The following is a 55846-nucleotide window of genomic DNA, read 5'->3' on the forward strand; positions in this document are numbered from 1 at the left end:
CGTCGTGCCGCCGCGGATGAAGGCCTACACGCAGGCGAGCCGAGACGTGTTCGACGTGTTCCGCGACACGACGCCGGTCGTCGAGGGGTTGTCGATCGACGAGGCCTTCCTCGAGGTCGGCGGCCTGCGGCGCATCCGCGGGCTGCCGTCGTCGATCGCCCAGCAGCTGCGTGACGACGTTCGCACCAAGGTCGGGCTGCCGATCTCGGTCGGCGTCGCACGGACCAAGTACCTCGCCAAGGTCGCCAGCGCCGTGTCCAAGCCTGAGGGCATGCTCGTCGTGCCGGTCGAGAAGGAGCTCGAGTTCCTCCACGCACTGCCGGTCGAACGGCTCTGGGGCGTCGGCAAGGTCACCTCCCAGAAGCTTCGCGACGCCCGCATCGTCACGGTCGGCGACGTCGCCAACCTCTACGAGATCGAGCTCGTGCAGCTGCTCGGGCCCGGGTCGGGCCACCACCTCTACGCCCTGGCGCACAACCGCGATCCACGGCCCGTCGTCGTCGGCAAGCGGCGCGGGTCGATGGGTGCCCAGCACGCGATCGGTCGTGGTCCACACTCCCCCGACGAGATCGACCTGGCGCTGCTGACGCTGGTCGATCGCGTGACGCGCCGCATGCGCGCTGCCGGGCGTACGGGAAGCACCGTGACGATCCGGCTGCGGTTCGGTGACTTCACCCGGTCGACGAGCTCGCACACGCTGGCCCGGCCGACGGCGCACAACACGACGGTGCTCGAGGTCGCCCGGCTGCTGCTGGCGTCACGCGCCGGGGCGATCAAGGAGCGCGGGCTGACGCTGATCGGGGTCTCCGTCGGGTCGCTCGACGACAACCCCGCACAGCTGGCGCTGCCGCTCGACGTCACGAGTGGCGCGCAGCTCGACGAGACGATCGACGCGGTGCGCGACAAGTACGGCTCGAAGTCGCTGCGTCGCGCGGTGCAGCTGGGCAAGCGCGAACACCTGGCCGTCCCCCAGCTGCCCGACTGAGTCAGCTCACGAGATCTCGACACGCCGCTTGCAGGGCAAGCGTGCTGCTCGATCGGCGGGCACTCGCCGGTCGAGCAGCCCGACGAGCTCTGCGAGGAGGGTGTGCCGAGACCTCGCAAGCCACAGAGCTTGCTTGATCTCAGGCGTACTTCGCCTTCAGCTCCGTGAGGACGAAGTCGGGGACGAGGCGGGAGACGTCGCCGCCGTGCTTGGCGACCTCCTTGACCAGGCTCGACGCCAGGAAGGAGTATTCCGGGGTCGTCGGGATGAACAACGTGTCGACCTCGGTCAGGCTGGAGTTCATCTGCGCCATCTGCAGCTCGTAGTCGAAGTCCGTCACGGCGCGCAGCCCCTTGACGATCGCCGAGATGCCGTTGTCGCTGCAGAAGTCGACGAGCAGGCCGTTGAACGAGGCTGTCGAGACGTTGGGGAACTGCGAGGTGGCACGGTCGAGCAGCTCGAGCCGCTCGTCGATCGTGAAGAGGCCACGCTTGCTCTCGTTGACGAGCACCGCGACGACGACCTCGTCGAACAGCCGTGAAGCGCGCCCGATGATGTCGAGATGACCGTTGGTCACGGGGTCGAACGAGCCGGGGCACACGACCTTCGTCATGTCAGCGACCGTACCAAACGGTCGTCTCGCCGTACTTCTTGTGACGGAGACCTTCGACACCCTCCGGCCAGGTGAACGGATCGCGGGTCGCTCGCTCCACGACGAACAAGGCGCCCGTGGCGCTGTGCTCCTGCAGACGCCGCACCAGGCCCGTCACCGAATCGGTGGCCAGGTCGTAGGGAGGATCGATGAACACCAGGTCGAACCGGGGGTCAACCGGGGAGTCCACGTACGCGCCGGCCTTCATACGCGTGGCTGATCCGGCAGCGCCAAGCTCCTTGATGTTGCCCTTGATGACGGCGACCGCTCGAGCGTCGGACTCGACGAACACGGCATGGGTCGCTCCGCGCGAGAGCGCTTCGAGGCCCAGAGCACCGGACCCCGCGAACAGGTCGAGGACGTGCAGACCCTCGAAACCACCCAACTCGGACTCGAGCGAGGAGAACATCGCCTCGCGGACCCGGTCAGAGGTCGGCCGGGTGCCGTCGCCCTTGGGCGTCTGGATCCGCCGCCCGCCATAGGTGCCGGCGATGATGCGTGTCACGTGCGCTCCAGGTAGTCGGCCTGCTCGGACTTCTCGAGCTCCTGCACCGCGGCGGCCAGGCCGGGGTGGGACGCCAGCGTCGGATCGGCCTCGACGATCGCATCCGCCACTCGCCGGGCCTCCTCGATCACCTCACCGTCCTTGACCACCGACAGGAGTCGCAGGCTCGACCGGATGCCCGACTGCCGGGCACCCAGGACATCGCCCTCGCGCCGCAGCTCGACGTCGAGGCGCGACAGCTCGAACCCGTCAGACGTCGACGCCACCGCATCGAGCCGCTCGCGAGCCGGCGAGTCGACCTCGGAGGCGGTGACCAGGAGGCACAGTCCCGCCTCGGAGCCACGCCCGACGCGGCCCCGCAGCTGGTGCAGCTGCGACATGCCGAACCGGTCGGCGTCCATCACGACCATGACCGTCGCGTTGGGCACGTCGACGCCGACCTCGACGACGGTGGTCGCGACGAGCACCTCGATCTCGCCGCGCGCGAACGCGTTCATCGTCGCGTCCTTCTCGTCAGGTGCCATGCGGCCGTGCAGGCTGCCGAGCCTGAGGCCGTGCAGCGCTCCGCCCTCGAGCTCCTCACGCAGCTCCAGCAGCGATGTCGTGTCCTTCTCGCCGCCGTCGTCGCCCTCGCCGATGCGCGAGACCACGACGTACGCCTGCCGGCCACGGCCGACCTCCTCGCGTACGCGCTCCCAGCCGCGCTCGAGCCACTGCGGCCGCTCGTTGTAGGGCACGACGGTCGTCTGGATCGGCTGACGACCGGCGGGCAGCTCGCGCAGGGTCGACACCTCGAGGTCGCCGAACACCGACATCGCGAGCGTGCGAGGGATCGGCGTGGCAGTCATGACGAGCACGTGGGGCGTGACCTCGGCGCGGTCGACCAGTGCCGCGCGCTGCTCCACGCCGAAGCGGTGCTGCTCGTCGACGACCAGCAGGCCCAGCTCGGCGAACTGGACGTGGTCCTGGATCAGGGCGTGGGTGCCGATCACGATGCCGGCCTCTCCCGACGCGGCGTCGAGCAGCGACTCCTTGCGCGCCTTGGCGCCCTGCGAGCCAGTCAGGAGGCGTACGCGGGTGGCTCCGTCGGCGCCGCCGAGCATGCCGCCTTTGGCGAGATCACCGAGCATCGCCGTGATGGCGCGGTAGTGCTGCGCGGCGAGCACCTCGGTCGGCGCCAGCAGCGCCGTCTGTGCGCCGGCATCGACGACCTGCAGCATCGCCAGCAGCGCGACGATCGTCTTGCCGGAGCCGACCTCGCCCTGCAGGAGCCGGTGCATGGGGTGCGTACGCCCGAGGTCGGCCGAGATCTCCGCGACAACGGTCGTCTGGCCCGCGGTGAGCTCGAACGGCAGCTGCTGCTCGAAGCGCTCGCGCAGACCACCGGGCACCACGGGACGCGATGCCGCGCGCTCGTGCTCGAGCGCGTTGCGGCGCTGGGCGAAGATCGTCTGCACGACGAACGCCTCCTCGAACCGGAACCGGTCGCGGGCGCCCTGCCAGTCCTTGGCGTTGCGGGGCCGGTGGATCGCCTCGAGCGAACCCTTGAGGTCGAAGAAGCCACGGGACGCGCGTACGTCCTCGGGCAGCGGGTCGTCGAGCGGATCGAGCGCGTCGAGGCACATCCCGACGCAGTGCTCGATCTTCCACGACGGCATCGCTGCGGTGGCTCGGTAGATCGGGATGACGCCGCGACCCAGTCGCGAGTTGTCCATGAGATCGGCCGACTCCTCCAGCGGCTCCCAGTCCGGGTGCGTCAGCTGGAGCTTGCCGTTGAACATCGTGACGACGCCTGCCGCGAGGCCCAGCGACTTCGGCTCCATCGTCTTGAGCCGCCAGGCCTGCTGGAAGAACGTCAGCGTGAGATGGCCCGTGCCGTCCGAGACGACGACCTCGGTGCGCGTGCGGCGACCGCCCGGGCCGAACGAGTAGTTCTTGGCCGACGCGACCCGCGCCATGATCGTGACGTGCTGGCCGACCTCGAGCTTGGACAGGTCCGTGAGCTTGCCGAGCTCGGCGTAGCGGCGCGGATAGTGCCGCAGGAGGTCCTCGACGACGACCATGTCGAACGCCTTGGTGAGCGGCTTGGTGGTCTTGTCGCCGATCACGTTGACCAGCTTGGTCGAGAGCTCGACCATCACTCCACCGCGATGAACAGCGGGTAGTTCTCCTGGCCGCCGTCGTAGACCACCAGGTCGACGTCGGGGCGCAGCGTGCGCAGGTATTGGGAGATCGACTGCTCGATCAGCCCCTCGGCTCCCTCACCCATCACGACGGTCAGCATCTCACCGGCCGGTGACAGGATGCGGTCGATGACCTCGTAGGCCACCGCAAGGATGTCCTGCCCGACGACCGCGAAGTCGCCCGCCACGACGCCCAGCACGTCGCCGACGTCGCACGGGCCGACCATCGTCATGCCGGGCTCGGTCGCGATCGTGACGGCGCCGTGCTGCGTATGGGCGGCGGCGCTCGACATCGCCACGACGACTTCGTCGAACCCGAGTCCGGGGTCGTGCACCGCGAGGGCGGCCAGCCCCTGCACCTGGGCGTGGGTCGGGATGACCGCGACGCGGATGCCGTCCTGCCGCGCAGCCTGTGCGGCCGCCTCGAACTGTCGGACGTAGCGCTGGTTGTTGGGCAGCACGATGACCTCGTCGGCGCCGGCATCACGCAGCGACGCGCTCATCTCGGCGATCGTCAGCGGGCGGTCGCGCGTGAACTCGAGCGTCATCGCGCCGGCCTCGCTGCAGAGCGCGGTCAGACCCTCGCCGGTCGTCGCGGCGATCACGACGCGGCCGCTGCGGGGCGACTGAGCCATCTGGTCGGCGAAGTGCGTGACGGCGATGCGATAAGGGCGGCCGGCAGCGATGCCGGCCTCGATCGCGGCGCCGACGTCGTCGACGTGCACGTGCACGTTCCACAGCCGGTCGCCGCCCACGACGACGAGCGAGTCGCCGAGCGGCAGCAGCGCAGCCCGCAGCCCGGCGATGTGGTCGTCGTCGGCCTCGAGGAGATACATGACCTCGTACGACGGGCCGTCGGCGCTCAGGTCGTCGCCGGCCCCCACGGCCGGCACCGGGATGGTGCTCGCTGCGGGCTTGGGGATGCGGCCGGTCAGGGCTTGCTCCGTGGCGTCGAGCACCACGACGAGCGCGCGACCGCCGGCATCGACGACACCCGCGCGCGCCAGCAACGGCATCTGCTCGGGCGTACGGGCCAGTGCCTCGCGTGCGGCACGCGCGGCCTCGCCGAAGACCGTACGTCCGTCGACCCCGGCCGCAGCCGAGTCCGTCGCACCTGCGGCTGCCGCCTTGGCGACGGACAGGATCGTGCCCTCGACCGGCGCACCGACCGCGGCCCACGCGGCGTCGGAGGCGGCGGCGAACGACTTCGCGACATCCTCCGCGGTGACATCGCCACCCTCGAGGTCGAGGTCGCGGAAGCACGCGCGTACGAGCTGGGACAGGATCACCCCGGTGTTGCCCTTGGCCCCGGTCAGCAGCCCGTCGACGTATGCCTTGACGAGCTCCGCGAACGACACGTCCGCTGGCATGCCCGCGACGGCGTCGGCGCCCGACGCGAACGTCAGGTAGGCGTTGGTGCCGGTGTCGCTGTCGGGCACGGGGAACACGTTGAGCGCGTCGATCTCCGCGCGAGCCGACGACAGGGCCCCGGCACACAGCTGCGTCCACGCACGGAACGCCGTGGGATTGAGGGTGAGGCCCATGGGGCGAGGCTATCGGTCGGCACCGTGGATCGACGGGAGCGTCCGGGCTGATTCGCGTCGGCGTCGGGTCTTCGGCTATTCTTGAGCGGTTGTCGTCGCACCGTCAGGTCGCGGTGACGGCCCCATTCATCCAAGTTGTCTCAACATTCAGGAGTTCGCCGTGGCTGCGGTCTGTGACGTGTGCGCCAAGGGACCTGGCTTCGGCCACAACGTCTCCTTCTCGCACCGACGCACCAAGCGTCGTTTCAACCCCAACATCCAGCGCGTCCGCGCCGTGGTGGAGGGCACCCCCAAGCACCTCAACGTGTGCACGTCGTGCATCAAGGCCGGCAAGGTCTCCCGCTAGACCTCTGGCTCACGGTTGCGATGTGACTCTAGAGTCATCTCGTGACCACTGAGAAAAGCATTCGCGTCCACGCCTTCGGTGACGACGCACTCGGCGACCTCGACACAGTCGGGGTCGCCGCTGCTGTTGCCGCGGGAACGATCAGCGCCCGCGAGGCGGCCGAGGCGGCCATCGCCCGTGCCGAGCGGGTGAATCCTGAGCTCAACGCGATCCAGCATCCTGATTTCGAACGCGGGCTGGCCTCGTCCGAACAGCCCTCCGAGGGTGTGTTCGCGGGCGTACCGACATTCGTCAAGGACAACACCGACTTCGCCGGTCTGCCGTCGGACCAGGGCTCGCTCGCGGTGAAGTCGCGCCCGGCCGCCGCGCACGCACCGTTCACGGATCAGTTCCTGTCCGCCGGCTTCACGGTCCTGGGCAAGTCGACGATGCCCGAGTTCGGCTTCAACGCCACGACCGAGTACGCGACGCTGCCGCCGACCCGCAACCCGTGGAACACCGGATACTCCGCCGGGGCGTCCTCCGGCGGCGCCGCGGCTCTCGTCGCCTCAGGTGTCGTGCCGATCGCACACGCCAACGACGGTGGCGGCTCGATCCGCATCCCCGCCGCCGCCTGCGGCCTCGTCGGGCTCAAGCCCACCCGCGGCCGCGTCGTGCCCGCTGCGGAGGCGGCCAAGTTGCCGGTCGACATCATCTCCAACGGAGTCGTCACGCGGACGGTCCGCGACACGGCGCACTTCATGGCTGCCACGCAGGCCTACCGCCCGGCGATGGGCCTCAAGCCGCTGGGTCTCGTCGAGGGTCCCTCTGACCGGCGCCTCCGGGTCGGGCTGATCGTCGACTCGATCACCGGCAAGCCGACCGACGAGGACACTCGCAAGGCCGTGCTGGCCAGCGCTGACCTGCTGGGCTCGCTGGGTCACGACGTCGTCGAGGTGCCGCTCCCGGTCGGCAAGGCGTTCATGGAGGACTTCAAGCACTACTGGGGCATGCTGGCGTTCTCGACGCAGCACTTCGGCCGCCGGGTCATAAGCCCCGACTTCGACAAGACGCTCACGGATCCGTTCACCCGCGGCCTCGCCCGACGGTTCGTGCGCCAAGCTTGGCGTACGCCGACCGCGATCCGCGGGCTCAAGCGCTCCGAGCAGCGCTACCGCGCCGCGTTCGCCGACGTCGACGTGGTCCTGTCGCCGACCTTGGCATACGCGACGCCCGAGCTCGGCTACCTGTCCCCCGCGGTCGACTTCGAGGTGATGTTCGAGCGCTTGGTCCACTACGCCGCGTTCACCCCGCTCAACAACGCCTCCGGCGGCCCGGCGATCTCGTTGCCGCTCGGGCGCTCGTCGGCCGACATGCCGATCGGTGTGCACTTCTCGGCCGACCACGGTGACGAGCAGACCTTGCTCGAGCTCGCGTACGAGCTCGAGGCCGCCCAGCCGTTCGCTGAGATTCACCGTTGAACCTGGTCCTTCGCCGCCTCGCGCTCAGCGACGAGGCCGACACCGTGGCTGCGGTCGCCGAGATGGCCGCCGAAGGCGGTCACTGGTCCTACCGCTATCGCCCCGACCTGCCCTGGCCGGCGTACGTCGACCTCGTGCACGGCTGGGAGGTCGGCCGCGACCTGCCGGGCGACTTCGTCGCGAACGCCGATCTCGTCGCCGATGTCGACGGGGTCGTCGTCGGGCGATCGTCCCTGCGTTTCGAGCTCAACGAGTTCCTGCGGACACTCGGCGGCCACATCGGCTATGCCGTACGCCCGCAGTTCCGCGGTCGTGGCCGTGCCACGGAGATCCTGCGGCAGTCGGTCGACCTGCTGCGAGCCCGAGGCATCAGCCCGGCGCTCGTCACCTGCGACGACGACAATGTCGCCTCGGCCAAGGTCATCGAGGCCAACGGCGTAGTCCTGGAAGCGGTGGTGCCGGGCGTCGCCGACATGCCCAAGCGGCGCTACTGGGTCAGCTGAGCTCGGCGACCACGACGCGGCCGTTGGCCAGCGAGCGGCGCTGCCTGACAGGCCGACCCGTGTCCGTGGCCAGCGTCAACAGGTCGACGTCGCGGACCACGGCGTACCCGTGCACCTCGAGCAGCTCTCGCATCGTCAATGCGGTCCAGGTCGACCGGGTGGGCTCACCGGCCAGCGGGTCGGGCCGGCGGCTCAGTGTGGTCATCGCACGCATCACCAGGCGACCGAGTGCCGCCTTGGCCGAGGGAACCTGATAGTTGACGATCAGGCGACTTCCGGCGGCCGACAGGTCCCCGATGACGCGCATCGTGGCCTCGACCTCCGAGCGGCTGAGATAGGGCACGACGCCCTCCCACACCCATGTCGTCGCCACCTCGACGCGATGACCCTGAGCGGTCAGCGCCTCGCCGAGGTCATCGCGACCGAAGTCGACGGGCACGAACCGGACGTCTCGCGCCACCGGCGACAGGTCCCGGGCCCGCGACCGCTTGTCCTGCTGTGACGCTGGATGGTCGACCTCGAAGACGTCCGACCCGGCCAGCTCGGTCATCCGCCACGCTCGACCGTCCAGCCCGGCGCCGAGGATCACGACCTGGGCGTTGACCTGCTCACGCAGCGCGTCGTCGATCGCCACGGTCCTCGGCACGATCACCTCGGCGGTCGCGCGCAGCATCTCCCACTCCACGCGCAGACCCCAGCCGGGCGGAGGTGCGTCATCGCTCGCCAGGTCGACGGCCGCCTGCTCGTCGTCGAGCAGCAGTCGCGCCGCCGTCGGGTCAGCGAACCGTTCGACGTCATCCCAGGTGTCGGCGACGGCCCTGCCCTGACAGACCAGAACGGCGGTGCGGCTGGCTGTCGTTGCTGACTTCATACGGCAACGCTAGGTCGCGGATCTGTCACCCGACCATGACATATCACCTGAAGTGCTGATGACCTGCCGGGCCCTCGTACGTCTTGCCGTCGACCAGGATGCCCGCGCCGTCCGACACCGCACCGATCGCGGTCCAGCCCTCGGGCAACGACGCCTGTGAGCTGAACGTGGCGACCAACGCGTAGTCGTCGCCGCCGGTCAGCATGAACGTGAGGGCGTCGACGCCGAGCGCCTCGCTGACCGTCGCCACCGGTTCGGGGATGACGAACGTCGACGAGACGAGGTCGATCGCGACACCGCTGGCCTCGGCGATGTGGCCCAGGTCGGCGAGCAGCCCGTCGCTGATGTCGGTCATGGCCGTCGCGCCGGCGCCGGCTGCTTGGGGACCCGCGGCATAGGGCGGGTGCGGCACGCGATGGGCGTCGACGGCGGCCTTGGGCGAGCGGAAGCCGCGGCTCAGGGCGGCGAAGCCGGCACCGGCCAGGCCGAGCTGTCCGGCGTACGCCACGACGTCGCCGGGGAGCGCACCGGAACGCAGCACGGGGCGGCTGACGTCGCCCATCGCGGTGACGGCGATGACGATCTTGTCCGACGCCGTGACATCGCCGCCGACGATGTGGGCGCCGACGTGCGCGCACTCGACCTCGAACCCGCGGGTCATCTCCAGCACCCACGACACCGGCAGGTCGGCGGGTGCACCGAACCCCAAGGTCAGGGCCGTCGCGACCCCACCCATGGCGTTGATGTCGGAGAGATTGCAGGCCGCCGCCTTGCGGCCGATGTCGTGCGCGGACGACCAGTCGCGGCGGAAGTGCCGGCCCTCGACGAGCAGATCGGTCGACACCAGGAAGCTGCCGTCCTTGGTCGACACGTGTGCCGCGTCGTCGCCCGGACCCAGCAGGACGTGCCGGTTGTCGCCGATCTCGGCGCGTACCCGGTCGATCAGGCCGAACTCGCCGATGTCGCCGATCGTGGGTTCGTCCGGAGCACTCGTCGCCATACGCGCCATTGTGTCGCAGGCAGCGGCGCACGTGAGGAGGCGCATCGGGTAGCGTGGCACAGTCCGGTCTACTGAAGGAGTTCCACGATGGCTGTGCAGGCATACATCCTCGTCCAGACCGAGGTCGGCAAGGCCGCCGAGGTCGCGACCGCGATCGCCGCCATCGACGGCGTCACCCTCGCTGAAGACGTGACCGGACCCTACGACGTCATCGTCCGGGCTGAGGGCCCCAGCGTCGACGAGCTCGGCGCGCTGGTCGTCACCACGATCCAGAACGTTCCCGGCATCACCCGTACGCTCACCTGCCCCATCGTGCGCATCTAGCAGTGGGTCGGCGTCTTCTCCTCGCCACGGCCCTCTGCGCCGCACTCGTCACGGCGGGCTGCGGATCGGAGCTCTCGGTCGACGAGTACCCGACCGTGCGCGGCACGGAGGTCAACTGCAAGGGCCTGTTCGCCGACCGGCCGTTGAAGGTCGCCGGTCAGAAGAACCGCCTGGTCAAGGACGAGAACGCGTCGGCTTGGGGCGACCCGGCGATCATCCTGCGGTGCGGCGTCGAGAAGCCCAAGGACCTCGGCCCGGCGTCGCGGTGCGACATGGTCGACGACGTCGGATGGTTCAGCGAGACGACCTCCGACGGCTACCTGTTCACGACGATCGGCCGTGACTACTACGTCAGCGTCGAGGTGCCGGACGACTATGCGCCCGAGGCCGACGCCCTCGCCGACCTGGCCGACTCCGTCGCGCGGCACGACCCGGTCAAGAAGCCCTGCGTCTAGCGCAGTCCGGTCTCGCGTCCCAGGGCGAGCTGGATCAGCCGGTCGACGAGCTCTGGATAGGACATCCCGCTCGCCTGCCACAGGACGGGGAACATCGAGTAGGGCGTGAAGCCCGGCATCGTGTTGATCTCGTTGATGACCAGGCCGTCGTCGGTCAGGAAGAAGTCGACACGAGCCAGGCCTTCGCAACCGACCGCCTCGAACGCCTGCACGGCGTATGTGCGAATGCGCTCGCTCAGCGTGACCGAGATGTCCGCGGGCACGACGTTGCGGCTCGTGCCGTCGAGGTACTTGGCCTCGAAGTCGTAGAACTCGTGGGCTGAGTCCGCCTCGACCGTGATCTCGCCGACGAGGCTGGCGACGGGCTTGCCGTCGGGCTCCTGGATGACAGCGCACTCGAGCTCGCGCTTGCCCTTGGCTCCGGCCTCGACGATGACCTTGGGGTCGAAGTCGCGCGCCTTGTTGACCGCGCTGTCGAGCTCCTCCCACGTGTCGACCATCGTGACGCCCGAGCTCGAGCCGGCTCTCGCGGGCTTGACGAAGACCGGCAGGCCCAGCGCACGGATGCGCGCCTCGACCCGCTCGCGCTCGCCCTTCCACTGCCACGGGAGCACCGTGACGTAGGGGATCTGTGGCAGCCCGGCGGCGGAGAAGACGGTCTTGGTGAACGGTTTGTCCATGCTCACCGCGCTGGAGAGCACCCCGGCGCCGACGTAGCGGACGTCAGCCATCTCGAGCAGGCCCTGGATCGTGCCATCCTCGCCCCAGGGGCCGTGCAGCAGCGGGAACACTGCGTCGAACCCGCGCAGGTCCTCCCACGAGAACGGCGGACGGTCGTCGCGCACCTCGGGCAGCTGACCGGCGACGAGCTCCGGCCACTCGGCGGTCTCCTGGACCCAGGCCCCGGCGCGGGTGATGCCGACGGGCTGGACCTCATAGCGATCCTGGTCTATTGCCGCGATGACCTCGCGTGCGGTGAGACAGGAGACCCCGTGCTCACTGGAACGGCCGCCAAAAATGACAGCAAGTCTTGGTTTGCCGACTGAGGTGTCCACCGAGAGGCTCATTGCGGAGCACGATACCGGTCAAGGCATGATGTCCTCATGCCCGGACACGAACTTTCGCCCTCGACCATCGCTGTTGGCGCAGGGCGGCCGAACCGCGTCCCGGGGGGACCACTCAACGCGCCCATCACGCTCGCGAGCGCGTTGGTTCCCGGCGGAGCGTCGGAGTACGGCCGGGCGGGCAATCCCACCTGGGACTCGTTCGAGACGGTGCTCGGCGCGCTCGAGGGCGGACGAGCCCTGTCCTTCGCCTCCGGCACCGCCGCGACCAGCGCCCTGTTCGACCTGGTGCCCAGCAAGGCAACGGTCGTGGCGCCGCGGCACGCCTACTACGGGACCCTCACCCAGCTCCACGAGCGCGCCCGTCGTGGCCAGATCGAGCTCAAGCTCGTCGACATCGACAACACCCAGCTGGTCATCAATGCCGCCGAGAGTGCCGCTTTGGTGTGGATCGAGTCGCCGACCAACCCATCTCTGGAGATCGCCGACATCGCGGCGATCTCGCAGGCCGCATCCCGCGCCGGCACGGCCGTCGCGGTCGACAACACGTTCGCCACTCCCCTGCGCCAGAAGCCGCTTGAGCTCGGCGCCGACTTCGTGGTGCACTCAGCGTCCAAGCTGCTGTCGGGGCACAGCGACGTCATCCTCGGCGCCGTGGTGACCAACAGCGACCGGGCCTATGCCGCGATCGAGAAGCGTCGCTCGGTGCTCGGCGCGATCCCCGGCGCGATGGAGACGTGGCTCGCCGCGCGCGGCATACGTACGCTCCACGTGCGGCTCGACCGCGCCGAGGCCAACGCCAAGGAGCTGCACAAGCGGCTCTCGGCCTCCAGCCGCATCGTCTACTCGCGCTACCCGGGCTTCGGCACGATCATCGCGTTCGAGGTCGCCGGCGGCGCCCAGGTCGCGCAGAAGATGACCGAGCAGAGCGACATCATCACGTACGCCACGAGCCTCGGCGGCGTCGAGTCGACCTGGGAGCGTCGTCGCCGGCACCCTCAGGAGCCGGAGTCCGTGCCCGAGGGCCTGATCCGCTTCTCCGTCGGCATCGAGGACGTCGAGGATCTCTGGATCGACATCCAGAACGTGCTCGCGGCGTTCGCCTGACCTATCCTCGAGCTAGACCGTCTCGGGCTTGGCCTGCCGGGAGATCAGCCGCGAGACCAGCTCGTCGGGACTCATCTCGCCGGCGATCAGGGCCGCGACATGCTCCACGATCGGCATCTCGACGCCGTGCAGCTTGGCCAGCTCACTGACGGACACGCAGGACTTGACGCCCTCGGCCACCTGGCTGGTCTGCCCCATGACCTCCTCGACGCTCATGCCCTGCCCGAGCTTCTCGCCGAACGTACGATTGCGCGAGAGCGGTGACGAGCAGGTGGCGACGAGGTCACCCATGCCGGCGAGACCCATGAACGTGACCGGGTCGGCGCCAATGGCCGCTCCCAGGCGCGCCGTCTCGGCGAGCCCGCGGGTGATGACCGAGGCCTTGGTGTTGTCGCCGTAGCCGAGGCCGACGCACACGCCGACTGCGAGGCCGATGATGTTCTTGGCGGTGCCGGCGAGCTCGCAGCCGACGACGTCGGTCATCGAGTAGGGCCGGAACGACGCGGTGTGGCACAGCTTCTGCAGCCGCTCGGCGACGCCCTGGTCCTCGCAGGCCACGACGCTGGCGGCCGGCTCGCGGTTGGCGATCTCGCGGGCCAGGTTGGGCCCGGAGACAACGGCGATGCGCTCAGGACCGGCGCCGGTGATCTCGGCGATGACCTCGCTCATCCGCTTGTGGGTGCCGAGCTCGACACCCTTCATGAGGCTGACGATGACGGCGTCGGCGGGCACGTGCTCGCTCCACGACACCAGGTTGTCGCGCAGCTGCTGCGACGGGACCGCCAGCACGACGATTTCGGCGCCGGCCATGGCCTCAGCCGGATCGTGCGTCGCGGTGATCTCCTTGGGCAGCGCAATGCCCGGGAGGTAGTCGGAGTTCTCGTGCTTGGCGTTGATCGTCTCGCACAGCTCGGGCCGCCGTCCCCACAGGCGTACGTCGTTGCCGGCATCGGCCAGCACCATGGCGAAGGCCGTGCCCCACGAACCTGCGCCCATCACGGCAGTCTGCGCCATTCACGAATCCCGTCTCTTCGGTTCAATCGAGTGCTTGTAGTTGGTCTTCGGCTTGCTGAGGGTATGCACATCGATGCGAGGTGTCGAGGGCAGCTCGCCCCTCACCTCGGCCATCATGGCAGTCAACGTGTCCATCAGCCGGTCGGTGGCCTCGTGCAGAACCTCCTCGGTGAGCTCCTTGTCCTCGAAGTCGGACAGGTCCACCGGCGTGCCGACGCGGATGTGGATCGTCTTGCGGGGAAAGAGCCGCAGCTTCTTGGCGTACGGCCACAGGATCTCCTGCGGACCCCACTGCATCAGCGGGACAAGGGGCTTGCCGGTGCTCAGCGCGACGCGTACGGCGCCCGTACGACCGCTCATGGGCCACGCAGCGGGGTCACGGGTGATGGTGCCCTCGGGGTAGATCGTGACGACCTGACCGGCCTCGACAGCCGCCGACGCGGCGCGCAACGACTCGGCGGCACCCTCAGTGCTGCGGTAGACCGGGATCTGCTGGGCGTTCCGCAGGATCCAGCCGTACCACTTGGCGCCGACGAGGGTGTCCTTGGCGAGGAATCGCGGCGCGATGTTGTTGTCGAGCATGAAGTGCCCGATGAGGAACGGGTCGGCGTGCGACACGTGGTTGGGCGCGAGGACGAATCCGCCGTCGGGCAGGTTCTCCATGCCCTGCCAGTCCCGCTTGGTCGTCAACATCAGGATCGGCCGGACGAAGAACTTGATCACCTTGGTCGTGAATGGAACAGGGCGCTTCACCATGAGGGCGAGCCTAAACCTTCCGGAGCCGACTAGGGTGACTGCCATGCAGGGCACCGTTGCGAGCTTCGACCAGTCCACGCGGGCCGGGAGCCTCCTGACCGACGAGGGCATGCCGCTGGAGTTCCCCGCGGAGTCGCTCGCCGAGCACATCCGTCACCTGAGGGTGGGTCAGCGGGTCTTCGTCGAGACGGCACCGTCAGGCGACGTCACCGCCATCAAGATCTGGCAATAGCGCTGACGAGTCACTCCCGACCCGCTGACGAGTCACTCCACACATGCGGAGTGACTCCTCACTCCCGCACGAGTGACTCCTCAGGGTGCAGGGAGTGACTCGTCAGCGTGGGGGGTCAGAGGGTGGCGGGCTTGAAGCTCGGGCGCGACTTCTCGTAGGTGACGATGTCGTCCTCGTGGCTCAGGGTGATGCCGACGTCGTCAAGGCCCTCCAGCAGGCGCCAGCGGGTGTAGTCGTCGATCGTGAACGAGTCCTCGATCGCGTCGACGCCGTCACCGGCCTTGACCGTGCGCGACTCGAGATCGACCGTGATGGTTGCGCCCGGGTTGGTGTCGAGGTAGTCCCAGAGCCGCTGCACGACCTTGTCGTCGACCTGCGCGGCCAACAGCCCGGCCTTGCCGGAGTTGCCGCGGAAGATGTCACCGAAGCGCGGCGAGATGACGACCTTGAAGCCATAGTTCTGCAGCGCCCAGACGGCGTGCTCCCGCGACGAGCCGGTGCCGAAGTCAGGACCGGCGACCAGGACGGTGGCGTTCTTGTACGCGTCCTGGTTGAGCACGAACGACGGGTCGCTGCGCCAGGCCGAGAACAGGCCCTCCTCGAAGCCGTCACGCGTGACCTTCTTGAGCCACACGGCGGGGATGATCTGGTCGGTGTCGACGTTGCTGCGCCGCAGCGGAGCGCCCACACCTGTGTGATTGAGGAACTTCTCCATGGGTCAGGCTCCTGCCTTTGCGAGCTCGGCCAGGTCGGCGGGACCGGCGAGGTGTCCGAGGATTCCGGTCGCGACGGCGACGTCGGGCGACACCAGGTGCGTACGCCCACCCTTGCCCTGCCGGCCCTCGAAGTTGCGGTTGGACGTCGAGGCGCTGCGCTCCCCCGGCGTGAGCTGGTCGGGGTTCATGCCCAGGCACATCGAGCAGCCCGCGCCGCGCCACTCGGCGCCGGCGTCCTTGAAGATGACGTCGAGGCCTTCCTGCTCGGCCTGCAGGCGTACGCGCACCGAGCCCGGCACGACGAGGATCCGGGTGTCGGCGGCGACCTTGTGGCCCTCGATCAGGCTGGCGGCGACGCGCAGGTCCTCGATGCGACCATTGGTGCACGAGCCGATGAACACCGTGTCGACCTTGATGTCCTTCATCGGCGTGCCGGCCTCGAGGCCCATGTAGCGCAGGGCGTTCTCAGCGGCGATGCGCTCGTTGTCGTCCTCGAACGAGGCCGGGTCGGGCACGTTGCCCGACAGCGGCACGCCCTGGCCGGGGTTGGTGCCCCAGGTGACGAACGGCGTGATGGTCGACGCGTCGATCGTGATGACCTTGTCGAACTCGGCGTCGTCGTCAGTGACGAGGCTGTCCCAGTAGGCCACGGCGGCATCCCAGTCGGCGCCCGTCGGTGCGTTCGGGCGGCCCTCGAGGTAGTCGTACGTCGTCTGGTCCGGCGCGATGAGCCCGGCCTTGGCGCCCCACTCGATCGACATGTTGCAGATCGTCATGCGGGCTTCCATCGACAGCTTGCGGATGGCCTCGCCGCGATACTCCACGATGTAGCCCTGGCCGCCGCCGGTCGTCTCCTGCGTGATGAGCGACAGGATCAGGTCCTTGGCGGTCGAGCCGACGGGCAGGTCGCCGACGACCTCGACGGCCATCATCTTGGGCTTGGCCTGCGACAGCGACTGCGTCGCCAGGACGTGCTCGACCTCGGACGTACCGATGCCGAACGCGATCGAGCCGAACGCTCCGTGCGTCGACGTGTGCGAGTCGCCGCACACGATCGTCATGCCGGGCTGCGTGAGGCCGAGCTGCGGGCCGACGACGTGCACGATGCCCTGGTCGATGTCGCCCATGGGGTGCAGGCGTACGCCGAACTCCCCGCAGTTGCGACGCAGCGTCTCGACCTGCGTGCGCGACACGAGGTCGGCGATCGGCTTGTCGAGGTCGGTCGTCGGGATGTTGTGGTCCTCGGTCGCGAGCGTGAGGTCGGGGCGGCGCACGGTGCGCCCGGCGATGCGGAGCCCGTCGAAGGCCTGAGGGCTCGTCACCTCGTGAATCAGGTGGAGGTCGATGTAGAGCAGGTCGGGCTCGCCCTCGTGGCTGCGTACGACGTGCTCGTCCCAGATCTTCTCGGCAAGGGTCTTGCCCATGGCGCTCTCCTCAGCTGCGTTGCAGTGCCCCTCGGCACCACCACCAGTATGCACTTGCGTCTCACAATGCGATACGGCAGTATCAAGACATGGACAACTCTAGCGGAGTCGGCGTTCTCGACAAAGCCGCTCTCGTGCTCGCTGCGCTCGAGCCCGGACCCGCGACACTGGCCGGTCTCGTCGCGAGCACCGGGCTGGCCCGGCCCACCGCACACCGCCTCGCAGTGGCACTCGAACATCATCGGCTCGTCGCCAGGGACATGCAAGGACGCTTCATCCTCGGCCCCCGCCTCGGCGAGCTCGCCGCCGCCGCCGGTGAGGACCGTCTGCTCGCGGCTGCCGGACCCGTCCTCGCCCGTCTGCGCGACATCACCGGCGAGTCGGCACAGCTGTTTCGTCGTCAGGGCGACTTCCGCGTGTGCGTCGCCGCCGCCGACCGGCCGACCGGCCTGCGCGACTCGATCCCCGTCGGCGGCCAGCTGACCATGAGTGCCGGCTCCGCCGCCCAGGTCCTGCTGTCGTGGGAAGACCCCGAGCGCATGAACAAGGGGCTGCTCAAGGCCACGTTCTCGGCCGCGGAGCTGTCAGCCGTGCGCCGTCGCGGCTGGGCCCAGAGCGTCGGTGAGCGCGAGACGGGCGTCGGCTCGGTCTCCGCGCCGGTCCGCTCCCCCTCCGGCAAGGTCGTGGCCGCGGTGTCGGTGTCCGGCCCGCTCGAGCGCCTGACCCGCCAGCCCGGCCGCATGCACGCTCCGGCCGTCGTCGCTGCCGCCGAGCGCCTCTCGCAGAGCCTCCGCCGGTCGAACTAGGCGGCGAGGTCGTCGGGTGACATCACCCGGAGGACCGAGTCGTCAGCCGTGTGCAGCGGCCACGCACCGAGCGAGTGTGCCGCGGATACGGCGGTGATCGCCCGAACCCACTGGATGTCGGACGCGCGGGTGCCGGCGTGCGTGGGCCGCGCCCACAGCAGCGCGATCGAGCCGTCCGGATCTGCCTCGTCCAGCACGCTCCGCAGCGAACGTGCCAGGTTGACGAGCATCTGACCGTCCGGTGCGGCCGGGCAGTCCGTGACGTTGACGATCGACGGGTGCACCCGGCCGTCACGATCCAGCATGATCGCGAAGATCTGTCGGCTGCCGAAGCCGAGAGGCTCGATGAGGTGGCGCCACACCCGCTCGAGGTCGGCTGTGGTGTGGACGTCGGGGAGGTCAGTTGAGGTCATGCTCCAACGATCACCGGGAGCCGCCGCAGACGTCGAACGCATCGTCCACAGCCCTAGATGAGCTCGGCGAGGAGCTGGTCCTTGCGCATGCGGGAGTAGCCCGCAATGCCCTGGTCCTTAGCCGCTGCGCGCAGCTGCGTCACGGTCCAGGTCGGCTCCGGCGCCTTCGGGGCGTTCCGGAGCGCGAGCGGCTCGGCGCTCGGGTGATCGGCGATCACCTGACGGGCACGCGCCTTGGCCTTCTTGCGCTTGGCGTTGGCCTCGGCGATCGCCTGCTCGGCCTTGGCACGTACCTTCTGCACGCGCGATCGCTGCTTCTCGGCGCGCTTCTTCCAGGTCGAGGCCTCGACCTCGAGGGTCTTGACGCGGTCGCGGAGCACCACGATCTCGGCGGTCAGGTCCTCGACCTTCGCGGTCGCGGCAGCGAGCTTCTTGTCGGACTTGGTCGGGCGGGTCTTGCCGGGCTTGGCGGCCATGTTCACCTCCGGTGCGGGTGCCACACACCGTGGCGGACCGTGGTGAACGGAGGAAGAACGCGCTGGTCAGAGGCCCGCCCGCCGGCTCAGCCCTTGAGCGCAGCGACCAGCTGGGCCTTGGTCATGCGGGAGTAGCCCGCGACGCCCTGCGTACGTGCAGCGGCGCGCAGCTGCGCGACCGTCATCTCCGACTTCGGCGCAGCCTGGACGGGCACGACCTCGACCTTCGCGGCGGGCGCGGGCTTGCTGCCCGTGGCCTTGCGAGTCGATGTGCGCGCGGTCTTGGCCGCGGACTTGCCAGCGTCGCGCGCGGACCTGACCGCCGACTTGCCGGCCTGCTCAGCAGCGCCGCGCAGCCTCTTGGCGTCACGCTTGAGCTCGCTGACCCGCTTCTCCAGCTTGTTCTCGAGCTTGCCGACGCTCTTCTCGAGCTTGGCCACGGTCGCCCGGAGGTTCTTGATCGCCTCCTGGGCGGCCGCGAGCTCCGAGTCCAGCGAACCCTTGCCCTTGCTCGACTTCTTGGATGACTTGCTACGTGCGGCCATGACCTTCTCCTGCGCTCGAACGACACTGGCTCGTCATGGTGCCACGTCAGGGTGAACAGAAGGTCGGTTCAGAACAGACCCGGCACCTCGAGGTCGAGCAGCGTCTTCTTGCGCTCGAGCCCGCCGGCATATCCGGTCAACGAGCCGTCGGCGCCGATGACGCGATGACACGGCACGAGGATCGGGATCGGGTTGGCCCCGTTGGCGGCGCCCACCGCGCGCGAGATCACCGGCTCGTAACCCAGCCGCCGCGCGATGTCGCCGTAGCTGGCGGTCTCGCCATAGGGGATGCGCTGCAGCTCGGCCCACACCTTCTTCTGGAACTCCGAGCCCTCGCTGGCGAGCGGCAGGTCGAACGTCGTGCGCTCGCCCGCGAAGTACTCGCTGAGCTGTTGCTCGGCGCGGTCGAGCAGCGGATCGCTCGACCGGGTTCGGCGTGGTTTGCCGGCGCCGAAGTCGATCGCAGTGATGAGTCCTGCGGAGGCATGGATGCGGAGGCCGCCGATCGGCGAGTCCATCCAACGTGTCGTCATCTCAGGGTCCTTTCGAGGTCGGCGCTCGCGCGCCAGAGGTGCATTGCGGCGTACGAACGCCATGGCTTCCAACGCTCCGTGCGCTCGGGCTCCACACCGTGGCGCTCGAGCATGCGGCGGATGATGAGGTCGGTCTCGAGCATCACGTCAGGATGCGCGAGGGCCCGCATGCTGATGTAGTCGGCGGTCCACGGCCCGATGCCCGGCAGCGCGACCAGGTCGGCGCGTACGGCCTCGCGATCGGCTCCGGGATCGAGCTCGATCTTGCCGTCGGCCACCGCCTGCGCGACGCCGATCAACGCCCGGGCGCGGCTGCGCGGCATGCTCAGGGCCGTGTCGTCGGCCTCGGCGAGTGCCTCGGGCGTGGCGAACGCGTGCGTCAGGCCGTGCGAGGCAGCGAGGTCGAACGTCACCGGAGTGCCGAAGGTCTCGGCGAACCGGCCGAGGATCGTACGGGCGCCGGCCACCGAGACCTGCTGGCCGACGATCGCCCTCACGGCGACCTCGAAGCCGTCGACCTGGCTCGGCAGTCGCAGACCCGGAGCGGCCGCGACGAGCGGCGCGAGCAGCGGGTCCGCCGACAGCACCTCGTCGATCGCGAGCGGGTCGGCGTCGAGGTCGAGCAGGCGCCGGCAACGCTGCACGGCCACGGCGGTGTCGCGCAGGTCGGCGAGCTCGAGCTCGCAGGCAACGTGGTCGTCCTGCAGCGTCAGCTGGACCGCGCCGAGGCCGTGCGGCAGCCGCATCACCCGGGCGTACGTCCGGCCGTCGATCCGCTCGACCCCGGCGATCAGCCGGCCGCCGAGGAACTCGAGCAGGCCGTCGACGTGGAACGGCTGGCGCACTGCGAGCCGAAGGGTCACGCGGCCGGTCGGCGTGCTGCGGCGACGGCCGCGCATCTCGGTCGGCGACAGGGCGTAGACGTGGCGGACGGAGTCGTTGAACTGCCGGATCGACGCGAAGCCTGCGGCGAACGCGATGTCGGACATCGGCATCTCGGTGGTCTCGATGAGGACCCTGGCGGCGTGCGCACGATTGCTGCGGGCCAGCGCCAACGGACCGGCGCCGAGCTCCTGGGTCAGCATGCGGGTCACGTGGCGCTGGCTGTAGCCGAGGCGGCTTGCGAGCCCTTCGACACCCTCGCGCTCGACGACACCGTCGGCGATCAGGCGCATCGCGCGACCCACGGCGTCGGCGCGTACGTTCCACTCCGGCGATCCCGGCGTGGTGTCCGGGCGGCACCGGCGGCAGGCGCGGAAACCCGCGTCCTGGGCCGCCGCGGCCGAGGCGTAGAACGTGACGTTCTCGCGCTTCGGGGTCACCGCCGGGCAGGACGGACGGCAGTAGATGCCGGTCGTCCTGACGCCGACATAGAAGACCCCGTCGAACCGCGCGTCGCGCGACTCCGCGGCCCGGTAGCAGCGTTCGTGGTCGGTGTGCATACATCCATCATGACGGCGCACACCGACACTTACCGGCGGGTTTCAGACATGGACGCCGACAGCGTCAGGCGGCGTCCTTCACCTCGTCGAGGGCGTCCTTGAGCGAGTCGAGGTCGCCTCCGGTCGGCGCGTTCTCCACACCGGTCCAGTCGGGCGACGGCAGGACCTGTTCAGTTGCCTTGCCCTGCTGAACGTCGCGGATCGCGGCGACGATCGCATCGAGGTTGTTCGGCACCGCTCGACCGCACTTCCGCAACTCCGAGCCGAGCTTCAGGGTCAGCCGCGGCTTGTTCGCTGCGACGGCGTCCGCGGTCGTACCGGACTCGACTGTGCTGTCCGAGAGGTCCGAAACGGTGCCGCACACGTGGTAGACCTCGCCACCACCGGCCCAGTAGACCTTGTCCTCACCGAGGAGCTGGATCACGGCCTGCTTCTCTGCCGTGTACTTCTCCACCGAGGCCGGGTTGAAGTCGATGCCCATGACCACCGCGACCAGGGCCACCACGATGCCGACAGCGCCGGCCACACCCTTCTGCGTCTTGCCCATGTCCTTGTTGAGGAAGATCAGGACGATGATCGGCAGGAACGCGATGATCGGGATGAACGCACCGAGCTGGTTCTGGATGAAGAACCTGAACGGTTCCTTCTCCGACGCCGGGTCGAGCTTGTTGGCCTTCTTCCAGAGCATCGAGCCGACGACCACGGCGATGCCGTCAAGCACCAGCAATGCGATCAGCAGCGCGAATGCCCAGGTCGGGAACGCGTTGTCGGTGATCAGCTCGCCCTTGGCGTTGACCGAGGCCTTCTCCGTGAGGATCGACTTGTTGAGCAGCAGCCCGAAGATCGCGCCGATCTCGATCGCGATGCCGAGCGCCCACAGCCCGACGGCGTAGAGGCGCAGCTTCTTGGCCTGTGACTTCGACTCCGCGGAGGCCTTCCACGTCGAGTCGTTGGCGGAGCTTTCGGTGGAACCCTGGCCCGAGCTGGTCATGGAATCTCCTGAAGATCGAGGATCGGCGAGTCGAATGCTATCGCCAACAGGGCGTCGGCCGACCGAATCGTGTCATCAGCCGCACGCCGCAGGTGAATTCAGACGCCGCCGACGATCGATTGCGCGATGGCGCGATAGCGCTTGAGGAACTCGTCCTCGGGCAGCTCGCCGTCAGCGTGGTACCAGCTGGCGACGCCGAGACACAGCGACGCAATGGCCCGACTGGCATCGACGGGATAAGGGGTGTGGAAGACCCCGCTGGCAACGCCGTCCGAGACCACGACGTCGAGCATGCGCTGCTGCTCCTCGCGCCGAGCCGTGTAGCGCACGCGGTACTCCGGGTCGAGCTTCCGCAGCTCATTGGCCGAGAGCACAGCGCCCTTCTGCCGGTTCATGTGGAAGAGCAGCAGCGCCTCCACGAGGACGTCGAACTGCGCTCGCGGATCGTCCTCCACCTCGGCGAGTGCGTGCCGGCTGCGCTCGATCAACTCGTCGACGACCACCATCATCAGGTCGAAGAGGATGTCCTGCTTCGACTTGTAGTGGTGGTAGATCCCGGGCACCGACAGTCCCGAACGTTCGGCAAGCTGGCGAGTCGTCGTGCCGTGATAGCCGTTCTCGGAGAATGTCTCCAGAGCGGCGGACAGGATGCGAGACATGCGCTGCTCGGAATAGACCCGCCAGTTGCGGTAGTCGTCTGTCGGCTCGACGTCGTCCTCACCGACCGACGCGGCTCTCTGCCGGGCGAACTCCACGAACCACTCGAGCGCGGACGTGTCGTCGACCGCGCCCGCACTGATGACGTCCCCGGTCTGCTGGCCCGCCAGCAGCTTCTTGATCGGCACCTCGAGCTTCTTGCCCGTCCTCGTGTGCGGCAGGGCAGGAACGACGATGACCTCGTCCGGAACGTGACGAGGAGACGTCTGTTCGCGTAGGCGATCGCGGATCCGCCGACCAATCTCCTCTCCGTCGACCGAGCTGTCGGAAACGACGACGAACATGGGCATCCAGTAGCCGCCGTCGGGGCGTTCGACTCCCACGACGAGTGTGTCGGCGACGTCCGGCAACGACTCGACCGCATCGTAGATCTCCGCACTGCCCAGACGCACCCCGTTGCGGTTGAGAGTGGCATCGGTGCGCCCATGGATCACGATCGTTCCGCGATCGGTCACCGTGATCGCATCACCATGCCGCCAAACGCCCGGGAAATCGGCAAAGTACGTCTCGAGGTATGTCTCGTCGTCGGGATCGTTCCAGAACCCGATCGGCATCGACGGCATCGGCTCGGTGATGACCATCTCGCCAGCGGCCCCCGCTGGAAGCGGCTGTCCGGAGTCGTTCCACACCTGGAGCGAGACCCCGAGCGCGACCCCACTGATCTCGCCGTCGTACACGGGGAGGACGGGGTTGCTGGACACGAAGATCCCGACGATGTCGGTGCCGCCGCTGGTCGAACCGACCTGGACGTCTGGACTGATGTTCTCGCGCACCCAGCGGTTGGCCGCCGGCGGCAGGATCGACCCGGTGACCGCCACGATCCGCATGCGAGACAGGTCGAGGTCGCGGCCCGGCACACAGCCAGCCTGCTCCGATACCTTGAGGTAGCCGGGGCTCGTGCCGAACACCGTCACACCGTGCTGCGCTGCGATGCGCCAGAGCCGGTCCGCCGTGGGATCGACCGGATTGCCGTCATAAAGAACGATCGTCGCGCCGTGGAGGAGCCCGCACACCTGAGCGTTCCACATCATCCAGTTGGGGCTGGTGTACCAGAAGAACACGTCCTCCGGGCCCAGGTCGAGGTGGAATCCTGGCGAGGCGAGCTGCTCGAGCAGCGCGCCTCCGTGACCATGGATGATGCCCTTGGGCTTGCCCGTCGTCCCGGACGTGAAGAGCACCCACAGCGGGTGATCGAACTCCACAGGGACCACGTCGACCGGATCGGCACCCGTGAGGGCCGACTCCCACTCGACGACCTCATCGGCGGTTCCAGCCAGCGACAAACCGGCCGTCGACACCGCGATGGTGTGCTCCACGCTCGGCAGGAGACTCCGGAGCTGCCGCGCTTCGTTGCGTCGGTCGTGCACCAGGCCCTTGAAGAAGTAGCCGCCCCCGCAGATGAGGACCTTGGGGTCGAGCTGCGACAGCCGGTCGGCCGCCGAACGGGCGGCGAGGTCAAGCCCCGCCTGAGACCAGGTGGCGCCGATCCACGCGGTGGCCAGGAAGCCGACAACGCCCTCGATCGAGTTCGGAAGGTAGGCAACGACGCGATCGCCCTGCTCCACACCCATCTCCCGCAGGCTGCCTGCGAGCGCCTTGACCTGCCTGCGCAGCTCGCGGTGGGTGATGGTCGTGGTCGTGCCGTCTTCGACGATCATGACGATCGCGTCACGGTCGGAGTCCGTCCGAAGGAGGTGCTCGGCGAAATTGAGCCTCGCGCCCGGGAACCACTTGGTCCCAGGCATCTTCCGGCTCTCCCAGACCGCAGTCGGCTCCTCGTGGAACGCGACGTCGAAATAGCGCGCGACCGACGACCAGAAGTCTTGAGGATGTGCGGCGGACCACGCTTGGATCTCGTGAAAATCGGTCACGTCGGCGAAAGACGCCACGCCCTCGCCGACGAGCCAACGAGCGTAGGCGACGATGCGCGAGCCCTCGACCTGCTCGGCGGTCGGCACCCACGACGGCTGGACGACGTTGCCCATCGCTTCCCCTCCCTCGACCGACCCCGGAACCCCAGTCCTGGTCATGCGCCCGTACCCACTAAGCCCGCCGAGGCCACAGGGACCCGCGAGTGATCACGACGTCCATCGCGACTGCAACCACCAAGACGCCACCTGTCGCAAAGAACTGAACTTCTGGCGAGTAGCCCAACAGCTGGACCCCGTTGTTGATCGAGCCGATGACGAGTGCGCCCAACAAGGCGGACCACACGCTGCCTCGGCCACCGAACAGGCTAGTGCCACCGACCACCGCGGCGGCGATGGCGTTCAACATCAGCGGACCGCCACCCGATGAGTTGGACACGGCCAGCTGCCGCGACGCGTCGACGACTCCGGCGATGGCAGCGCACGCGCCCAGGATCAGGAATGAGTAGAGCACCATGCGATATACCGGGATGCCGGCTCGTTGAGCGGCGTCGCGATCCCCACCGACCGCGTACAGATGCACGCCGTACCTCGTGCTGGTCGTCGCGTACGAAGCCACGATCAGCATCACCCCCAGGATCAGCACAGGGAACGGCAATCCGTTCCCACGGGTCAGGACCGTCACGCCGCCCAGCACGGCGACACCGATCACACCGATGGACACCAGCGCCCACGTGCGGTCGGAACGCGAGCCGATGATGTCGCGCCAACGGCTGCCGGCGTACGCGATCAGGATCAGCACGGCCAGCACGAACGACAGCGATGTCGGCAGGTGCTCACTGGCGATCTTGGCGTAGTCCGTCCCTCCGACGTTCACCGTGAACTCCGGAGGCAGGACGACGAGCAACAGGCCTTGGAAGACGACCATTCCGCCGAGCGTCACGATGAGTGACGGCACACCGAACACGATGATGAGCGCCTGCACCAGCATGGCGACCATGCCGAGCAGGACTCCCACGGCGAGTGCGGCATACAGGTTCCACCCAGAGGTCACGGCGTAGTTCGCGACGACGGTCGCGCACACCCCCGAAAGGATTGCCGACGACAGGTCGATCTCCCCCACCAGGAGCACGAACACGATTCCGAGTGCCAGGATCGCCGTCGTGACGATCTGGAGAACGAGGTTGGTGAGGTTCTGCGAGCTGAGGTACGCGTCGCTACGGGTGTCGAAGAACAGCCAAATGGCACCCAACACGATGAGCACCGGAACGTTGCGGAGGCGGTCTTCGAACGCGGCTGTGATCCGGCCCGCCAGGGGGGTACGGGATGTTGCGCTGACGCTCATGCGACCCCCTCATGAGCCCCGGTGATGGCGGCGACGAGCTCGCTGGACGTGTAGCGACCGCGCGAGAACTCGGCGACCTTCGTCCCGAGCCTGAGCACCACGACCCGGTCAGCCACGTGTTGGACGTCCTTGAGGTCGTGAGAGATCACGAGGACACTGCGTCGTTGCTCCTTGAGACGCAGGATCAGGTCGAGGACTTCAGCGCGTTGGGTGATGCCGAGAGCCGCGGTGGGTTCGTCAAGCATCACAATCCGCGGGTCGGACACCAACGCGCGGCAAATCGCGATGCCTTGCCGCTGCCCGCCCGACAAACCGCCCACCGGTGTCGTGAACGAGCGCAACCTGACCGACATGCTGTCCAGCACGGCCTTGGCCTGCTCCTCCATGGCGCCTCGGCGGACCGCTCGCCCACGCCACCACCCGGTCGTGCGCTCCTGGCCGAGAAACAGGTTCTTGACGGCATCGAGGTTGTCGCACAGCGACAGGTCCTGGTAGACCGTGTGGATCCCGACGCCGGTGGCCGCACGAGGAGTGTCGAGCTTGACCTCCTGCTCATCGACATGGATCTCGCCACCGTCAGGCCGTTCGACACCCGCAATGATCTTCACGAGCGTCGACTTGCCGGCCCCGTTGTCACCGACCAGAGCGACGACCTCGCCGGTCCTCAGCTCGAGGTCCACCTCGTGAAGTGCCCGCACACCACCGAAGTGCTTCGAGACGCCCGCGAGACGCAAGATCGGTGGTTCCACGCTGCCGGGCCCACCTTGTGGGTCCACGGTGCCATGCGCAACTGGAGACATGCTTGTCCTTAGGTCGGGGTGGGCGGCCGTCCGTGCGGACGGCCGCCCAGTCGTGGTTCGACGTGCCGGCGTCAGCCGACCTTCTCCTTGCAGGTCGGCGTGCTCGCCGCCGGCCCGGTGCAGATCTGCTTCCAGGTGAAGATCCCCAGATCAACGGCCTTCTGAACGGCCTCGCCGGGATCCTTGCCCTTCTCGAGGTGGATCAAGGTCGAGGGCAGCTTGGCGGTCGGGATCTGCGAACCGCCGTTGTCGACCGTGTCCTTGACGAGATCGGCCGGCGGCTGCTCACCGTTGATCGCGGCCAGCGTGATCTTGGCTGCCGCCTCCGCCTCGACCGAGAACGCCTTGAGGACGTTGTCCTGCTGGTCTCCGGTCAGCATGTACTGCAGGCCCGTCAGTTCCGGGTTCTGACCACCGTAGACAGGAACCTCGACCTTCTTGCTCTTGAGCGCGGCGATGACCCCCGCAGTGATGCCGTCGTAGAAGCCAAGGAACGCGCCGACCTTGTTCTGAGTCTTGGTCAGGCACTGATCAGCGGCGCTCTGCGCATTGTCGGGCGCCCAGTCCTTGACGTAGTCCTCGCAGACCACCTTGATCGTGCCGTCATCGATCAGCGGCTTCAGGACGCTGTCCTGCCCCTTGAGCATCTCGGTCGTGTAGACGTCACCCTTGTTGCCGTACAGGCGCGCCACGTTGACAGGTGTCGCACCGAGCGCGCCGTCCTTGACCTGCGAAGCGAAGTACTCGCCCTGCTGGACACCGACGTTCTCCGGGTCGAACACGACCTGGGCGAACATCTTGCCCTTCAGTGGCGGGTTCTCGTAGCCGATCACCGGGATCTTGGCCGCCTCTGCGGCCTGGAGAACGCCCTCGCTGGTGTTGGGGTCGGCAGCCACCACGACGAGCGCCTTGGCACCCGCCGAGATCGCCGCATTCGCCTGCGACAGCTGGGTTGCCGAGCTGCCACCGGCATTCACGAACTTCACCTCGATGTCCGAATCGAGCTTCTCGATCGCCTTCTTGAAGTCCGGGCCGTCCTGCTGGATGTATCGCGTCGGCGTCGTGTTGGGCGCCATGAAGTACACCAGCTTCTTTCCGCCCGCCTTGCTGTCACCGTCACCCCCCGAGCTGCCCCCGCAAGCCGACAGCATGAGGGCGGCACTGCTTACGATCGCGACGACCTTCAGCGCGCTGCGCCAGGTAGTGGTGTGCGACATCATTGCTCCTTCATCGAATGGTGGTGCTGGTCAGTGGCGCCCGATCGCCGGTGTGCATCGGCCCGGCCCTCCTGGCCGGTCCGTCTCAACGCGGGATGACTCCCTTCTGCCGTGCCACGATCTGCAGCGCGAGGTGCTTGGAGTAGATCCGCACCCACGCCAACGGGCCGCCCATGAACCAGAAACCAGGGGCGCCGGTCGGGCGATAGAGGCCGCCGATCTCGCCGTCCGCGCCGATGCCCAGGACGTCAGGGCACGCGTCGGCGACCTCGTCACCGAGCACCCGACGGGCGGTCTCGCGCATGTTCTTGTATCCGGTCGCCAGGACCACGAGGTCCGCCTCGAGCTCTCGACCGTCCTCCAGACGTACGCCGGACTCCGTGAACTCAGCGAGGCCCGAACCTTGGACCAGGTGGATCTTGCGCTCGGCTATGAGCCTGGAACATCCGACATCGATGTAGTAGCCGCCACCTCGAGCCAGCGCATAGCCCATCAGACCAGTGCCGCCCGGACCGTCATTGCGCTTGAACCCGACCGCGTCGAGGGATGCGAGCAGATCGGCGTCGAGCGCCGCCGTCGCCTTGGTACCTTCCACTGCGAGCTCGAGGACGCGCGGCCACGGCGTGCCACTCGCCATCAGATCGGCGTACTCGGTGGGCGGCCCGCCCTCGACGAAGTTCGCGCCGAACAGCGCAGGGATGCCGAACTCCTGGCTCATGATGTAGGTCGACGAGCGCTGCACCATCGTCACGGCGGCGCCCGACTCGTAGAGATCTTGTGCGATGTCGTGGGCGCTGTTGCACGCACCGATCACGACGGCTTTCCGCCCCGCCCAGTCACCGCCCGAGCTGTGCCCGCTGGAGTGGTACGACACGCCACCGAACGCCTCGCGATGGGGGAACTCGGGCAGGTTGACCTCGGCAGCGGCGCCGGTCGCGAGGATCACATCCTGGGGGTGGATCACCCGCTCGCCTTCGGGCGTACGGATCTTGAGCGTCCAACGGCCGGCCGCGGCGTCGTACGAGCTCTCGTACATGTCGGCCTGGGTCCAGACGTTGAGCTCCATCGCCTCGGCGTAGAACTCGAACCAGTCCGCGATCTTGTCCTTGGCTGAGTAGATGGGCCAGGACGACGGGAACGGGAGGTACGGCAGGTGGTCGGCCCACACCGGATCATGGAGGACCAGCGAGTGATAGCGCTTGCGCCAACCGTCACCGACGCGCTCGCTCCGCTCGATCACGAGAGTGTCCACTCCCATGAGGCCCAGGTTGGCTGCGACAGCCAGGCCGCCCTGGCCTGCACCGATGACGACTGTCTCAGGGTCGCGGTCGCGATAGGCGACCTTTTCGGCTCGTTGGTCCTTCCAGTTGTGGCTCGACCGCGCACCCGGCAGGTGCCGCGGCCCTACCGGCCGTCGCGTGCCGATGGCACGCTCGTGGCCTTTCAGGTCCTCCATGCCGGTCATCATCGAGATGGCCCGCCAGGCTCCGTCAACTTCGGCCAGCGTGGCCACGCCACGGCACCACGCTGACGGGGTCTCGAACAGGAAGAAACCGGTGATCGTGCCGTTGTCGTCGATCGCGTCGACCGGTCCGAAACCGGTGTCGATCGCAAACGACGCCGGCCGGGCGGTGGCCAGGTGCTGGTTCAGCAGCTCGGCAATCGGCCCGTGACCGTGAGACGTCCCGAGGTTCCACGTGAGTGCCAGCAGGTCGCGCCACCAGCAGTTCTTGTCCAACGTCTCGAGAACGGCGCCGGCAGAGCCGGACTCCATCGCGGTCGCATGGTCGTGGAGCCACGAGGCAAAAGCGCGCTCCGCGTGCCCGGCTGCGACTTCGGTCATCTGCACCGACATACCTTGACCTTTCAGATCCGACCGAGCGATCGCTCGGTAGGTGAATTCGAGGAGTGTGGCACACGTCTCATCCAGGCGCAAGGGTCGACGACCACGGCTGGGGTCGTGACGCGAGACCCGCGCCGCACTTCCTACGCCACAAACGGGCGTCAGGCCGAGCCGGAAATGTCCCCCGCCACCTCGACAGCGATCTCGATGGCCCGGCTGGCAAGGGGCGACAGCGTACGTCCGGCCGGCCAGTGCAGGTAGATCTCCCGCGCGGGCAGGGACGGTCGCAGCTCGTGGACGCTGAGCGTCGGGTCGGCCTCGACGTTGGCGCCCCGGAGCGCCAACCACGGCAGGACGGCGCACCCGAGGCCCGCACGCACCATCGACAGCAGCGCGTCGTTGACCGCGGTACGGAACACGATCCGCGGATGGGCACCGCCTCGCGCCAGCGCCTCTTCCATCTCGGGCTGGTCGCAGTCGAGCGGCCACGCCACCATCGGCGCGTGGTCGAGCCGCGCCAGCCGAACCGGGCCGTCGGGGAAGTCGCCCGCGCCGGCGACCAGCAGATACGGATCGTCGAGCAGCTTGACCCGCTCCACGTCGCCATCGACCTGACCGTCATAGAACAGCAGGTCGAGCTGGCCGATCTGCGGCGTGTCGGGCTCCTCCTCCGACAGCCTGATGTCGCAGCCGGGGTGCTCGTCGCGCAGCCGCCTGATGACCGTCGGCAGGATCACGCTGGAAACGCTTTGGAACGTACCGATGTCGATGCGACCGTCGCCTGCCTTGAACCGTTCGACAGCTTCACCCAGCGCGGCCGACCTCGCCAACAGCTCGCGCCCGCGCTCGAGCACCACCGCTCCCAGCGGGGTCACGCGTGCTGGTCTGGGGCCTCCTGGTCGATCGAAGACGGATCCGCCGACAGTCTTCTCCAGGGCCGCAACCTGCTGGCTCACGGTGGACTGGGTGTAGCCCAACCGGGCGGCGGCACGGCCGAAGGAGCCCTCCTCGGCAATCGCCACGAATGCGGCCAGGTGGCGCAGCTCGACATCTCGCATGCCCTCACCCTAAAGCGGATGATTCCGTCAGGCGATGAGAATGATCGGAAATCATCGCTTTTCACGATGTCGGTCCTGACCCTAGCGTGCTCGACATGACCTCATCTCACGCTCACGACGAGCAACTGCTCGACATCAACGGCGTCACGCTCTGCGCGCAGACCTTCGGTGATCCCGCCGCACCGGCACTGCTCCTGATCGGCGGCGCCGAGGCCTCGATGGACTGGTGGGACGACGAGTTCTGCTCGCGCCTCGCCAACGGCGGACGCCACGTCGTCCGCTACGACACCCGCGACACCGGCCGCTCCACGACGTACGCGCCGGGCAGCCCGACTTACGGGCGCGACGCCTTGCTCGCCGATGCCGTCGGCCTGCTCGACGCGCTCGGCGTCTCGGCTGCGCACGTCGTGGGCGTCTCGATGGGCGGCGACATCGCTCAACGTCTGGCCGTCCGTCACCCCGAGCGGGTCACCTCACTGACGCTCATGGCCACCAGCCCGGGTGGCACCGACCTGCCGCCGATGAGCCAGGAGCTGGCGGAGAAGTTCGCCGCGGGCGGCGACGAGGCGCCCGACTGGGCCGACCGCGAGGCGGTCATCGCGTACTACACCGACGGCGAGCACACGTTCGCCGGCACGATCCCGGTCGACGAGGAATGGGTACGCCGCGTGGCAGGCAAGGCCTGGGACCGCAGCCCGTCGCTCGCGTCGGCGCAGAACCACTGGCTGCTCGACGACGGCGAGTCGGTCAGCGATCGCCTCGCCGAGATCACGGCACCGACCCTGGTGCTGCACGGCACCGCAGACCCCCTGCTCCCGTACGGGCACGGCGAGGCGCTGTCGTGGGCGATTCCTGAAGCGCGCCTGGTCCCCCTCCAGGGCATGGGACATGGCATGCCGCCGAGCGAAGTGTGGGACACCGCAATCAGCGAGATCCTCGCCGTTTCGGAGGCGGGCCGATGACCCGGATGCGCTCGGCCCTCTGGCTTCCACTGTTCGACGAGCTCGCAGACCCCAAGGTCGTCGCTGGCCTTGCCGACGATGCCGAAGCAGCCGGTTGGGACGGCTGCTTCCTCTGGGACCAGCTCGTCTGGCGGGCACCAGTGCGCCGCGTCGCGGACCCATGGATCACGCTGGCCGCCATCGCGACCGCGACCGAGCGGCTGCGGATCGGCCCCATGGTCACGCCACTCCCCCGCCGCCGGCCCACCAAGGTCGCCCGGGAGACCGCGACGCTCGACCAGCTGAGCGGGGGGCGCCTGACCCTGGGCGTCGGCCTCGGCGGTGACCAGTTCGCCGGCGAGCTGTCGAGGACCGGCGAGGAGCTCAACGATCGACGCCGCGGCCAGATGCTTGACGAGTCGATGGAGATCCTGATCTCGGCTTGGACGGGCGCACCGGTCCACCATGACGGCGAGCACTACGTCGTCGACGACATCGCGTTCCTGCCACGGCCGGTCCAGGAACCCCGCATCCCGGTCTGGGCTGCCGGCTTCCCCGGCAACGCCCGGCCGATGCGCCGGGCCGCCCGGTTCGACGGCTTCTTCCCCGCCAATCTCGAGCATCCCGACCAGCTCGCCGAAGTCGTGGCCACGATCACGGACCTCCGCGCAGACCGGACCACTCCGTACGACTTCGCCGTCGGCCTGCCGTACGACGTCGACCCGCTCCCGTACGCGGAGCAGGGCGCCACCTGGTGGCTCCCGGAGGTGCCGCCCGGCGTGCCGCTCGACACGGTGCGCGGCGTCCTGCGCGACGGTCCGGTGATGGCGGAAGCGGTGTGATGTTCGACTACGACGCGGAGCTGATCCGCTACAACGTCCGTCTGCAGGCCGCCGCCGACATCGGGCCCGACGACCGCGTTCTCGACATCGGCTGTGGCGCCGGGCAGACCTCGCGCCAGGCCGCTCGATCGGCCCATGCGGGCAGCGTCGTGGGCGTCGACGTGTCCCAGGAGATGGTGGACCACGCTCGGCGGCTGGCGGCGGATGAAGGTGTCGGCAACGTCGTCTTCCAGCACACCGACGCGCAGACCCACCCCTTCGAGCCGCAGCGGTTCACGGTGGCCATCAGCCGGTTCGGCACGATGTTCTTCGCCGATCCTATGGCGGCATTCACCAACATCGGCTCGGCATTGCGGCCAGGAGCACGGCTGGTGCAGGTCGTGTGGCAATCGGCCGACCGGCAGCCCTGGGTCACTGCCATCCGGGAGGGTGTTGCGGCTGATCGGCCGTTGCCGCCACAGCTCCTCGGCGGACCATTCGCACTGGCCGATCCCGCGGTCATCGACGGCGTCCTGACCGAGGCCGGCTTCACCGACGTCGAGATCGCCGACGTCCGCGAGCCGATCCAGTACGGGCCCGACGCGGTCACGGCCCACGAGGCGCTGATCGACCTGGGGATGATCGAGTTCCTGGCGCCCGACCTCGACGAAGCCGCGACCGTCCGGGCCCGTGACGGACTGTTGACGGTGCTGGAGGCACACGACACCGGTCAGGGGGTCTGGTTCGACTCCGCGTGCTGGCTGGTCACGGCTCGGCGAGCGGTCTGACGGCCACGACGCAGAAGACCCCCTGACCGGCGTCTCCGCTGGTCAGGGGGTCTTTCTCCATGGTAGCCCCGACGGGATTCGAACCCGCGCTACCGCCTTGAGAGTTGAAACCAGACCTGATGGGACAGTGGTGGTCACTGCTGTTTTTGGTTGATTTTCCAGCCTCTTCTCGACGCGCAGTAGTTGGCCATTTGTGGCAGATACCGACAGATTTTGGTTCTGCTGTTGCCCCCGTGTTGCCCGACGAGCCGAGAAGGGCGCCTTGGCCAACGTAGCTTCACCAAACGCCAGCACGCGCCAACGAGGGGCTCATCGAGCCACGGACTCGTGTCCGCGAGTAACCAGTACGTATTCGCCGATCATGTCGCCGAGGAGGCTGCCGGCGGCGATGTCGCTGCTGACGTGGCCGGCCATGTAGAGCCGGGAGAAGGTGATCTGGCCTTCCATCCACTTGTAGTCGGCGATGCGGTGGGGATCGAGCCCGCCGAGGTAGGTTCGCGAGCCGGCGGCCCGGGCTGCGTGCCTTGACGGGTATGAGCAAGGGCAGACTGCGCCCTTCTTGACTGTGTGGTCTGTGCGGAGGGAAGGGTCGAGTACGTACGGTGCCGACTGTTGATACTTCGTGCCGAGGTCGTCGGCTGCCGTCTTGGCCATGCTGAGGATGAGCTTGAGCTGCTTCTTGTCGGCCTTGCCGGTCTTGGCGGGTATGAGCTCCCTTTGGTCGTGCAGGTAGAGCTTCCAGATGTCCTTCTTGCCGTGAAGCTCCAGCCAGGTGGCGGCTGCGACCCCGGCGGGCGTGCGTTGCTTGTCGAGTGCCTGCACCATGGTGAGCTCGTGATGGCGCTCAGCCTCCGATGGTGGCTTCGGCACCTGGGTCTCGACCCAGGCCAAGAAGGCCTTGTCGTCTGGCGCGCTGCCGTGGGTCTTCCACCACGACGCCATCAGGGTGGTTGCGGTCTTGTCTTGGGCGGCGATGTCGGCCGAGATCGAGGCGGTCTGCGCATCGCTGAACAGCGCCGGTGGCGGGCTGGCTTTGATGCGGTCGGTCGCAGAGAGCTTGGGAGCGCCGTCGGCGACGAGGGGTCGCGCGAATCCTGCGGCGACAGCGAGCACCGCCAGCACCAGGACGATCAGGTAGCGGAGGCGGATCCGGCGCGAGGCTTTGGTGGGAGGTGCCGTGGTGGTCATGCGTGTCCGTTCGGGGTCTGGGGGTGGAGTCGGTAGTGCAGGCTGGTGCCGCGGATTCGCCTCAGGTCGTTGTCGGCGATGTCGGGCCGTATGAGCGCCGTGGCGGCGACGTACTTGCTGAAGGACAGCGGGCGCGCGCCAAGAGCCGTCAGCACGCGGTCCGCCTGCGCTGGGACTTGCCCGCCCTTGGTCTCGACCAGCACGTAGTTCTCGTCGACCCAGGCGTCGCCACCTCGAAGGGTTGCCAGCAAGTTCCAGTCGAAGGTGACCCGGGCGCCAGCCTTGAGATCGGCGAGGCTGGCTCGGGCGTAGGTGACCTCGGCCGTCGGGATCAACGCATCGATCTCGACTTCTGGGTGCGCATCAGCCAGAACCTTGGCCACGAATCCGCGTTCAGCACCATCGAGGCGTGCATAGCGCGAGGGTCCCGAGGGGGCGACAGTCTTGATGGTGCCGCCGCGGCCGTTCTTCGTCTTGACCTCGATGCGGCACAGCTGGTCCTCGACATAGAGGCGACTGCGGACCTTCCAACGCCGGCGCCGTCGCTGCACGTGCGAACGTGATGAGCTGTAGGTGGCTGTGTCGAAGTAGGTGCTGCGGTAGGTCGTTGACCGGCGACCGTCTATCTGAAGGACACCGTGACTGGCCGCGAGCGCGTCGGCCAGGTTGCGGGCGGTGTCGAGCGTGACCAGGTACTTGCGGTCCACGCGATGCAGCAGCGCCGCGTTCTCGACCACGTCATCGAGTGAGACCGGTTCAAGCCCGAACAAGCCCAGACGCTCACCGAGGCTCTCCTCGAACACAGGTTCCTGCCGGAGGGTGGTCACGCGTCCACCTGCCCGGGATCCGGCGCGGTGCTGGCGTCAGCCCCGTCCGGCGTCTGCCACACCTGGTCGGCGACCTCGTACCTGACCGACACCCGGGTGGTCTCGCGGACGAAGTCGACGTCGTCAATGATCACAGCGACGATGGGCACCGCCAGCCGACCGGTCAGCTCGAGGCGGGCTTCGTCGGGATCCAGGACCAGATGGTCCAAGGTCAGGCGCATCACGCGCGTTGCTGGCTCGGTGCGGGAGTCATCCGAGATCGCGACGACGAGCACCAGCAGCACGTTGAGGACGACCACCAGCCACAGCTGCCGTTCCTGCAGACCGTTGACCAGGCCGAGCACCAAGGCGATGAAGGTGTAGGCGACGTCCTTCAGCGTGAACGCGGTGCTTCGCAACCGTACGAGCGACAGCAGACCGAACAGACCGAACCCCACACCGGCTTTGAAGCTGCCTGCCGAGATCGCCGACAATGCCGCGAAGAGCCCGATGTTGAGCACCGCGAACACCAGCGGCATCGCCGGTGCTGAAGGCCTACGCCGATAGAGCCAGCCCACCAGCACGAACAGCGCCAGCACGTCGATGCCGAGCCGGACCAGAAGGCCGACTGCGTCCGAAGTCAGGACAGTTCCCATAAAGCCCACAGGCCCTTTCAGTGCCTCACCGGATCTGTTGATCCGATGTCTGGGTTCAACGCTAGGAACTCCAGATGAAGAAGAAGTGAAGTCTTGGGTCGCCTGCGCCCTCCGGTCGACTTCATCGAGCCTTCACGTTGGCGCACTACTCTGGAACGGTGACCAGCCGCAGGCGCGTCCTGATCGCCGAGGACGATGCGCGACTGGCGAGCGTCCTTGCTCAGGCCATGTCGGAGGCAGGTTGGGAACCCGAGCTCCACCACGACGGCCGCAGTGTGCTCAAGGCAGCGCTGCCCGGTGGCTCGGATCACGAATTCGATGTCCTGCTGCTGGACTGGATGCTACCGGGCCTCGACGGCATGGCAGTGTGCCGTCGCCTTCGCGAGCTCGGCGTCAGCACGCCCGTGATGATGCTGACCGCGCGCGCAGGAGTGCCTGACCGGATCGCCGGCCTCGACGCGGGCGCGGATGACTACCTCGCGAAGCCGTTCGACCTCGAGGAACTCCTGGCCAGGATCCGTGCCCTGCACCGCCGAGCGTCAGCGCCGGACCAGCCGAGAATCTTGACCGTTGGCGACCTCGAGCTCGATCCGGGCTCCAGACGAGTGAACCGCGGCGCAACTGAGATCGAGTTGTCGGCACGCGAGTTCGACATACTCGCACTGCTCCTTCAGCGGGCTGGTCAATGCGTGACACGACTCGCGATCCTCGACGAGGTCTGGGACGGCGACACGGATCTGAAGAGCAACGTGATCGACGTCCACATCGCCACCCTGCGAACCAAGATCGACAAACCCTTCGGCACCCAGACGATCACCACCTTGCGCGGAGCCGGCTACCGGCTCGATACGGACACCCGATGAGCCGCGAAAGAGGTCGGCTCTCGCGCCTGCCACTGCGGGTGCGGCTGGTCGCGGGCTTCTCCGCCACCATGCTGCTCGTCCTGACGGCCGCGGGCGCGTTCGTGTTCTGGCGGGTCCAGTACGCGCTCGACCACCGCCTCAACACCGAGCTCGCCAAGACAGCTCGCGTCGTCACACCTCTGGTCACGTCCACCGGAGAGATCTCCGATGACGACGCGTTGCGTGCGGCCGGCGATCACTACCAGGTCCTCGATCGCGCCGGGCGAGTACTGACGGCAGACAAGACCGCCGGGCAATCTCCCCTCCTCCGCCCTGGGGAGGTGCGTTCCGCACTCCGCCATCCCGTTCGAAAGGACCTCGGAGAGCTCCTCCCCGCCAGTGCCCGGCCACTGCGGGTGTACGCCAAGGCCCTTCCGCCGCGCGCCGGGGGCGATGCCGCGGTGCTCGTGGTGGCCACCAAACGCAATCAGCGCGACGAGGCCCTCCGAGAACTCCTCGGACAACTGCTGGCCGCCGGCTTCGGCGCGCTCATCATCACCGCCGTGGTTGGCGACCGTCTGGCCCGCGCCGCACTGAAACCGGTCGAGCGCTACCGGTCCCAGGCGGCGGACATCGCGTCTGGAGCGATGGGAGTACGACTCGACGTGCCCGCACAGCGCGACGACGAGGTCACTCGCCTCGGTCACACCCTCAACGACGTCTTGTCGGCCCTCGAGGATGCGCTCGAGCACGAGCGACGCTTCGTCAACGACGCCAGCCACGAGCTTCGCACTCCACTGACCCTGTTGACCAGCCGCGTCCAGCTCGCCCTCCGCCGCCAACGGAGCGTTTCCGAGCACGAAGTCATCCTCGAGGAGATCGGCACGGACGTTGCGCGCCTGTCACGGCTGGCCGAGCAGCTGCTCGCACTCGGCAACGAACAGTCCGCGCCCGCCTCAACCGAGACCTCAGACCTCGCTGCAGTCACGCTCAGGCAGATCGAGCTCCGTCGCTCACTCGCGACACCGGACGCGCCCTTCAGCGCGCCAGGGGCTCTGGAGGTGGCCACGTCCGGGCCCGCTCTCGTGGAAGTCGGAGCGACACGACTCACCCGGCTCATCGACAACCTCCTCAACAACGCCGCAATCCACGGCGCACCCCCGGTCACGGTCACTGTCGACGCGACCGACAAGGTGGCTCGGCTTGTGGTCGCCGATGCTGGCCCCGGTATGGACCCGGACCTACTCGGCACCGCCACCCAACGCTTCGCCCGATCACCCGATGCCCGAGCGCGTCCTGGCTCAGGGCTCGGACTCTCCTTGGCGGACAGCATCGTCGCGGCCGCGGGCGGACAGCTTCGCCTGTGCTTCGGCGGTCACCACAACTGCTTTGGAGCCGCTCTGGATCTGGAGTGCGACCACGACGACCGCATGACGTTCACGGTGCTGTTGCCGCTCCGGCATTCGTGATCTAAGTCCGACGGCGATTGGCCGGCGCACGGGTTGGACTTAAGCCGTCCCGAGCCCTCTCCGGCTTGACACGACACCGGCCGACGCCAGCGCTGGGAATCGGCCGTCGTAAGGGAACCAGCAACGTCCATCGATACATGGTGATGCCCGGTGAAATCGGGGTTGAGACAGTCGCTCTTCAGTATCATCGGTGGCTCCGCCCCCCGAGAGCGGACGCCCCGCCCTGCGTTCTCCCCTGGATAGTAGGGCGGGGTGCTCGGTTCGTCCGCCTGGTCGGCAACGCTGACCGGCGACGACGCATCTGGGTCGAATCCTGATGCGTAAACCAGAGCTCAAGCCACGCTATGACCAGGACTTCATGTGTCGGCCGTGAATCGCATTCCCATCTAGGTCTGGACCAGGCTGTGCCGTTGCAAAGACGAACCGCTTGTAGGACCAATAGCGAAAGAGAGTCCCGAGGCCGAGACCAATGACGTTCGCCGAGATGTTGTCGGAGAACCTGCTGGTCAGACCAAGCAGGTCGTGCGAGATGGCGAGAGTCATCACGGAGAATCCCAGCCCGATGATGTTGAAGACGACGAAGAGCGCGATCTCACGGCGCCGTCCCCCGGCGTCCGCGCCGCGCCACGTCACCGCGCGATTGCCGATGTACGTGACGATCATCGCGAGCCCTACCGCGAAGCTCTTGGCTATGGACGGATCCAAGGTGGCGAAGACCGGCGCCGATCGGAGGTAGTTGAATGCACCGATGTCGACGATGTATCCGACACTGCCCACGGCAAGGAAGCTGACGACCTCAGGACTCGACAGCCGAGCAGCAAGGCGGTCAGACCCGAGCATCGAGCGACCAATCCGCGGTCGTCAAGGGAGCCCCCCGCTGACGGCGGATCTTCTGCCAGCGCCACGCCAGGACTCGTAGCACCGCCTCTCGGACGATGTCAGATGACATCTTCGAGACGCCTACGGTGCGGTCTGTGAAGGTGATCGGGACCTCGGTCGTGGTCAGGCCGAGGCGGGCGGCACGCCACGTGTTCTCGATCTGGAACGAGTAGCCGTTCGACTGTGATTCCAACGCCCCGAGCGTCACCAACGCCTCGCGGCGGAACGCGCGGAACCCCGCTGTGGCGTCCCGGACCCGCAGGCCGAGAATCATGCGGACGTAGGCGTTGCCCGCCCGTGAGATGAGACGTCGTCGCACGGTCCAGTTGCCGACGCCACCGCCACTGACGTAGCGCGACCCGATCGCGATGTCGGTCTGCTCAAGGGCGGCGATGAGCTCGGGGATCTTGGCAGGTGGATGTGACAGGTCGGCGTCCATCTGAACGATGACGCCATGGCCGTGATCCAGGGCCCACGTGAACCCGGCGCGGTAGGCCGCGCCGAGCCCGTTCTTCTGTGGCCGGGTCAAGAGGTGAATCTGGGTGGGATACCTCGGATGCGCCTTCACGACCTCGCCGGTGCCGTCCGGGCTGCTGTCGTCGACGACGAGGATGTCGATGTCCGGGGCCGTGCGCAGCACCGCGTCGAGCGTGACCCTGACGCCGAGCGCCTCGTTGTAGGTCGGGATGATGACAATTGGGGTCATGGGAGGAGCTCCTTCATCGTGGCGAGTGGCGTCGTGGCACCGCGGCAGTCGCCGACGATGCGAGGGGTGGGCCGGTCGACCCCGTTGCGCAAGAAGATGGTGTGACCGCACAGGCGGGCGACGCGGTGGTAGTCGTGATCGAGGATCAAGCCGGTCCGCGCGGTGTTGAGTCCCCAGGAATACAGATGCTTGCGGATCACGAACCAAGTCGGCGGCTCAGGTCCGCGGAGCACGCCGTCGAGTTGGGTGAGCTGCGGGTCGATCGTCTTGACCGGGAGGCTCCAGAGTTGCGCATACGGCGAGGGCAGACCCGATGCGAAGGTCAGGTCAGCGTTCCCCCAGGCGTTCACGATCGTGTCGTGCGGCATCGAGGAGGCAGCGATGGCCTGTCCCACGGACCTTGCATCAGTCCCCTGAGGTCGGGCCAAGCTCACACTCCAGGCCACAGACCCGGCCACCAGCACGTACGCCACGATCTTCCGGGCGGCGAAGCCGTGGCGGGACACCAGGACACCGGCGGCGATGGACAGCGGCGCTGTGAGCTCGACGAGGTAGTGGTACCAATAGTTGCCGCCGAGCAGCACCGAGGTGCCGGCGAACAGAGTCATCGCCACCAGCGCCAAGAAGGACGTGTCGCGCCTGCGGCGGGTCACCACGTGGTGGACCAGCCCCAGGAGGAGGAGTCCGAGCCCGCTGACTGCGACCGCGATCAGCAGCCCATGCAGCCTGGCGGAGGAGTGGGCGCTGCCCTCGGCGGCTTGGACCGCAGCGGCGTGGATACGGAAGGGGTACATCGCATCGAAGACCCCGACCAGTGACGTCCCCTGCGCGATGGTCCATATCGCCAGGACGGAGATGACGCCCGAAGCGCCGGCGACGGCACCGGCAGCCATGGCCCAAAACCGCTGGCGATTGAGCTCGCCGCGCCAGACGGCGAGGACCAGCGCGACGAACCCGAAGATCGCCGCGTCAGCCAGGTTTTGCTTGATGAGCATGGCGGACATGGCCAGAGCGCCCGCCGCTGCCGACCGCGCCACGGCCTCTTGGTGGTGAACGGCACGCAGCGCGGCCAGTACGCAGATGACACCCCCGAGCACGAAGGGTGCTGCCAGCAGCTCGCCGTTGACCTCATATCCGCCCAGGAGCGGACTGATGCTGAGGCCGGCAGCCGTGACGGCCGCCCACTGGGCGGCGACCCGGCCGCCGATCATCCCAGCGACGCGCGCCACGCCGAGGACCACGAGCGCCACCGCGATGCATCCGATGAGGCGAAGGGCCGTCAGCCCTCCCAGTGCCGACGCGGCACGAAAGATCGTGACGAGCAGAGGTGGGCGGTCCACCCAATACCTGCCGTACAACGATCCGCCGGCCCCGTGCCACTGGGAGCCGACGACGAGGAAACCACCTTCGTCCGGGCTCGCGGCATGCCCCAGGAAGGGCAAACGGGCAGCCACCGCGGCCGCGACCGAGGCACCGATCGTCCAGGTCGGAAGAACTGGCGCACGAGCAGTCGGCGACCGGGGAACCGGAAGCGCCAAAGCTGTCATGGGGCCAGATTGCTGCCCCGAACCTGCATGCGACCTGACCACGCGGACGAACCATGCGACGTGGCGAGGCCCCGTGGTGCACGATGGCGGCATGACGGTGATCGGCATCTGCGAGGACGATCCAGACGTCCGCCGCGTCCTCACCGACGCGCTCAAGATGAGTGGGCACGCCGTCGTGATCGCTCGCAACGGGCGCGAGGCGGTGGACAACCTCGGCGTGCGAAGCGGGGTCGAGGTGCTGATCCTCGATGTCGGGCTACCTGATGCCGACGGTCGCGATGTCTGCCAGGCGCTACGCGCCGGTGGACAACACGCTCCGGTCCTTTTCCTCACCGCTCTCGACGGGGTCCACGATCGCGTGGCGGGCTTTCACGCCGGCGGCGACGACTACGTGGTCAAGCCGTTTGCGATCTCGGAAGTTCTCGTACGCATCGCCGCGCTACTCCGTCGTAGTAGACCCGAACCCGTTTCCATCAGTGGCTTGACCCTCCACCCCGACCGGCTCTCGGTCGAGGCAGGCGGTCGGGAGAGCACCTTGACGCCGACGGAGTTCCGGCTGCTTGCCGCGATCGCCGCAGATCCCAGTGCGATCACGCGCCGACGTGCTGCCGTCGCTGCGGCGTGGCCAGACGGCGCCATGGTCAGCGAGAACACGATCGACTCGTACGTGCGACGTATTCGGGTCAAGCTGGCGTCGATCGAGTCGCCGGTCGAGCTGACGACCGTGCGCGGAGTCGGGTTCACCCTCCGATGAGGTTCTCGCACCGCACGCTCATCTCGAGGATCGTCTGGACGACGCTGATCGTCTCAGCGGTAGCCATGACCGCCATGGTTGTGACGGTCATGCTCGTCCTCTCGGCTCTGACGAACAAGAACATCGAGGCGAGGCTTCGCGATCAGCTCACCGCTGTCTCCTCGACCGTCAAGGTCGGCCCCGACGGGAGCCTCACCGCGTTGGAGGCACCCGACGACACCATCGACGACACCACATGGATCTATGCAGCGGACGGCACCCTCGTTGAAGGTCCCCGCGTGGGCCAGCGGCTCACCGCGACTGCGGAGTCGTTGGCTGACGTCCGCAAGCAGACCCGGCTGGACCGTCACGAGCGCTCGTTCCTGGCCGGCCCGGTGCGCCGCAACGGAAAAGTCGAGGCGGTCGTGGTCGTCGAGGCCCCGCTCGAGCCGTACGAGTCCACCCGCAACCTCACTCTGCTGGGTCTGCTCGCACTCGCGCTGACGGTGACTGGCGGCTCTGCGGCGATCGCCGCCTGGACCGTCAAGCGCACCCTCGGGCCGGTCGAGTCGATGGCAGCCCAGGCTCGCGACTGGAGCGAGCACGACCTCGAGTCCAGGTTCGACACGACCGCGGCGGACGACGAGTTCGGCCGGCTGGGCAGAACCCTCAACGTTCTCCTGGACCGGGTCGCCGGCGCGCTGCGCAGCGAACAGCAGCTGACGTCCGAGCTGGCTCACGAGCTACGGACGCCCTTGACCGCGATCCGCGGTGAAGCAGAGCTCACCATCATGGCCTCGCCGGGCCCGGCCATCACCGAGCGGCTCGACCGAGTCGTGGCCCTCGTGGACCGCATGAGCATCACCATCACGTCGCTGCTGGCCCTCGCGCGCAATGAGGCTCGGATCGAGACCCGCACGACAGCGATCGCCCTCGTCAACGAAGTGCTCGACCATCGTCCCGACAGGCCGGGACTGAACGTCTCGAGCGATGGCGTCGAAGAGATTGAGATGTCAGTGCCGACCGAGCTGGCGGTCCGTGCGCTGGCACCCATCGTCGAGAACGCATTCACGCACGCGCGCACGTCTGTCGAGTTCCTGACCGTCACCCATGAGCGATCGATCGACATCATAGTCAGCGACGACGGCGCCGGGATCGCCGCGGACGACCTCGAGGCCGTCTTCCGGTCGGGCCAGCGGGGAACCGGCTCAGCCGGGGCGGGGCTGGGCCTGGCGTTGTCGCGACGCGTCGCCCGAACGCTGGGCGGCGACGTCAACGTGACGTCGCCGCATGGCCCGACGACATTCACTCTCACCCTTCCCCGCTCCTGAACATCAGTCAGGTTGTTGGCAGGTGGCTCCGAACAAGGTGGAGCGCATGACTCAATCACCTGCACCGACGTCCAGCCGTGAGGCGAGCCATCTCGACCGCAGAGCCTGGACCCGCACGTTGCTCAACAAAGTCCCTGAGGTCACCATCTTGTTCTGGGTGGTCAAGATCTTGTCGACCACCGTCGGAGAGACCGCCGCCGACTACCTCAACGAAAACGTCGGCCTCGGCCTCTCGGCCACCACCGCCATCATGGCCCTGCTGTTGGCCGCCGTGCTGGTCGTCCAGTTCACTGTTCGGCGCTACATTCCGTCGATCTACTGGCTTGCGGTGGTACTGATCAGCGTGGTCGGCACCCTGTTCTCCGACAACCTCGTCGACAACTTCGGAGTCAGTCTGTGGACCACCACAGCGATCTTCGGGGCGGGCCTCACCATCTCATTCGTCGCCTGGTTCCGTAGCGAGCGCACGCTGTCGATCCACTCGATCGTGACCCGACGTCGGGAGGCTTTCTACTGGCTCGCGATCCTGTTCACGTTCGCGCTTGGCACGTCCGCCGGTGACCTGATCGCCGAGAAGCTCGCCGTCGGCTACTTCCCGTCCGCGCTCATCTTCGGCGGAGTCATCGCCGCGATCACCGCGATCTACTACGGCTTCAAGACCAACGCCGTCTTGGCGTTCTGGGCTGCGTACGTCATCACCAGGCCGTTCGGCGCCTCGATGGGCGACTTCCTGACGGCGCCTACCAAGGGCGGCGGCCTGGGGCTGGGCACCAACGGCACCAGCGCCCTGTTCATCGCCATCATCGTCGCGTGCGTTGCCTGGTTCACCGTCAAAGCCAAGCGCGAGGACCGCGAACTGGTGACCGCACCCGTCTAACCACCCGAACTGCCCCGCCCAGACCGCCCCCGATGGTTTGGGCGGGGCCCTCCACTTGAGGCTCCACATGCACGCACCGGCTCGACTCACAGCCCTGACCACCACGCTGGTCGGAGGTTCGATTACCGGCGTGTTCCTCCTCGCCGACTCCGCCCGCGAACACGACGGACTCTCGGCAGCCGTTGATCCGCACGTTGCGGCAGACGCAGTCAACGCGAGATCCGCTCCCCTGACGGCCGCCGCCAAGCTGCTGACGCTAGTCGGCAGCGAAGCGGTCGTCGGCGCGTTGGCGTTGCTGCTGATCATCGCCCTGCTCGAACGGCGCGGACCCTTCTTCGCCATGTCCGCCGCAGCCGCCATGGGCGTGTCCGCATCCCTCACGCTCGGGGTCAAGCAACTCGTGGCACGACACCGTCCCGGCTCAGGAATCAGGCTCGGAGCTGTCGATCGCACGTACTCCTTCCCGTCCGGGCACACCCTCAACTCCGCGGTGTTCCTAGGACTGGTGGTCATCTTGCTGGTACCCCTGCTGCACAGGCGCCGCCAGCGCATCGCAGTCACCTGCTGTCTAGCGTTGCTCGCGGTCGGGATCGGGCTCAGCCGTGTCTACCTCGGCTATCACTGGGCCAGTGACGTCATCGCATCCTGGCTCCTGGCCGCCGCGATATTGGCTCTTGTCGGGCTCGTGAGCGCCATCTGGGTGCGCACGCCGGGCCGCACCGATCGATCAGGCGCCGATCAGGTTCCCGCACCTAACGTGACGCCATGATCGCCATCCTGACGCCGCTGCTGTACTCCCTCGGCCCTGCCGCGTTGCTGCTGATCATGGCAGTAGTGTTCGCCGAGAGTGGACTGCTCGTCGGGTTCTTCCTGCCGGGCGACTCGCTGCTGTTCCTCGCGGGCGCCCTCGTCGCATCGCACGTCATTTCGCTGCCGGTCTGGCTGCTCGGTCTCGGTGTCTTCGCGGCCGCTGTGCTCGGTGACCAGGTCGGCTACTCGATCGGGCGGCGACTCGGGCCGCGGCTGTTCTCGCGGCCGGACTCGCGACTGTTCTCCCAGGCCAACGCAGACCGCGCCAGCCAGTTCTTCGACCACCACGGCTCGGGCGCGGTGATTCTGGCGCGATTCGTCCCCGTCATTCGGACATGCGTACCGGCTGTCGCGGGAGTCGCGCACATGCCCCGCCGCCGCTTCAGCATCTACAACCTGGTGGGCGGCGCCGCGTGGTCGGTCTCGATCGTGACGGTCGGCTACCTCTTCGGCGGCATCACCTTCGTCGCCGCCCACATCGAGCTCATCACCATCGGGCTCGCCGCACTGTCAGTCGTACCGGCAACCGTCGCGTACGCGCGCAACCGTCGCGGGCGTCCCGTGCGTGCCTGATGGTCAGGTTGCGATCAGGCGCAGCCAACTAGCGTCCTGTCACGTGCCCACACGAACCTTCCGCGCGACCAAGGTCCCCGAGGTCTTCCTCCTCTTTTGGATCATCAAGCTGCTGACGACCGGTATGGGTGAAGCCGGATCCGACTTCCTGGGGTCTGTCAGCATCCCGTTGGCCGCCCTGATCGGGATCGGTGGGTTCTTCGTGGTCCTGTGGCTGCAGCTGCGAGCCGACCGCTACCACCCGGTCCGTTACTGGACCACGGTCTTGAGCGTCGCACTGTTCGGCACGATGATCGCCGACGGACCGCATGTCGCGCTGGGCACGCCGTACGCGGTGGACTCCGCGATCTATTTCGTCCTGCTGTGCGGACTCCTGGCGTGGTGGAAAGCCAGCGAGGGCACGCTCTCGGTGCACTCGATCACCACCAATCGGCGCGAGCGATTCTACTGGGGCGCCGTCCTGCTCACCTTCGGCCTCGGCACGGCGGTCGGCGACGCGACAGCGATCGAGATGGGTCTCGGGTTCGCCTGGTCGATCCTCCTGTTCGGAATCCTCATCCTGGTCCCACTCGCGCTGTGGCGAGTCGGGCTCGACGCCACCATTGCGTTCTGGGCGGCCTACGTGCTGACTCGCCCCCTTGGGGCGTCGGTCGCCGACTGGCTCGGCAAGTCGCACTCCGCAGGTGGACTGGGCTGGGGCGACGGGACCATCACCGGGTTGGCACTGCTGATCTTCGCCGCCTTGGTCACGTATGTCGCTGTCACCCACAGCGACACCGAGGGTGCCCACGGATCCGTTCGGGACGCCGAACTTCCAGAGGACGAGCTCGACGCGGTCTAAGGAAAGTCGTCCGGCGTGGCAGCAGCCGGGAGACTATCTCCATGAGTGGGGTTGACGCAGTGCAGTCGGGGATAGCCGTCCTGGTCTTGCTCGGAATCACGATCACCACGTCGAGCTTGGCGCGGGTACGCATTCGAGCCGACGTATTGATCGCGCTTGCACGCGGAGCCGTTCAAATGGTGGCGATTGCGCTGGTCATCGGTTGGGTCTTTCGACACCCTGAAGGCGTCGCCGTCTATCTCGGCGTGATGCTGGTCGCCGCATCGATCACCTCAGCCAGACGGATCCAGTGCGGCATGGCACTGGCGCCGCTGCTCGGGCTGGCAATCGGCGCTGGCACTACTTGCGCAGTGATCCCCGTCCTCGCCAGCGGGGCCCTGCAGATGCAGTCCGAGACCATCGTGCCTTTCACCGCCCAGATCATCGGCGGATCCATGACCGCCGCGTCGCTCACCGGCGTGAGGCTGCGCGACGACGTGGCCCGCGACTGGGGACAGATTGAAGCGTGGCTCTCCCTCGGCGCGACACCCCGCCAAGCCGTGGCCGACTTCGGACGCATCGCTGCCGGCAGGGCACTGATACCAGCGATTGACCAAACTCGAAGCGCGGGCCTGGTCACACTTCCCGGAGCCTTCGTCGGCCTCTTGCTGGGCGGCGCATCTCCAGGCGAAGCAGCCGAGGTCCAGCTGCTCGTCCTCGCTGGGCTGCTTGCTGCCGAGACCGTAGCGGCCGTCCTGACCGCGCGATCCCTGGCCACATGGCTGGGCACCACCCGACCAGTCACCATCAACTGATCCTCGGGCGCGAGCTCTACGACTTCGAACAACCTCTGCCGCCTTGACGGATTTGCTCTGGCGTCATGCATAGGTGAGGCTTACCTGCGCACACGTCCAGGAGGAACGCATGACCCTGTCCACCACCTTGCTGCTCGGCCTGATCGCGGGCGGCGCGATCGTCATCGGCCTCCCCATCGGCAGGCTCAAGCGCCCCGCCCCGCAGCTGCGCATCACACTGAGCGCATCGGCCGTGGGTGTCCTCCTGTTCCTCTTCTGGGACGTCATGTCAGCAGCCTGGGAACCCATCGACAGCGCCCTCGCCGCGGTGCACGAGGGCGACGGGAGCGCCGGCCCGATCGTGGGCTACGGAGCGTTGTTCGTCGCCGGGCTCTCCCTCGGACTGCTCGGCCTGGTCGCCTTCGACCGCCACGCCAGCCGGTCGTCGCTCGGAGATCAGCGCAGCCAGGCTCCCTCCACATTCCAAGAAGGTGACACCAAGACGGCAACGGGCGTGCGGTGGTCAACGGCCAAACAACTGTCGCTGATGATCGCGGTAGGAATCGGACTGCACAACTTCGCAGAGGGCCTCGCGATCGGCCAGGCCGCCGCCAGCGACGAGATCGCTCTTGCCACGGTGCTGGTCATCGGGTTCGCCCTCCACAACGCCACCGAAGGATTCGGCATCGTCGCACCCCTCGCGGGCGACCTCAGCGAGGACGGCCAGACGCAGATGCCCAGCTGGCGTTTCCTCTTGACGATGGCTGCTATCGGCGGCGGCCCCACATTCGTCGGCGCCGGCATCGGGCACAGCTTCACCTCCGAGCCGGTCAGCGTCGCATTCCTCACCTTGGCCGCAGGCTCGATCGTCTACGTCATCGCCCAGCTGCTCGGCGTCGTCGCCAAGGCCAAACGCTCCGACCTGGTCGCGCTCGGCCTGCTGATGGGTATCCTCGCCGGCTTTATCACCGACGGCATCGTGATCGCCGGAGGAGTCTGAGGAGCCATCCGGTCCCTGACCGGTTCACCGATCAGGTTGCGTGCAGGTCACGGCCTGCATCGTGGAACGATGAACGCCAGCGGGCGACGACTCCGAAACACTGGCGGCCGACGCGGTCGCGCGAGCCGGCGGGTGCGTCGCGACCTGCTTCTCAGTGCCGCACTGCTGTGCGTCCTGATCTGCGTCCAGTTGCTCCGCTTGTGGAGTTGATTGCAGTTGCCCCAGACAAGCAAAGGCCGGTCAGGTTCCAATCAGGAATCAGGCCGTAGATTCCTTCGCATGCCATTGAACATCTCCCCCGTCCCCGAGTATGTCTGATGCCGAACGACTTCCACGGGCTGCCCTTGCATCCCCTGATCGTCCATGCGACGGTCGTCATCGTTCCTCTTGCAGCGTTGACCGTGCTCCTGGCCGCTCTGTGGCCACGATTCCGAGCATGGGCGGGCCCACTGCCGACTGGTCTCAGCCTCGTCGGACTGGCGTTGGTGCCCCTCTCCACCTCGACCGGAGAGACCCTCGAACGACACGTGGCCCATTCAGCGCTTCTCGAGCGACACACCCACCTTGCGGACGGACTGCTGCCATGGATGATCGGCTTGGCCGTAGTGGCTTCCATCAGCTTTGCAGTCCAGCGACTTGGACGAGCCAAGTCCGTGCACCGTTCGATCCCGATCGTGCTCGCGGTTTTGACCCTCATCGTCGTCGTAGGCGCCACAGTCCAGGTGGTCCGGATTGGCGAGAGCGGCGCCAAGGCCGCGTGGGCCGACACCAACATGTCCTCGTGAGGCGAAAACCCCTGAGCAATGGCGCACATCGAAGCTCAGGAGGCCACTCGACCCAGACTCCGCCCGGAAGCGCTCCGTGAACCAACGGCAGCACGCCGACGTAGCCGGGCCGGTGGCAAATCTGGCTGCTACATCAGTGAGACTCGTGGGTAGACCTACTGGAAATCATCTTCGAACCCGTTCAAGCCTCTCATCGAGTCGCTCTTACCGAGTATCTGCACCCCAGCCACGATGAGATCGAACGCCGGGTGTTGGGCCTTGTCGACGGCCTCAAGGTGTCCTGACAGGCTTCGCGTTCTGAACAGCAAGACCAGCGCGAATGCGTTCGGCAACTGCGACGCGCTCGCGTCGCAGTTGCACCCTCATGCGATCGGTAAGAACCGCTCCAGAAACGCGGCCGCGAGCTTCCGCCAACCATCTGCGGGGATGTCTCCGTCAATGGAATCTGCGGCCTGCTCGGCATCGACCTGCCCCTCGGACCAGACGCCACGCGGGTAGATGACCCACTCACCACCATCGTTCTGCCAGTACAGGTTGAAGCTGCGCTTGCGTTCGTCGACACGGGTCATCGCCCAGATCCCATCAAGCCCCTTGGACAGGTCGGTGGTCACCTGCGGAAAGCGCGCCTTGTACTCCCACCCACGCCAAGCTCCGGTGAACGAGAGGTCAATTCGGACCTTGTCGTACGGGAGCGCGCCCTGATCACACATGAGGAGCCCGAGCGCCACTCCGTCGGACACAGCGTTACGCTGCCTGGTCGCGGAGAGGCTCATGTTCGGCACGCTAGCTGCTGCAGGCTCATCAGGCGCCACGACCGATGGCACGCCAAGATTGCTGGGACAACAGGCGGATCACTTTCTCGGGCTCGGTGACAAGCGCGGCCATCTGACTGACGCGCTCCGAGAAGCGATCTGGCTCGACGCACCCGACGGCACCTCGCCAGCTCCGAAGGCCCTGCTGGAAGTCGACAACCACCATCGGTGAGATATCAGGCATGTAGAGGCGCGCGAGTTCATCTTCAAAGGCGGTCCACTTCTCGTAGACCTCCATTTGACGATCGGCGGCAACTCGGCCAAGGCCGTCAGGATCGGGACGCAGCCCGAACTTCATGAGCCTGCGCTCATACACGGATACGTCGCGCAGCATCGCTGATGCCTGGTCAGATTCACGCTGAGCGACAACTACGTCGGATGCACCGACCGGATCGGTACCCGGGACTTCATCAGCAAGCTGTGCGACTGGAACGGCGATTTGCTGCACGCTCGCCAGCGCGTCTGGCTGCACGGCGACGGAGAGGGTGCCCTCGGCCTCATGCGCGTTGAGATAGCGGACCACATCGACACCCGATGCTTCGAGCTCAGGAACAGTCAGTTGCGCCGCCTCATCAAGGTTCTCGTCGCGATAACCCTCCTCAATTCGCAGTCCCGGTCGAAGCTTGACCCGGTAGAGATGGAACTGTGCACCACCGTCGGCTTGATCGCGCATCCGTCTGAACATGTTCTCTACCGCGGCCTCGTATGTGCCGAGATGGAAGGCCTGGGTCGTGACCTTCTCGAGGGCACGCTCGACGCTGAACCCGAGTCGCCCCGCTGACTCCTTCAACTTCAGCTTCGTCTGATTGGCATAGTCCGGCGACGGCCAGTTGGGCCAGGTGCTGGTGTGGTACCAGGCAAACCGCGAGACCATCTCGTCGTCAAGGGCCAAATCATGCTCATCTCGGATCGCGATGACGGCGCGACCGAAATGAATACCTGCACCACAATGCTCGCAGTCGAGATGGGCCTCATTGATCTCATCCGCGTAGTCCCGCGCAGACAGCAACGACGACCGTCCACACTCGCACCTCATCCGGTAGCCATAGTTGAAGCCGTCCCGGCGTTCAACGAGCTGATCCTGAGGCACTCCGCCATGCTAGGCGGGCGGACTGACACGTCTCGCGAGACAACCACATCGTCGATGGATCCAATTACCGGGCCTAGAGACGCTCGTACGGTCGGCGCATCGCATCGAACCGGAGGTTGCCTTCGATCACCGATGGTGTCGCGCCGAGCCGTCCCGCGACCCACACTCTGAAGACAAGACGCGCTTCTCGCAGGAGGTTCAACATTTCGAGCGAGTCTGGATCGTCATGATCCGGGTGCTTGACTCGCCTGTAGGCATCTGCGAGCCGCAGAACCCAGTCGTCCAAATCGAAACCGATGTCTGAGCGAATCTGACCAGTCACCCGTCGCAAATGTTCCCGGATGCGCTGCCCGGGGTTCTCACCCGCCTCAACTCCGATGTGATGCCCAATGTGCTCAAGAGCTGCCGCAGCCTCCGACAGCGTTGTCTCCAACGCCCCGCCTGGGCGACCGACAGTATGCAGCATCGCTGCGACTCCACGTCCGAAGCGATCTCGCAATGCAAACCATCGCCCGACTCCCACCGCTCCGATCTCCTCGAACGTGAACAGGAATCGGCTCCGAGACACCTCGGTGGGTCGCTCGAGGGCATAGGTGAAGACGGGTGCCCACCGCGGCCCAATCGCGTCTCCTGACATAACAGTCTCGGGATCGTTCTTCTGCTGCACCTCAACGTCCGTGAATCCGTAGCGCTGCCAACCAGCAACCACCAGCAACTGACGAAGTGCGTTGTGAACATCGAGGTGCTGATCCCACGTCCGAGCTGAAGACGCTTCCGTCCGCAAGTGCACGCGATCACTGATCTTGCTGCCTCCAGGATGCGGAGATATCGAGAAGGAGTACCAATTCTCAATCGACGCGTTCAGCCGCCTTCCAACCTTGACTGACGGCTTCGCCTCGAGCGTGATGACGTCCCTGTGGTTCTCAACCGCGTCCTTTTGTCGCTCGTGCGAGACCGCTCCGAGTGGAATCCACTCATCGAGGCCCTGAAGATGCGTCCGCATGCCGTTGATACGTGAATACGCTCGTCCCTGCTGGCCACATGCCACCGCAAATCGAAAGCTCGTTGAGCCTTGGTCAACCCGCGACGAAGATCCCAGCGTGGAACCAGACCTGCGCGGTTCGACCAGACACACATGACCCAAGTGATCGGCGAACCACACGACCTCCGGTACTCGATACTCGTGGCGCGTGTAATCCGGATCGTCTCCCCAAGTAACAGTCCGACCGAGGAACCGTCGTCGTAGAACCTCCGAATCAAAGTAGGACACCACCAAACGCACTTCCGCGCCTGTGTCGTGCAACATGGCCGGGTAGTCATCGACACCGCGGTCCCAGCAGAACCCGACTCGCGGATCGTTCGCCTGCAAATCATTCGCCATGTAGCTGATGATCCACGCCACCGCCGACGTATTGCGGCGCGAATGATCCCCAGTCACGAATTTGAAGGATCGAACATCGACACACCTCTTTCATCGAGGGTGCCCGAAGTGGCCACTCGCGCTGATTTCTCGGCCTTGGGGAACGTGACCATGACCTTGCACAAGCTCTCGGCTGGATCGGGGTATGAGTATTTGACCCGTCAGGTCGCCGCGATGGATTCGACCGAGAAGGGTCACGCCGCGCTGGCCGACTACTACTCGGCGAAGGGTGAGTCGCCAGGCGTCTGGATGGGCTCAGGGCTGGCAGGGATCGCTGGCATCGAGACCGGCGACACCGTGACAGCCGAGCAGATGCTTCAGCTGTTTGGCCACGGGCTCGACCCAGTCTCGGGCGAGCGGTTGGGCAGGCCGTACCGGCTGTACGACAACCGTCTCAGCGATGACTTTCGGGCGGAGGTAGGACTTCGCACCCGCGCCCTGACTGCCGGGAACGAACTCACTCACCCGGCTGCGCCAGCCGATATCCGTGCCCGCGCGCGCACGGAGGTCGCCCGGGAATTCTTCGTCGAGGAGCACGGCCGTGCACCCGCGAACCCTCGCGAGCTGGACGCCGCTCTGAAGCGATACTCGCGCCCGCCACGCGCTGCGGTCGCCGGTTTCGACCTGACGTTCTCCCCCGTCAAATCAGTCTCCACGTTGTGGGCGATCGCCCCGCCGGAGGTATCGGCGGTGATCGAGCAAGCTCATCATGCTGCGGTGTCCGACGCGTTGAGGTTCGTGGAGCGTGAGGCGTTGTTCACTCGCGAAGGGTTGAACGGGGCTCGGCAGGTCGAGACGCGTGGGTTGCTAGCGGCAGCATTCACCCACCGCGATTCACGAGCTGGTGACCCTGACCTCCACACACATGTCGCGGTCGCGAACAAGGTCCAGGCGACAGGCGGCAAGTGGCTCGCCATCTACGGACGTGTGCTCTACGAGTCGGCCGTGGCCGCGTCGGAGACGTACAACACCGCGCTGGAGCGTCACCTGTCCGAGAAACTTGGCGTCCGCTTCGCGGAGCGGCCCGACGCCCCACGAGGAAAGCGCCCGGTGCGCGAGATCGTGGGCGTCAACCCGACGCTGAACCAGGAATGGTCGAAGCGTCGCCGCGACATCGACAGGCGCCAAGGCGATCTCACTGCCGACTTTCAGCAGACACATGGGCGTCCCCCGACCCCAGTAGAGGCGATCGGCCTGGCGCAGCAGGCGAACCTCGAGACGCGGGACGCGAAGCATGAGCCGCGATCGTTGGCCGAACAACGTTCTGTCTGGCACGACGAGGCGGTGAGCAAGCTCGGATCGCAGAACGCTGTCGACAACATGGTGGCCGAAGCCCTGCACCCGGTCGCCGCTCAGCGCCAAGCGGTGTCAGCGACCTGGGTTTCGGCCACCGCGCAACGTGTAGTCGCCGAGTTGGAAGCACACCGGGCGACATGGAAGACGAACCATGTGCGCGCAGAAGTTCAGCGTCAAGTGCGCGACATCGAATTCGACTCCGGCCACCTCGATGCAACTGTCGACCGGGTGATCGACCACGTCCTTGAGCGGTTGTCGGTCAATCTGACTCCCGACCTCGACACGATCAACGACCCCGAGAAGCTGCGACGCAGCGATAACTCAGGTGTCTATCGGCACAGCGGCCGCGATCTGTTCACCAGCCCGAGGATCCTCGACGCAGAGCAACAGATCACCGCAGCGGCAGGCCGCAGCGACGGGCGCGTCGTCCCAGTTGAAACCGTCGAGATCACGCTGCTGGAGGGTGCCGCGAACACCGTCACCCTCAACCAGGGGCAGGCCCGATTGGTCCGGGAAATGGCCACCAGCGGACGGCGTGTGCACCTCGGCATTGCAGCGGCCGGGTCAGGCAAAACCACCGCAATGCGAATCCTGGCGCGGGCATGGAACGAAGCCGGAGGACAAGTCGTGGGGTTGGCTCCGTCCGCTGCCGCAGCGTCCGCTCTGCAGATCGAGACCGGGATCAACTCGGACACCCTCGCCAAACTCGTGCACGACCTCGACACCGGAAACCCATCTCCACCGCTGTCGATCGGTCCGGACACGCTCGCCATCATCGACGAAGCGGGCATGGCCGACACACTGACCTTGGCTCGGGTCATCGACCATGCCATCGAGAACGGGGCGTCAGTGCGGCTCGTTGGCGACGATCAACAGCTCTCAGCCATCGGCGCCGGCGGTGTGCTGCGCGACATCGCCGCCAGCCACGGCGCGGCTCGGCTTGGCGAGCTGATGCGGTTCTCCGACCCCGCCGAGGCCGTCGCCTCTCTGGCATTGCGCGACGGTGACGCCTCGGCTCTCGGGTTCTACTTCGACCATGACCGCGTTCACATCGGCAGCACCACTACCGACGCGGTGTTCGATGCGTGGTCGCACGACCGCGCAGACGGGCTGGATTCACTGATGCTGGCGCCTACGCGCGACCTTGTGACCGAGCTGAATCAACGAGCCCGAGACGCGCGACTCGCCAACACAAAGCCCCACGCCGAGGTCCAACTGTCCGATGGGAACAGCGCGTCGGTCGGCGACACGATTCGCACTCGGCGCAACGACCGAACCCTCGCGGTCAGTCCTACCGACTGGGTGAAGAACGGCGACCGGTGGACCGTCACCGACGTCCTCGGCGGATCGCTCACGGCCCGCCACGCCACTTCCGGCCTGCACGTTAACCTTCCTGTGTCGTACGTTAGCCAGCACGTTGAGCTCGGGTACGCATCTACTGTCCACAGCGCCCAGGGCCTCACGGCTGACACCATGCACGGTGTTGTCACCGGCACGGAATCCCGCGAGACGCTCTACACGATGGTGACCAGAGGACGTCACGCCAACCACGTACACCTCGCGATGGGCGGAGACGGCGACCTTCACCATTTGCTCCACCTGGACAGTCGCGAGCCGGCGACCGCGACCGAAATCCTGGAGGCGATCCTGGCCCGGACCGGGGCCGC

56 protein-coding genes (2 of these 56 cut by a window edge) are annotated in these 55846 nt (G+C 67.2%); 24 read left to right on the plus strand and 32 right to left on the minus strand.

The features are described 5' to 3' along the window. Positions 1-985, plus strand: partial view of a DNA polymerase IV gene (gene dinB / locus ESP70_RS03645; protein WP_149687974.1) — the 3' portion only. It extends 200 nt beyond the left edge of the window; the window shows 985 of its 1185 coding nt (coding positions 201-1185); its start codon lies beyond the left edge, outside the window; it ends in the stop codon at positions 983-985. Between the two features lie 139 nt (positions 986-1124). On the opposite strand, the gene coaD is transcribed toward dinB, so the two are convergent. Genes coaD through ESP70_RS03665 form a run of 4 tightly spaced genes read right to left on the minus strand, consistent with a single transcriptional unit; the run spans position 1125 to position 5869 of the window. Continuing rightward, the gene (gene coaD, locus ESP70_RS03650; RefSeq protein ID WP_056213098.1) at positions 1125-1598 is read right to left on the minus strand and encodes a pantetheine-phosphate adenylyltransferase; all 474 of its coding nucleotides are present in this window, start codon (positions 1596-1598) and stop codon (positions 1125-1127) included. A gap of 1 nt (position 1599) precedes the next feature. After that, complete coding sequence (gene rsmD / locus ESP70_RS03655; RefSeq protein WP_149687975.1) at positions 1600-2142, minus strand: 16S rRNA (guanine(966)-N(2))-methyltransferase RsmD; 543 nt, start codon at positions 2140-2142, stop codon at positions 1600-1602. Then, positions 2139-4280, minus strand: a complete 2142-nt coding sequence (gene recG, locus ESP70_RS03660) for an ATP-dependent DNA helicase RecG (protein ID WP_149687976.1) — start codon at positions 4278-4280, stop codon at positions 2139-2141. The genes rsmD and recG overlap by 4 nt, the downstream gene beginning before the upstream one ends. Next, on the minus strand, positions 4280-5869 hold the full coding sequence (locus tag ESP70_RS03665) for a DAK2 domain-containing protein (RefSeq protein WP_149687977.1): 1590 nt from the start codon (positions 5867-5869) through the stop codon (positions 4280-4282). Before ESP70_RS03665 ends, recG begins: the two co-directional genes overlap by 1 nt. Positions 5870-6029: 160 nt before the next feature. Here ESP70_RS03665 and rpmB point away from each other — a divergent pair, with 160 nt between their 5' ends. From rpmB to ESP70_RS03680, 3 genes are read left to right on the plus strand one after another with little or no spacing between them, the layout of a single operon-like run. Then, positions 6030-6215 (plus strand): 50S ribosomal protein L28, encoded by a 186-nt coding sequence (rpmB, locus tag ESP70_RS03670; protein WP_056213090.1) that lies wholly within the window; start codon positions 6030-6032, stop codon positions 6213-6215. Positions 6216-6256: 41 nt separating this feature from the next. Further along, positions 6257-7675: an amidase gene (locus ESP70_RS03675; protein WP_149687978.1), complete on the plus strand. Its 1419-nt coding sequence runs from the start codon at positions 6257-6259 to the stop codon at positions 7673-7675. After that, on the plus strand, positions 7672-8178 hold the full coding sequence (locus tag ESP70_RS03680) for a GNAT family N-acetyltransferase (protein ID WP_149687979.1): 507 nt from the start codon (positions 7672-7674) through the stop codon (positions 8176-8178). Before ESP70_RS03675 ends, ESP70_RS03680 begins: the two co-directional genes overlap by 4 nt. On the opposite strand, the gene ESP70_RS03685 is transcribed toward ESP70_RS03680, so the two are convergent. Together ESP70_RS03685 and ESP70_RS03690 are read right to left on the minus strand one after the other, a co-directional pair. Further along, a complete protein-coding gene (locus ESP70_RS03685) occupies positions 8171-9049 on the minus strand; it encodes a class I SAM-dependent methyltransferase (RefSeq protein ID WP_149687980.1) in 879 nt (292 codons plus the stop codon). The genes ESP70_RS03680 and ESP70_RS03685 overlap by 8 nt on opposite strands. A 43-nt stretch (positions 9050-9092) precedes the next feature. Next, on the minus strand, positions 9093-10049 hold the full coding sequence (locus tag ESP70_RS03690) for a thiamine-phosphate kinase (RefSeq protein WP_149687981.1): 957 nt from the start codon (positions 10047-10049) through the stop codon (positions 9093-9095). Positions 10050-10136: 87 nt separating this feature from the next. On the opposite strand from ESP70_RS03690, the gene ESP70_RS03695 reads away from it, so the two are divergent. Together ESP70_RS03695 and ESP70_RS03700 are read left to right on the plus strand one after the other, a co-directional pair. Beyond that, the gene (locus ESP70_RS03695; RefSeq protein WP_056213083.1) at positions 10137-10373 is read left to right on the plus strand and encodes an Lrp/AsnC ligand binding domain-containing protein; all 237 of its coding nucleotides are present in this window, start codon (positions 10137-10139) and stop codon (positions 10371-10373) included. Positions 10374-10375: 2 nt separating this feature from the next. Continuing rightward, positions 10376-10828: a DUF3515 domain-containing protein gene (locus tag ESP70_RS03700; RefSeq protein WP_149687982.1), complete on the plus strand. Its 453-nt coding sequence runs from the start codon at positions 10376-10378 to the stop codon at positions 10826-10828. On the opposite strand, the gene ESP70_RS03705 is transcribed toward ESP70_RS03700, so the two are convergent. Next, positions 10825-11895, minus strand: coding sequence for a D-alanine--D-alanine ligase family protein (locus ESP70_RS03705; RefSeq protein WP_149687983.1), 1071 nt, complete (start codon positions 11893-11895; stop codon positions 10825-10827). The genes ESP70_RS03700 and ESP70_RS03705 overlap by 4 nt on opposite strands. Before the next feature lie 36 nt (positions 11896-11931). Here ESP70_RS03705 and ESP70_RS03710 point away from each other — a divergent pair, with 36 nt between their 5' ends. Continuing rightward, positions 11932-12999, plus strand: a complete 1068-nt coding sequence (locus tag ESP70_RS03710) for a trans-sulfuration enzyme family protein (RefSeq protein WP_149687984.1) — start codon at positions 11932-11934, stop codon at positions 12997-12999. A 12-nt stretch (positions 13000-13011) separates the two neighbouring features. Here ESP70_RS03710 and ESP70_RS03715 read toward each other — a convergent pair whose 3' ends face one another. Both ESP70_RS03715 and ESP70_RS03720 read right to left on the minus strand, forming a co-directional pair. Then, the gene (locus tag ESP70_RS03715; protein WP_149687985.1) at positions 13012-14013 is read right to left on the minus strand and encodes an NAD(P)H-dependent glycerol-3-phosphate dehydrogenase; all 1002 of its coding nucleotides are present in this window, start codon (positions 14011-14013) and stop codon (positions 13012-13014) included. Continuing rightward, on the minus strand, positions 14014-14769 hold the full coding sequence (locus ESP70_RS03720) for a lysophospholipid acyltransferase family protein (RefSeq protein ID WP_149687986.1): 756 nt from the start codon (positions 14767-14769) through the stop codon (positions 14014-14016). Between the two features lie 43 nt (positions 14770-14812). On the opposite strand from ESP70_RS03720, the gene ESP70_RS03725 reads away from it, so the two are divergent. Then, positions 14813-15001: a cold-shock protein gene (locus ESP70_RS03725; RefSeq protein ID WP_149687987.1), complete on the plus strand. Its 189-nt coding sequence runs from the start codon at positions 14813-14815 to the stop codon at positions 14999-15001. 115 nt (positions 15002-15116) lie between these two features. Here the strand turns inward: ESP70_RS03725 and leuD are convergent, their stop codons facing one another. Both leuD and leuC read right to left on the minus strand, forming a co-directional pair. Beyond that, positions 15117-15716, minus strand: coding sequence for a 3-isopropylmalate dehydratase small subunit (gene leuD / locus ESP70_RS03730; protein ID WP_149687988.1), 600 nt, complete (start codon positions 15714-15716; stop codon positions 15117-15119). A 3-nt stretch (positions 15717-15719) separates the two neighbouring features. After that, on the minus strand, positions 15720-17141 hold the full coding sequence (gene leuC, locus ESP70_RS03735; RefSeq protein ID WP_149687989.1) for a 3-isopropylmalate dehydratase large subunit: 1422 nt from the start codon (positions 17139-17141) through the stop codon (positions 15720-15722). 89 nt (positions 17142-17230) lie between these two features. Between leuC and ESP70_RS03740 the strand changes: the two genes are divergently transcribed. Next, complete coding sequence (locus ESP70_RS03740; RefSeq protein WP_056213070.1) at positions 17231-17947, plus strand: IclR family transcriptional regulator; 717 nt, start codon at positions 17231-17233, stop codon at positions 17945-17947. On the opposite strand, the gene ESP70_RS03745 is transcribed toward ESP70_RS03740, so the two are convergent. From ESP70_RS03745 to ESP70_RS03800, 12 genes are all read right to left on the minus strand, one after another. Continuing rightward, positions 17944-18360 (minus strand): hypothetical protein, encoded by a 417-nt coding sequence (locus ESP70_RS03745; protein WP_149687990.1) that lies wholly within the window; start codon positions 18358-18360, stop codon positions 17944-17946. The genes ESP70_RS03740 and ESP70_RS03745 overlap by 4 nt on opposite strands. A 53-nt stretch (positions 18361-18413) precedes the next feature. Further along, positions 18414-18836: a Rho termination factor N-terminal domain-containing protein gene (locus tag ESP70_RS03750; protein WP_149687991.1), complete on the minus strand. Its 423-nt coding sequence runs from the start codon at positions 18834-18836 to the stop codon at positions 18414-18416. Positions 18837-18922: 86 nt separating this feature from the next. Beyond that, on the minus strand, positions 18923-19381 hold the full coding sequence (locus ESP70_RS03755; protein ID WP_149687992.1) for a Rho termination factor N-terminal domain-containing protein: 459 nt from the start codon (positions 19379-19381) through the stop codon (positions 18923-18925). Positions 19382-19449: 68 nt separating this feature from the next. Then, positions 19450-19914 (minus strand): methylated-DNA--[protein]-cysteine S-methyltransferase, encoded by a 465-nt coding sequence (locus ESP70_RS03760; protein WP_149687993.1) that lies wholly within the window; start codon positions 19912-19914, stop codon positions 19450-19452. Then, positions 19911-21356 (minus strand): DNA-3-methyladenine glycosylase 2, encoded by a 1446-nt coding sequence (locus ESP70_RS03765; RefSeq protein ID WP_149687994.1) that lies wholly within the window; start codon positions 21354-21356, stop codon positions 19911-19913. Before ESP70_RS03765 ends, ESP70_RS03760 begins: the two co-directional genes overlap by 4 nt. A 64-nt stretch (positions 21357-21420) precedes the next feature. Continuing rightward, positions 21421-22347, minus strand: coding sequence for a hypothetical protein (locus ESP70_RS03770; protein WP_149687995.1), 927 nt, complete (start codon positions 22345-22347; stop codon positions 21421-21423). Positions 22348-22445: 98 nt separating this feature from the next. Further along, positions 22446-25049: an acetoacetate--CoA ligase gene (locus tag ESP70_RS03775; RefSeq protein ID WP_188110468.1), complete on the minus strand. Its 2604-nt coding sequence runs from the start codon at positions 25047-25049 to the stop codon at positions 22446-22448. Between the two features lie 58 nt (positions 25050-25107). Beyond that, positions 25108-26277: a sugar ABC transporter permease gene (locus tag ESP70_RS03780; RefSeq protein WP_149687997.1), complete on the minus strand. Its 1170-nt coding sequence runs from the start codon at positions 26275-26277 to the stop codon at positions 25108-25110. Then, entirely contained in the window at positions 26274-27026 is a 753-nt protein-coding gene (locus ESP70_RS03785; RefSeq protein ID WP_149687998.1) for an ATP-binding cassette domain-containing protein, read from the minus strand. Before ESP70_RS03785 ends, ESP70_RS03780 begins: the two co-directional genes overlap by 4 nt. 122 nt (positions 27027-27148) lie before the next feature. After that, positions 27149-28294, minus strand: a complete 1146-nt coding sequence (locus ESP70_RS03790) for an ABC transporter substrate-binding protein (protein WP_188110470.1) — start codon at positions 28292-28294, stop codon at positions 27149-27151. Positions 28295-28379: 85 nt separating this feature from the next. Further along, entirely contained in the window at positions 28380-30137 is a 1758-nt protein-coding gene (locus tag ESP70_RS03795) for a flavin-containing monooxygenase (protein ID WP_188110471.1), read from the minus strand. A gap of 161 nt (positions 30138-30298) precedes the next feature. Then, positions 30299-31195, minus strand: coding sequence for a LysR family transcriptional regulator (locus ESP70_RS03800; RefSeq protein ID WP_149688001.1), 897 nt, complete (start codon positions 31193-31195; stop codon positions 30299-30301). 95 nt (positions 31196-31290) lie between these two features. Here ESP70_RS03800 and ESP70_RS03805 point away from each other — a divergent pair, with 95 nt between their 5' ends. Genes ESP70_RS03805 through ESP70_RS03815 form a run of 3 tightly spaced genes read left to right on the plus strand, consistent with a single transcriptional unit; the run spans position 31291 to position 33745 of the window. Beyond that, complete coding sequence (locus ESP70_RS03805; RefSeq protein ID WP_149688002.1) at positions 31291-32157, plus strand: alpha/beta fold hydrolase; 867 nt, start codon at positions 31291-31293, stop codon at positions 32155-32157. Next, a complete protein-coding gene (locus tag ESP70_RS03810; protein ID WP_149688003.1) occupies positions 32154-32978 on the plus strand; it encodes an LLM class flavin-dependent oxidoreductase in 825 nt (274 codons plus the stop codon). Before ESP70_RS03805 ends, ESP70_RS03810 begins: the two co-directional genes overlap by 4 nt. Next, entirely contained in the window at positions 32978-33745 is a 768-nt protein-coding gene (locus ESP70_RS03815) for a class I SAM-dependent methyltransferase (RefSeq protein ID WP_149688004.1), read from the plus strand. The genes ESP70_RS03810 and ESP70_RS03815 overlap by 1 nt, the downstream gene beginning before the upstream one ends. Positions 33746-34054: 309 nt before the next feature. On the opposite strand, the gene ESP70_RS03820 is transcribed toward ESP70_RS03815, so the two are convergent. The 3 genes from ESP70_RS03820 to ESP70_RS03830 are packed head-to-tail and all read right to left on the minus strand — an operon-like array spanning position 34055 to position 36395. Continuing rightward, the gene (locus tag ESP70_RS03820) at positions 34055-34933 is read right to left on the minus strand and encodes a phosphatase PAP2 family protein (RefSeq protein WP_149688005.1); all 879 of its coding nucleotides are present in this window, start codon (positions 34931-34933) and stop codon (positions 34055-34057) included. Next, complete coding sequence (locus tag ESP70_RS03825; RefSeq protein ID WP_223148597.1) at positions 34930-35760, minus strand: VTC domain-containing protein; 831 nt, start codon at positions 35758-35760, stop codon at positions 34930-34932. Before ESP70_RS03825 ends, ESP70_RS03820 begins: the two co-directional genes overlap by 4 nt. Next, positions 35757-36395 (minus strand): DUF4956 domain-containing protein, encoded by a 639-nt coding sequence (locus tag ESP70_RS03830; protein ID WP_149688006.1) that lies wholly within the window; start codon positions 36393-36395, stop codon positions 35757-35759. Before ESP70_RS03830 ends, ESP70_RS03825 begins: the two co-directional genes overlap by 4 nt. Positions 36396-36553: 158 nt before the next feature. Here ESP70_RS03830 and ESP70_RS03835 point away from each other — a divergent pair, with 158 nt between their 5' ends. Further along, on the plus strand, positions 36554-37258 hold the full coding sequence (locus tag ESP70_RS03835; protein WP_246161766.1) for a response regulator transcription factor: 705 nt from the start codon (positions 36554-36556) through the stop codon (positions 37256-37258). Continuing rightward, entirely contained in the window at positions 37255-38706 is a 1452-nt protein-coding gene (locus ESP70_RS03840; protein ID WP_149688007.1) for an ATP-binding protein, read from the plus strand. Before ESP70_RS03835 ends, ESP70_RS03840 begins: the two co-directional genes overlap by 4 nt. A gap of 342 nt (positions 38707-39048) precedes the next feature. Here ESP70_RS03840 and ESP70_RS03845 read toward each other — a convergent pair whose 3' ends face one another. The 3 genes from ESP70_RS03845 to ESP70_RS03855 are packed head-to-tail and all read right to left on the minus strand — an operon-like array spanning position 39049 to position 41838. Continuing rightward, positions 39049-39546, minus strand: a complete 498-nt coding sequence (locus ESP70_RS03845; protein ID WP_149688008.1) for a GtrA family protein — start codon at positions 39544-39546, stop codon at positions 39049-39051. Further along, the gene (locus tag ESP70_RS03850; protein ID WP_149688009.1) at positions 39533-40291 is read right to left on the minus strand and encodes a polyprenol monophosphomannose synthase; all 759 of its coding nucleotides are present in this window, start codon (positions 40289-40291) and stop codon (positions 39533-39535) included. Before ESP70_RS03850 ends, ESP70_RS03845 begins: the two co-directional genes overlap by 14 nt. Further along, positions 40288-41838 carry a hypothetical protein gene (locus tag ESP70_RS03855; RefSeq protein ID WP_149688010.1) on the minus strand — a complete coding sequence of 517 codons (1551 nt, stop codon included), beginning with the start codon at positions 41836-41838 and terminating at the stop codon, positions 40288-40290. The genes ESP70_RS03850 and ESP70_RS03855 overlap by 4 nt, the downstream gene beginning before the upstream one ends. 91 nt (positions 41839-41929) lie before the next feature. On the opposite strand from ESP70_RS03855, the gene ESP70_RS03860 reads away from it, so the two are divergent. The 9 genes from ESP70_RS03860 to ESP70_RS03900 all read left to right on the plus strand — a co-directional run bounded on the left by ESP70_RS03860 (position 41930) and on the right by ESP70_RS03900 (position 49561). Then, the gene (locus ESP70_RS03860) at positions 41930-42592 is read left to right on the plus strand and encodes a response regulator transcription factor (protein WP_149688011.1); all 663 of its coding nucleotides are present in this window, start codon (positions 41930-41932) and stop codon (positions 42590-42592) included. 65 nt (positions 42593-42657) lie between these two features. After that, positions 42658-43902 (plus strand): sensor histidine kinase, encoded by a 1245-nt coding sequence (locus ESP70_RS03865; RefSeq protein ID WP_188110472.1) that lies wholly within the window; start codon positions 42658-42660, stop codon positions 43900-43902. 46 nt (positions 43903-43948) lie between these two features. Further along, positions 43949-44779: a COG4705 family protein gene (locus ESP70_RS03870; protein WP_149688013.1), complete on the plus strand. Its 831-nt coding sequence runs from the start codon at positions 43949-43951 to the stop codon at positions 44777-44779. Between the two features lie 67 nt (positions 44780-44846). Further along, positions 44847-45548 (plus strand): phosphatase PAP2 family protein, encoded by a 702-nt coding sequence (locus ESP70_RS03875; protein WP_149688014.1) that lies wholly within the window; start codon positions 44847-44849, stop codon positions 45546-45548. Then, positions 45545-46162: a VTT domain-containing protein gene (locus ESP70_RS03880; protein ID WP_149688015.1), complete on the plus strand. Its 618-nt coding sequence runs from the start codon at positions 45545-45547 to the stop codon at positions 46160-46162. The genes ESP70_RS03875 and ESP70_RS03880 overlap by 4 nt, the downstream gene beginning before the upstream one ends. Positions 46163-46205: 43 nt before the next feature. Continuing rightward, positions 46206-47003 carry a COG4705 family protein gene (locus ESP70_RS03885; protein WP_149688016.1) on the plus strand — a complete coding sequence of 266 codons (798 nt, stop codon included), beginning with the start codon at positions 46206-46208 and terminating at the stop codon, positions 47001-47003. Between the two features lie 41 nt (positions 47004-47044). Further along, on the plus strand, positions 47045-47797 hold the full coding sequence (locus ESP70_RS03890; RefSeq protein WP_149688017.1) for an ABC transporter permease: 753 nt from the start codon (positions 47045-47047) through the stop codon (positions 47795-47797). Positions 47798-47906: 109 nt separating this feature from the next. After that, positions 47907-48776, plus strand: coding sequence for a ZIP family metal transporter (locus ESP70_RS03895; protein ID WP_149688018.1), 870 nt, complete (start codon positions 47907-47909; stop codon positions 48774-48776). A 317-nt stretch (positions 48777-49093) separates the two neighbouring features. After that, positions 49094-49561 carry a DUF2231 domain-containing protein gene (locus ESP70_RS03900; RefSeq protein WP_149688019.1) on the plus strand — a complete coding sequence of 156 codons (468 nt, stop codon included), beginning with the start codon at positions 49094-49096 and terminating at the stop codon, positions 49559-49561. A gap of 362 nt (positions 49562-49923) precedes the next feature. Here ESP70_RS03900 and ESP70_RS03905 read toward each other — a convergent pair whose 3' ends face one another. The 3 genes from ESP70_RS03905 to ESP70_RS03915 form a co-directional block, all read right to left on the minus strand. Further along, positions 49924-50334 (minus strand): hypothetical protein, encoded by a 411-nt coding sequence (locus tag ESP70_RS03905; RefSeq protein ID WP_149688020.1) that lies wholly within the window; start codon positions 50332-50334, stop codon positions 49924-49926. Positions 50335-50362: 28 nt separating this feature from the next. Continuing rightward, positions 50363-51463 carry a hypothetical protein gene (locus ESP70_RS03910; RefSeq protein ID WP_149688021.1) on the minus strand — a complete coding sequence of 367 codons (1101 nt, stop codon included), beginning with the start codon at positions 51461-51463 and terminating at the stop codon, positions 50363-50365. Between the two features lie 73 nt (positions 51464-51536). Further along, a complete protein-coding gene (locus ESP70_RS03915; protein ID WP_149688022.1) occupies positions 51537-52901 on the minus strand; it encodes an ApeA N-terminal domain 1-containing protein in 1365 nt (454 codons plus the stop codon). Positions 52902-52994: 93 nt separating this feature from the next. Here ESP70_RS03915 and mobF point away from each other — a divergent pair, with 93 nt between their 5' ends. Continuing rightward, positions 52995-55846, plus strand: the 5' portion of a protein-coding gene (gene mobF / locus ESP70_RS03920) for a MobF family relaxase (protein WP_188110473.1). 955 nt of this gene lie beyond the right edge of the window; only the first 2852 of its 3807 coding nucleotides appear in the window; the start codon lies at positions 52995-52997; the stop codon falls past the right edge of the window.

This window comes from Aeromicrobium ginsengisoli (genome assembly GCF_004134905.2).
Lineage (GTDB): Bacteria > Actinomycetota > Actinomycetes > Propionibacteriales > Nocardioidaceae > Aeromicrobium > Aeromicrobium ginsengisoli.

Excerpts from the sequence above, each read along its gene's own strand:
- coaD (WP_056213098.1), bottom strand. The coding sequence starts at position 1,598 with ATGACGAAGGTCGTGTGCCCCGGCTCGTTCGACCCCGTGACCAACGGT.
- recG (WP_149687976.1), bottom strand. The coding sequence starts at position 4,280 with ATGGTCGAGCTCTCGACCAAGCTGGTCAACGTGATCGGCGACAAGACC.
- ESP70_RS03665 (WP_149687977.1), bottom strand. The coding sequence starts at position 5,869 with ATGGGCCTCACCCTCAATCCCACGGCGTTCCGTGCGTGGACGCAGCTG.
- ESP70_RS03685 (WP_149687980.1), bottom strand. The coding sequence starts at position 9,049 with ATGAAGTCAGCAACGACAGCCAGCCGCACCGCCGTTCTGGTCTGTCAG.
- ESP70_RS03690 (WP_149687981.1), bottom strand. The coding sequence starts at position 10,049 with ATGGCGACGAGTGCTCCGGACGAACCCACGATCGGCGACATCGGCGAG.
- ESP70_RS03695 (WP_056213083.1), top strand. The coding sequence starts at position 10,137 with ATGGCTGTGCAGGCATACATCCTCGTCCAGACCGAGGTCGGCAAGGCC.
- ESP70_RS03705 (WP_149687983.1), bottom strand. The coding sequence starts at position 11,895 with ATGAGCCTCTCGGTGGACACCTCAGTCGGCAAACCAAGACTTGCTGTC.
- ESP70_RS03710 (WP_149687984.1), top strand. The coding sequence starts at position 11,932 with ATGCCCGGACACGAACTTTCGCCCTCGACCATCGCTGTTGGCGCAGGG.
- ESP70_RS03715 (WP_149687985.1), bottom strand. The coding sequence starts at position 14,013 with ATGGCGCAGACTGCCGTGATGGGCGCAGGTTCGTGGGGCACGGCCTTC.
- ESP70_RS03720 (WP_149687986.1), bottom strand. The coding sequence starts at position 14,769 with ATGGTGAAGCGCCCTGTTCCATTCACGACCAAGGTGATCAAGTTCTTC.
- ESP70_RS03725 (WP_149687987.1), top strand. The coding sequence starts at position 14,813 with ATGCAGGGCACCGTTGCGAGCTTCGACCAGTCCACGCGGGCCGGGAGC.
- leuD (WP_149687988.1), bottom strand. The coding sequence starts at position 15,716 with ATGGAGAAGTTCCTCAATCACACAGGTGTGGGCGCTCCGCTGCGGCGC.
- leuC (WP_149687989.1), bottom strand. The coding sequence starts at position 17,141 with ATGGGCAAGACCCTTGCCGAGAAGATCTGGGACGAGCACGTCGTACGC.
- ESP70_RS03740 (WP_056213070.1), top strand. The coding sequence starts at position 17,231 with ATGGACAACTCTAGCGGAGTCGGCGTTCTCGACAAAGCCGCTCTCGTG.
- ESP70_RS03745 (WP_149687990.1), bottom strand. The coding sequence starts at position 18,360 with ATGACCTCAACTGACCTCCCCGACGTCCACACCACAGCCGACCTCGAG.
- ESP70_RS03750 (WP_149687991.1), bottom strand. The coding sequence starts at position 18,836 with ATGGCCGCCAAGCCCGGCAAGACCCGCCCGACCAAGTCCGACAAGAAG.
- ESP70_RS03755 (WP_149687992.1), bottom strand. The coding sequence starts at position 19,381 with ATGGCCGCACGTAGCAAGTCATCCAAGAAGTCGAGCAAGGGCAAGGGT.
- ESP70_RS03760 (WP_149687993.1), bottom strand. The coding sequence starts at position 19,914 with ATGACGACACGTTGGATGGACTCGCCGATCGGCGGCCTCCGCATCCAT.
- ESP70_RS03765 (WP_149687994.1), bottom strand. The coding sequence starts at position 21,356 with ATGCACACCGACCACGAACGCTGCTACCGGGCCGCGGAGTCGCGCGAC.
- ESP70_RS03770 (WP_149687995.1), bottom strand. The coding sequence starts at position 22,347 with ATGACCAGCTCGGGCCAGGGTTCCACCGAAAGCTCCGCCAACGACTCG.
- ESP70_RS03775 (WP_188110468.1), bottom strand. The coding sequence starts at position 25,049 with ATGGGCAACGTCGTCCAGCCGTCGTGGGTGCCGACCGCCGAGCAGGTC.
- ESP70_RS03780 (WP_149687997.1), bottom strand. The coding sequence starts at position 26,277 with ATGAGCGTCAGCGCAACATCCCGTACCCCCCTGGCGGGCCGGATCACA.
- ESP70_RS03790 (WP_188110470.1), bottom strand. The coding sequence starts at position 28,294 with ATGTCGCACACCACTACCTGGCGCAGCGCGCTGAAGGTCGTCGCGATC.
- ESP70_RS03795 (WP_188110471.1), bottom strand. The coding sequence starts at position 30,137 with ATGACCGAAGTCGCAGCCGGGCACGCGGAGCGCGCTTTTGCCTCGTGG.
- ESP70_RS03800 (WP_149688001.1), bottom strand. The coding sequence starts at position 31,195 with ATGCGAGATGTCGAGCTGCGCCACCTGGCCGCATTCGTGGCGATTGCC.
- ESP70_RS03805 (WP_149688002.1), top strand. The coding sequence starts at position 31,291 with ATGACCTCATCTCACGCTCACGACGAGCAACTGCTCGACATCAACGGC.
- ESP70_RS03810 (WP_149688003.1), top strand. The coding sequence starts at position 32,154 with ATGACCCGGATGCGCTCGGCCCTCTGGCTTCCACTGTTCGACGAGCTC.
- ESP70_RS03815 (WP_149688004.1), top strand. The coding sequence starts at position 32,978 with ATGTTCGACTACGACGCGGAGCTGATCCGCTACAACGTCCGTCTGCAG.
- ESP70_RS03820 (WP_149688005.1), bottom strand. The coding sequence starts at position 34,933 with ATGACCACCACGGCACCTCCCACCAAAGCCTCGCGCCGGATCCGCCTC.
- ESP70_RS03830 (WP_149688006.1), bottom strand. The coding sequence starts at position 36,395 with ATGGGAACTGTCCTGACTTCGGACGCAGTCGGCCTTCTGGTCCGGCTC.
- ESP70_RS03840 (WP_149688007.1), top strand. The coding sequence starts at position 37,255 with ATGAGCCGCGAAAGAGGTCGGCTCTCGCGCCTGCCACTGCGGGTGCGG.
- ESP70_RS03845 (WP_149688008.1), bottom strand. The coding sequence starts at position 39,546 with ATGCTCGGGTCTGACCGCCTTGCTGCTCGGCTGTCGAGTCCTGAGGTC.
- ESP70_RS03850 (WP_149688009.1), bottom strand. The coding sequence starts at position 40,291 with ATGACCCCAATTGTCATCATCCCGACCTACAACGAGGCGCTCGGCGTC.
- ESP70_RS03855 (WP_149688010.1), bottom strand. The coding sequence starts at position 41,838 with ATGACAGCTTTGGCGCTTCCGGTTCCCCGGTCGCCGACTGCTCGTGCG.
- ESP70_RS03860 (WP_149688011.1), top strand. The coding sequence starts at position 41,930 with ATGACGGTGATCGGCATCTGCGAGGACGATCCAGACGTCCGCCGCGTC.
- ESP70_RS03865 (WP_188110472.1), top strand. The coding sequence starts at position 42,658 with ATGACCGCCATGGTTGTGACGGTCATGCTCGTCCTCTCGGCTCTGACG.
- ESP70_RS03870 (WP_149688013.1), top strand. The coding sequence starts at position 43,949 with ATGACTCAATCACCTGCACCGACGTCCAGCCGTGAGGCGAGCCATCTC.
- ESP70_RS03875 (WP_149688014.1), top strand. The coding sequence starts at position 44,847 with ATGCACGCACCGGCTCGACTCACAGCCCTGACCACCACGCTGGTCGGA.
- ESP70_RS03880 (WP_149688015.1), top strand. The coding sequence starts at position 45,545 with ATGATCGCCATCCTGACGCCGCTGCTGTACTCCCTCGGCCCTGCCGCG.
- ESP70_RS03890 (WP_149688017.1), top strand. The coding sequence starts at position 47,045 with ATGAGTGGGGTTGACGCAGTGCAGTCGGGGATAGCCGTCCTGGTCTTG.
- ESP70_RS03895 (WP_149688018.1), top strand. The coding sequence starts at position 47,907 with ATGACCCTGTCCACCACCTTGCTGCTCGGCCTGATCGCGGGCGGCGCG.
- ESP70_RS03900 (WP_149688019.1), top strand. The coding sequence starts at position 49,094 with ATGCCGAACGACTTCCACGGGCTGCCCTTGCATCCCCTGATCGTCCAT.
- ESP70_RS03905 (WP_149688020.1), bottom strand. The coding sequence starts at position 50,334 with ATGAGCCTCTCCGCGACCAGGCAGCGTAACGCTGTGTCCGACGGAGTG.